The organism is Martinezella sp. CNPSo 3957 (assembly GCF_057784395.1).
In genome coordinates this window covers 1-57,671 of record NZ_JBXSOU010000013.1, presented here as the reverse complement: position 1 = coordinate 57,671, position 57,671 = coordinate 1, and the positions used below count along the sequence as shown (strand labels likewise).

The following is a 57,671-nucleotide window of genomic DNA, read 5'->3' as shown; positions in this document are numbered from 1 at the left end:
GTCAATGCAACGAGAACACTCAACAAAGAACGAGGGAAATATGACGCTTGCAGATACCAAAGGAGCTGGCCTTGCCAAACGAGCAGCAAGCTCGACAAAGACCATCGTCGCCGTCTCGATCGGCAACGCCCTGGAATGGTTCGATATCGTTATCTATGGGTTCATGGCCGTAACAATTTCTCGGCTGTTTTCCCGGATGGCGACAGCACCGTTTCTCTTCTTTTGACGCTCGGCACTTTTGGGGTCTCGTTTTTTATGAGGCCGCTTGGTGCGATCGTCCTCGGTGCATATGCAGATCGCGCCGGACGGAAAAAGGCCCTTACCCTCTCGATCACCCTCATGACCCTCGGAACGCTGATCATCGCGATCAGCCCCTCCTATGGGACGATCGGTCTCGCGGCCCCACTTCCGGTGCTGATCGCGCGGCTGATTCAGGGCTTTTCCGCCGGAGGGGAATTCGGAAGTGCGACGGCGTTGCTGTCCGAGCAGGATCCCGATCGACGCGGTTTCTATGCGAGCTGGCAGTCTGCCAGTCAGGGCATAACGACCGTGCTTGCGTCAAGCTTCGGCGTTGCACTCAACGCACTGCTGACGTCGGACCAGCTTATGAGCTGGGGATGGCGCATCCCGTTTTTCTTCGGGCTTCTGGTCGGTCCGATCGCTCTTTACATCCGACGGGAACTGGAGGAGGGTGAAGAGTTTGATGCTGAAAAGGCGCCTTCCACCCCGCTCCTCGATACCCTCGTTACGCATCGCGGTCGGATCGTCACCGCTGTCGGCCTTATCGTCCTCGGCACGACCATATCCTACGCCAGCCTGTTCACGCCGACATTCGCCATCCGGCAGCTCAATCTGCCTGCAACATCCGGATTCATGGCGTCATTGATCCTGGGCGTGCTGCAGTTCATTCTCTCGCCTTTGTTCGGAATCCTGTCCGATCGCGTGCGCCGAACGCGGATCATGACCATCGCCGCGGCCTGCATCCTTGTCATGGTGTTGCCGCTCTATGCTCTTCTTGCGGCCTATCCGACGACGGCCATGCTCTACCTGGTTCAGATCCTTCTCGCCATCGGGGTATCGGCATATTTCGGACCCATGTGCTCGTTGATGGCGGAGATCTTTCCGGCACGCATTCGCGGTACCGGACTGTCTGTCGGATACTCTTTCGGAGTGGCGATCTTCGGCGGCTTCGCTCCGTTCATTATTGCCTGGCTCTTGAGTGCGACCGGATCCCTGCTCGCTCCGGGCTTCTACGTCGCCGCCGCTGCTCTGCTCAGCCTGATCGCCCTTCGCTATTCCGAACGATACCTGTGAAGACATGAGGCGGAAATCGGGATGGCTAAGCCGTCCCAATAGGCTGACCATTGCAACAAGGCGTTTCTAAGATGACGATGGGTAATTCTGCAGACGCGAACAAGGCGCCGCGGTCCAGACCTCGTGCGCGAGACTTGGGTGTACCGTTCGACGGCATTCCCGGGCCGAACAACGCGATCACCGACGTTCCGGGCGTCGAAGTGGGTATGGCGACGCTCATTCACGGCGACGGAGTCCTTGTTCGTGGGCACGGACCCGTGCGGACCGGCGTTACTGTCATCTTCCCGCTCGGCAAAGGCGGAATGGATGCGGTCGCCGGGGGCCATGCCGTCATCAACGGGACGGGCGAGTTTACCGGCATGCATATGGTCAATGAGGTCGGTTTGATTTTCGGCCCGATTGCGTTGACGGGAACGGGAAACGTCAGTGCCGTCCACCAGGGGCTTATTGATTGGTCATCCCGACCCGGCTATCTGCCCGACGATCAGCTCATTACCCGTCTGCTGCCCGCCGTTGGCGAAACGCTGGATAGCCGGCTGAATGACGTTCACGGGCGGCCCATGACCGTCGGCGATGTGCTGGCTGCGCTGGACGGCGCGACCGCAGGGCCGGTCGCGGAAGGCAATGTCGGTGGCGGAACCGGGATGATGGCCTATCAGTTCAAAGGCGGAACCGGGACAGCCTCGCGTGTCGTTTCGGCAAAGCGTCATCGCCATACGGTGGGCGTGCTCTTGCAGGCAAATCACGGTCGCCGTGTTGAACTTAGGGTCGCCGGTGTTCCGGTCGGGCAGGAAATTACGGACCTCATGCCCGACATGAATCCATTGCTGCGCAAACCGTCGGTCGCTCAGGAAGAGGAGGTCAAGAATTCTCTGCTCATCGTCATCGCGACCAACGCGCCCCTTCAGCCGCATCAATTGCAACGGCTCGCCCGCCGCGCGGCAATGGGCGTTGGCCGCGACGGAAGCACGGCGGCAACAAACTCCGGCGAGTTCAGTCTCGCTTTTTCCACATCCAACACCACCCCGTTCAAGGGCAAGCCGAACAATAAGCCCCTTATCATCGACAACGAGCATCAAATTCTCGATGCCCTTTTCAAGGGAACCGTCGAGGCCATCGAGGAGGCGCTCATCAATCAGCTCGTCGCATCCGAAACGATGACAGGCGCAAACGGCTCCACCGTCTATGGGTTGCCTCATGATCGGCTGATCGAATTGCTCAAGAAATACAACCGGCACACCCCATCTAAGATGAGGGAATAGGCTTCCTCCTGCCGTCAGCAGGGTGCCTTTGAGCTTGCTCGGGAATCTGTGGCCAGGAACGCTCGAAAAGTCGGCGTTGCACTCGCTTCAAGCCCGTGGAAGCAGGCTGAATGGACCGCCGTAGAAGGTCGCCTCTTGCAAACTAAATGGAGTACCTGTACGTTGTTATTGTACGGCGTTATAAAACAAGGGGAACTTCCGTGAAACGCATTCTCATCTGCCTTGCCATGTCCACAGCTCTCACCGTTCCGGCCTTCGCGCAGGACGTCAAGCTAGGCCTCCTTCTCGGCTTCACTGGCCCGCTCGAATCCGTCGCGCCCGATATGGCCGCCGGCGCCGAGCTTGCCATCAAGGAGGTGAGCGACAGCGGCCTCTTCCTCGAAGGGACCAAGATCACGACGGTTCGCGCGGACTCCACCTGTGTCGACGCCGGTGCGGCCACGGCCGCGGCGGAACGTCTCGTCTCGTCTGACAAGGTCAGCGCTATTATCGGTGACACCTGCTCGGGAGCGTCCGCTGCCGTCCTGACGAATGTCGCCATGCCGAAGGGTGTCGTTATGGTTTCGCCCTCGGCAACTTCGCCTGCGCTGTCTACTCTGAAAAGCAATGGCTTTTTCTATCGGACTGCGTCCTCTGACTCTCGTCAAGGCGAAATCCTCGCAGCCATCATGAAGGACCATGGTGTCAAGACGGCCGCAATCACCTACACCAACAACGATTACGGCAAGGGCCTTTCCGACAGCATTAAGACCAATTTCGAAAAGCTCGGCGGAAAGGTCACCATCGTCACCTCTCATGAGGACGGCAAGGCTGACTACAGCGCTGAGGTTGCTTCACTGGCGTCTGCGGGTGGCGATGTTCTCGTTGTCGTAGGCTATCTCGACCAGGGTGGAAAAGGGATCGTTCGCGCTGCGCTCGACACCGGTGCCTTCGAGAAATTCGTTCTTCCGGACGGCATGATTGGCGAAAGCCTCCTCAAGGCTATCGGGCCTGACCTGAATGGCTCGTTTGGCGACATCCCAGGCTCGGACTCCAACGGGGCAGAAATCTTCAAGGGCATGGCAGAGAAGGCTGGCTTCAAGGTCGGGCCCTATGCCCCTGAATCCTACGATGCAGCAGCTATTACCCTGCTCGCCATGCAGGCTGCGAAGACTAGCGAAGGTAGCACCTTCAAGGACAAAATCATGGAAGTCGCCAATGGTCCCGGCGAGCAGATCCTTCCCGGCGAACTGGCGAAGGGTCTGAAGATCCTCTCCGAAGGCCGCAAAATCGACTATGTAGGCGCGACCAACGTCAAGCTCGTATCGCCGGGCGAAAGCGCAGGCAACTTCCGGGAGATTCTCGTCAAGAACGGTGCGCTGACCACGGTCGGCTACCGCTAATCCCCGCGGTCGGACGGTCTGACTTTCCGAAGGCGGACCGTCCCATTCACGAGAGACGACAAGATGATCACAGTTGAGAGATTGTGTAAGCGCTTTGGCGGCCTCGTGGCCGTTAACGACGTGTCGCTTACGATCCGATCTGGCAAAATTACTGGACTCATTGGGCCGAACGGCGCCGGCAAATCGACGTTGTTCAATCTTATTGCCGGCCGTTATCAACCGACGTCAGGCCGAGTGCTGCTCGATGGGGCGGAAATAACGGGAATGCCTCCACATGACCTGTTCGCTCGCGGATTGCTCCGCACCTTTCAGATAGCCCATGAGTTTGCGACATTGACGGTTCGCGAGAACTTGATGGTCGTGGCACCCCATCATCCGGGTGAGCGCCTCCTGAACGTCTGGTTGCGTCCGGAGTTCGTTCGGCAATTCGACAAGGAAGCTCGGCAGAAAGCCGATGACGTTCTGGAATTCCTCAAGCTCGATCATGTTGCCCACCTACCGGCGGGAAACATTTCGGGTGGCCAAAAAAAGCTTCTCGAATTGGGTCGCACGATGATGGCCGATCCCAAGATCGTCTTTCTCGATGAGGTCGGCGCGGGCGTCAACAGAACGCTGCTCTATGAAATCGGCGATGCGATCATCCGGCTCAACAAGGAACGGGGTTACACATTCTGTCTCGTTGAACACGACATGGATTTCATCGCTCAACTCTGCGACCCAGTCATTGTTATGGCCGAAGGAATGGTCATGGCGGAAGGCACTGTCGCAGAAATAAAGGCCAATCAAGACGTGATCGAAGCCTATCTCGGTCACGGCCCGAAACAAAAAAGGCAGGTTAATTGATGGCTTTCCTCACTGGAATGGAGATGACAGGAGGATATGGCGCGGTCGATATCTTGCGATCCTGTTCGATCAAGGCGAAGAAGGGTCAGGTCACTGTAATCGTCGGACCGAACGGCGCAGGCAAATCCACCGCGATGAAAGCGTTGTTCGGAATGCTGCCAATCCGGTCAGGATCGGTGCGCCTCGACGGCGAGGATATCACGGCGTTATCGCCCCAGCGGCGGGTCGAAAAGGGAATGAGCTTCGTTCCCCAGGTGCTGAACGTGTTTCCCTCGATGACGGTGCTCGAAAACCTCGAAATGGGTGGTTATCTGCGGAAAGACGATTTCCGGGAAACCATCGAGGAGGTATTCGACCTATTCCCCGCCCTAAAGCCGAAGCGGCACCAGCTTGCAGGCGAGCTGTCCGGCGGTCAGCGTCAACAGGTCGCTGTTGGCCGCGCGTTGATGACCCGTCCAAAGGTTCTCATGCTCGACGAACCCACCGCAGGCGTCTCGCCCATCGTCATGGACGAGCTTTTCGATCGCATCATCGAGGTTGCCCGTACCGGCATCGCGATCCTTATGGTCGAACAGAATGCGAAACCTGCGCTCGAGATCGCCGACGTTGGCTACGTCCTCGTGCAGGGAGAAAACAAATTCACCGACACCGGCATAGCGCTTCTCGCAAATGATGAAGTGCGCATGACGTTCTTGGGAGGCTGAGCCATGCTGGATTTCGCAAACGCCTTCGTCCTTTTGCTCAACTATGTGGTTGTTCCCGCGACGACATATGGCTGTCAGCTCGCGCTTGGAGCCCTCGGGGTCAGCCTGATCTTCAGTGTGCTGAGGTTCTCTAATTTCGCCCATGGCGAGCTTATGTCATTCGGCACCATGGTCACCCTTTTGGTGACGTGGTGGCTTCAGGCAAACGGATTGACGATACAACCACTGGCGACCGCGCTGCTCGCGCTGCCTGCCGGCATCGCCCTGACAGTATTGCTCTCCTTGGCAACCGACCGGTTCGTCTATCGATACTATCGGACAAAGCGGTCTGACCCCATTGTCCTGTTGATCGTTTCGATCGGCGTCATGCTTGTCATGAGCGGCATAGTCCGTTTTGTCATCGGAACCGACGATCGGACCCTCGATGATGGAGTCCGTTTCGTCGTCTCGGCCAAGGAGTTCCGCGATTTCACAGGATTGCAGGAAGGGCTTGCAATCCGCGCGACGCAGCTCATCACAATAATTCTGGCCGCTGTCAGCGTCGGGCTCCTCTTCTGGTTCCTGCGTCACACGAAAACAGGCAAGTCGATGCGTGCTTTCGCCGACAACGAAGATCTTGCCGGCCTGTCAGGCATCAGCGCGCAGCGTGTCGTGACAATCACCTGGATCGTCGCCGCGACGCTGGCGACCCTTGCGGGCGTACTCTATGGCCTGGACAAGAGCTTTCGGCCGCTCGTTTACCAGCAGCTTGTCCTGCCGATCTTTGCGGCCGCGATCGTCGGTGGTTTCGGCAATCCGGTCGGAGCGATAGTCGGCGGATTTATCGTCGCGTTTTCCGAAGTGGCGTTGACCTATTCGTTCAAGCACTTCTTCGGCTATGTGTTGCCCTCAGACTGGCTGCCGGATGGACTCTATCAGCTGATTTCCACCGACTACAAGTATGCGATCTCGTTCGTCATCCTCGTAGTGGTTCTAATCGTCCGGCCCTCCGGCTTTCTCAACAGGAGGTCAGCATGAGAACCCCCAGCAAGAACGCAATTCTTTTCGCGGCCGTCGCTTTTATTCTGTGCATCATCGCGGCCTACCAAAGTGCCTCCGTTGCGCTTACAATCCTCAATCTTTGCCTCGTTTCCGCCGTGATGTCTCTCGGTCTTAACATCCAGTGGGGCTACGCCGGACTTCCCAATCTCGGCGTGACGGGTTTCGCGGCGCTCGGCGGGTTGGCCGTGGTGCTGGTATCCGCAGCCGGCGTCCCGGCGGCCGTCGTCGCTGGCGGCTCCGGTCTGTTCGCGTCTCTCATCGTCGTCGCGGTCATCGTTGCAGCTGTCGTTTGGATCCGCAGACTGTCCTCCGTTTCCAAAAGCATTAGGGTTGCCGCGGTCATCGCTGTCCTGATCCTCGGCTACGGGCTTCTGGCGCGATTCTTCGGTCCCGCGAGGGAAGCCATCGAAGCGATCGATCCGTCGGCAACAGGCTATCTCGGTGGCCTAGGGCTGCCTGTGCTTTTGTCGTGGCCGGTCGGGGCACTGTTCGCAGCGGCGGCGGCTTGGCTCGTGGGCAAGATCGCACTCGGGCTCCGCGGCGACTATCTGGCAATCGCCAGCCTCGGTATCTCGGAAATCGTCATCGCGGTCCTTAAGAATGAGGATTGGTTGAGCCGCGGCGTCAAGAACGTCGTCGGCTTGCCACGGCCGCTTCCCGACGAACTCGGGCTTGCGGGCGCCCCATGGCTGCAATCGCTCGCCGGCCATCTTGGAATGTCCTCCCCGGATGTTGCTTCGCTGGTCGTCAAATTGGGCTATACCGGCCTTTTCATTCTCGTCCTTGCTCTCCTCCTCTGGCTTTCCGAAAAGGCACTCCATTCTCCGTGGGGTCGCATGATCTATGCCGTGCGCGACAACGAAGTTGCCGCAAGCGCGATGGGCAAAAACGTCAAGAAGCTGCATCTGATCGTCTTCATTCTGGGCGCGGCGGTTATCGGTCTCGCCGGAGCCATGCTGGTCACTCTGGATGGCCAATTTACCCCAGGAACCTATCAGCCGCTGCGTTTCACCTTCGTTATCTGGGTGATGGTGATCGTCGGTGGAGCGGGAACCAATTGGGGCGCGGTCCTCGGAGCGTTGATCATCTGGACGTGCTGGATCGAGGCCGACCCCATCGGCACATGGTTCCTTCAAAACACGATCGGCTGGCTGCCCGAAGGCAATGCGATCCGCGATCAGCTCATCGGCAATGCCTCTCAAATGCGCCTCATCGTTATGGGGGTTATTCTGCTGGTGACGCTACGCTTCAAGCCGGGTGGGCTGATACCGGAACGCCGGTAGGTCTTATCTGTGCCTCGAAACGAGTAAAGGCCTCATCGTTTTCGGTTGCTCTCAGGCGCTGAACCGAACGAGATGCGAGGGCTACTCCCCAAAGAGCTGCGACGGGTCCATTCCATGGGCACGGGCGACCGCAGAGATATTAGCGCCAGGAGCCAGAGCTTGCTCCAAAATCAAAGCCTTGTCCTCATCTGACCACGACTTCGGTTTCCGCCGCGTTCGCACCGGCTTCGCCGTCAGAATTTCGAACGTACGACCATGATTCATATCTTCACTCATAGGGTTCCCAGCATGATGCATGCTGAAAATGAGCGACTTCGCGTCTCGATGCGACGTGGGATGGCCTGTCCGCTTACCCTTCAATGACGAGACATCATACTCAATGTTCTCAGAAGGGCGGGCCATCGCATAACCAACAATTCTGAAGTTCCGTTCGATATCAGCTCCGTCTTTTTTCTCCCGACTCCAATATCCGAACCGGTTTTACGTTCCATCAACGACCTGAACCTGCTGTTATCCAATATCTTTTCGATGTTCGCGCGCACCGACCCAAGCTTGGCAGCGATCTGCGGACCCGGCAATATGGTCTTTCAAGCGTGAGCAAAAGCTGGCTACATCTCATCTGAAGAGATAATTCGCACCGCTAGCGAAGCCACCACTGCGCGCGCCCGCGTGGACAAAACAAGCAATCTCGTCTAATTGCGCTCATAAAGCCTGACGCCATTGCTATCAAACAAGTGGACCTTGTTTGGCTCTGCTGCCAGCCGAACAGTTTGGTTTGGTTTTAAATCAACCCGTCCGCGGACAACCGCGCAAAACTCGCCGTCTCCGTTCTTGGCAAAGATGGTTGTATCGGACCCTGTCGGTTCTACAAGTCTCACAATTGCCTCGATCCCAGAAGCGTCGATCTGAAGATTTTCAGGTCGCACGCCGTAAAAAGCCGCCGTTGCGGTCGATGGACTTTTAAGGATTGCTCCAGACTTTGTAACGAAACCCTGTGCTGTATTCTCGCCCTTAATGAGGTTCATCGAAGGGCTGCCGATGAACTGAGCCACGAATACATTTGCAGGCCGATCAAAAAGTTCGAGGGGAGATCCCACTTGCTCGATACGTCCATCACGCATCACGACGATCTTATCCGCCATAGTCATGGCTTCTACTTGGTCGTGGGTCACGTATATTGTTGTTGTGCGAAATCGCTGATGCAAATCCTTGATGTCAGCGCGCATTTGTACTCGCAGCTTTGCATCAAGGTTCGACAACGGTTCATCGAACAAAAACACTTTAGGGCGACGGACGATAGCTCTGCCCATCGCCACGCGTTGGCGCTGGCCTCCTGACAACTGACCTGGGCGACGATCTAGGACGGCTGTCAGACCCAGCAGTTCGGCAGCATCATTTACTTTCTGATTTACCTCGTCGCGTGGGACACGGCGGAGGTTGAGCGAGAAGCCCATGTTGTTGCGGACCGTCATATGCGGGTAGAGCGCATAGTTCTGGAAAACCATCGCCATATCCCGGTCCTTCGGCTCCACGTCATTGATAACCCGACCGCCGAGGGCGATTTCACCAGAAGTGATTTCTTCCAGACCTGCTATCATCCTTAGAAGCGTCGACTTCCCACAACCTGATGGTCCAACCAGCGTGACAAATGCCCCATTTTCTATTTCGAGGGCAATGTCATGAATCGCCCGGTAGGCTCCATAGTCCTTACGGACCTGTCTCAGCGTTATCTCCGACAAAGTCTTTCTCCCCGAATAATGCAGGTCTGTGTCTTTAGCAGTATTGTTTCAGTGGTTCAGCCTTGGGTCGGCCGCCAGAAACGAATGCCAAGTTCCTCGGCAATGTCTTTGATATATTTTGCCGCAGCCTCGTATTCGGGCAGTTCCTTCAGGTGCTCAATGACCAGCGGCAGATCCGCCCGCATCTTGTTGGCTTCTGTCAACAACGTGCGATAGTCCAGTCGACCGGTGCCTACAGGCACTTCAGCCATGTGGTATGTGAATGTTTCGGCCAGCAGGCCCGTATCCTTCGCATGGATGACCTCTATCGCATCACCGAATGTGCCGAAGCATTGCTTGATAAATTCTCCGGTTCGAAAATGCCGGTCGAGATTCATCATGTTGACCGGGTCAAACAGAATGCCGAGATTTGGATGGTTTACCCTGTCGATCAAGCGCCTTGCCGCCTGCGGACTGTCCAACGGTGTCATCACCCAGGTTTCGACAACTAGCTTTGTGACTTTTGACGTAAAGCCGTCCAGCACTTCGATCACGCTTTCAGCCAGCACGTCGCGGGCAGCATCCGTCCAGTTGTCGGGGTGCGCCGAAAACACGTCTCTTGGCCGCGCAGGATCGCGATGGCCGCCGCCAACGACAACAGCGCCGCAACCTGCGAGGTCTGCCTTGCGAAGCGCTTCGCGAAGCGTTGTGATGTTCTCCTTTCGGATCGCATCGTCGGTGCTCGCCAGGTTGGTATAAGCTCCTGTCTGCACCGGGTTTACGCCATGAGATTCGAACTCTTGGCGAACAGTCGCCAGTTCTGCGTCAGATTTCTCCATGAGTCCGTAAATCGGCGCTGCGGTCAGACCGAGTTTTACAGCGTCGGCCAGCGGCCGTGTGATACCAAGCTGCATGTTTAATTCCTTGCAAATTCGGGACGGGTGGAAAGGGGGAAGTCGTCTTTTTCAAGCGGCAACGTGATGCGGGTCCGCGTGTTGGCTGATTCATACGCAGCCATGATCATCGCGGTGGCGTTGATAGCCAGGCGCGCGGACAATACCGGCTCGCGGTTCGTTTCGGTGCATTGCACGAGGTCGCGCATCGCGGCTTCAAAGCTATCGATGAAATCGTTCGGCTGGCGATCGACCGTGTGTCGTTTCAGGTCGCCGCCTTCGGCAAGCCATCCTGTCAACGTCTGAGCTATTGTAATGAACCCTGCATCGCCAACGATGCGAAGTTCCGGGGAAGCTAAGTCAGCTCCGCCTTCAAGCGAGCATGTGACGCCGTTTCCGAAATCCACCAGAACGATCGCCCTGTCCTCTACGAAATGTCCGTACCGCCGAAGCGCAGATGAGCAGTCGATCTGAGCCAGCACTGATTGAGCTGGAACATCGTCGAGAAAAAATCCGAACATATCGAACCAGTGCGTGCCCCAACTCAGAAGATCGGCGTCCGCACCGGAAATCCGTCCGCGAATGTCCCTGATCTTACCGATCCGCCCGTCCTTCACCCACTCTTTCGCACGGGTATACATAGACTCGAACCTGCGCTGGTGGCTGACAACGAGTTTAACGTTGTTGCGTTCACACGCCGCAATCATCCGTTTCGCCTCACCAAGGCTGGTGCACATCGGCTTTTCGCAATAAATGCCTTTCACGCCAGCCTCTGCCGCGGCGATCACCATATCGCTGTGCAGGATTGGCCATGTGCATATGCTGACGAAATCAATTGCTTCCCTGGCAAGCATGTCGCGAAAATCGGTGTATCGACCACTGATCGCAAAGTCCTCGCAAAACGCATTGAGATTGTCGTTATTGATGTCGCACGCCGCCGACAACGAAACAGACTCCAAGCGCGACCATGCTTCGGCATGAACCCTTCCGATGGCGAAGCCGCCACCGCGCTCGGTCGTTCGTGCCTTCGGACCTGTTCCGATAATTCCAACACAGTATGTCATGCTCTTCTTTCCTGATTTTATAGAAGGTCTCGATCGCAGCGCATTTCGCTGCGATCGATCAGCGCCAATCGTTACTTCGCCAGAGCCTTGTCAATGCAGCTGGACATATCAGCGAGGCTTTCATCAACCTTGGCTACGCCTTGCAGCATGGATTCCAGTTTTGGATCGATACAACGAGAACGTGTTTCCGCCCATTTTGCTGTGTAGGGGACAAATCGCACCGATTTCAGCTCTTCCGCATTGGGTTCGAGAGTGTTCACGAACTCGATTTTTTGCTTTGAGTACCAATCAAAAGAAGGCCGGTGAGCTGGTGGATAGATGGCTCCCAACTTCGCTTCCTTATAAGCGGACTGATACCCCGTTTCGCCGAGAAACTCCGTCATGAACGACCAGGCAAGTTCCTTGTTCTTGGAAGATTTCAAGATCGTATAGGCAGTGCCGCCAGTCGGATATGCGCGTTTCGCTGTATCAAGTACCGGGCCGATCGCGACCTTGACGCCCAGTTCCTTGAACTTTTGCGGATTTTCTACCGCCTTCCACATCCCGCCAATCATCATTGCGGACTTGGAGTTCAGGAAGAAAGACGGGCAGTTTTGCGATGCGCCACCCATTGCCGTCATCGATTTCACGGTAGGCACCGACTTGTCGACGTTCATCAGGTCGACATAGAACTGCGTCGCCTCAGCTGATGCGGGGGTCGCCAGATCCGACTTGGTCGGCGCCTTCGCATCATCAACGAAATTGCCGCCGCCACCGTAAAGGAAATAGCTCCAGTTGGTAAAATCATCGGAACTCAAACACAAACCGAATTGCTGCTTGCTGGCATCCGTTAGCTTTTTTGCAGCATCGCGCAAATCGTTCCACGTCCAGCTATCGGTGGGCTCGGCCACTCCGGCATCGGCGAACATCTTGGGGTTATAAAAAAGCAGCCCGCCTGGCTGGGCATCGTAAGGAATGCCGAATACTTTGCCATCGACGGTGTATCTATCGATAAGATGCGGGAAAAAGTCGGAAATGGCGAAACCCTTGGTCTGGGACAAAAACGGCGTCAGGTCCTCCAAAATCTTGCGACCGGCAAACTGCGGAAACGGTTTGTTTTCAACCGCTGCGATATCAGGGGCGTCGCCGCCAGCGATTTGGCTGAGCAATTTCGGCAGGTATTGATCCGACGGCGTTACCTGCACTTCAATATCGACGTCGCCGTGTTTGGCCTTGAATTCCTTTATAAGTCCATCCCATCCCGATACTTTGTCCACGGGATAAAACGACGCGATCACGAGCTTGTCCGCTGCGTTCGCCGTAACAGCGGATAGTCCGAGGATGCCGATTGAGCATGCCAAGACCGTCGCCGCGGTTTGTCTTGAGCGTTTCATTTTTATTCCTCCCAGGTTAGTCACAAATATGTGGTGATCTCACGCGCCGGGTCACTTCAGCCCGGTGATGGCTATGCCCTTGATGAAGTATTTCTGAGCGACGAGGAACACGACGATCAGCGGTAGAACGGTGAGTGTCGCACCGGCCATCAGGACACCCCAGTCCGTGCCATAGGCGCTCGCCGCCATGCCAGCGATGCCCACGGTCAGCACTTTCATGTTTTCGGAATTGATGACGACCAGTGGCCAGAGGAAGTCGTTCCAGAAGAAGACGAACGAAAACACACCGACAACGGCAAGAGCAGGACGGACGAGCGGTAAGATGATCTTGAAGAAGATGGTCGGATGACCGGCGCCATCCATCTTTGCTGCTTCTTCAAGCTCGACCGGAATCGTCAGCATGAATTGCCGTAAAAGGAAGGTGGCAATGGCACTGCCTAAGCAATGCGGCGCGATCAGGCCCATGTAACTGTTCACCCACCCAAGCTCGCGAACGATTACAAACATCGGAATGAGCGTCACCACATTCGGCACCATCATCGTACCCAGAAAAACGGCGAAGATCACATCCCTGCCGGGGAAACGGATTCGCGAGAAGGCATAGGCACCCATCGAACTGAACAACAGTTGCCCCGCCACAATCGTACTTGTCACGAACAGCGTGTTGAAAAACTGGCGTATAAAAGGGATAGACGTAAAAAGCCTGTCATAATTTTCGAGAGTGAATGGATCGGGGATCCATTGCGGTGGCATGGAAAAAATCGCCGATGGTATTTTAAACGAAGTTACGATCATCCATGCGAGCGGAAGGATAGCTGATGCGGCGCCGAGCAAAAGCAAAGCGTGAATGAAGATAGAGCTGAACTTGAAGTCCTTCGTCATGGTTTTCCCCTATCTCATCTCATTCGTATCACGCCCGAGGAACCGGTTTTGCATGAGCATGACCAGAACCAGGAGGAAGCAAAGCACGTAGGAAATCGCCGATGCGTAGCCCATCTTGAAAAAGGAAAAGGCGTTTTCCCAAATGTAGAACATGATGACTTTCGTGGAATTGTCGGGCCCGCCGCCAGTCAAGACGTAGATGATGTTGAACGACTGTAGAAACGAGTTGATCAAAGACGTCACGACGACGAAGAAAATTGTCGGCTTCAGCAGCGGCAGAGTGATCTTCCAGAACCGTTGCCACGCATTTGCGCCATCCATCTGGGCCGCTTCGTAGTAATGTCCGGGGATCGATTTTAATCCAGCCAGCAAAAGTATTGCGTTGTATCCCGCCGTTTGCCAGATCGTGACGATCGCCACCGAAACAATTGCGATTGATGGATTCGTCAGCCAGTCGGGCCCAGAGAGACCAACCGCTCGCAGCAATGAATTCAGCATCCCGTAATCCGGATTGAAGAGCCATTTCCACACAAGCGCGACTGCGACTGTTGACGACACATAAGGCAGAAAGAACACCGCTTGATAAAAACGGATGGCCCGTATCCTCGTGTTCAGTGAGAGAGCGATCGCCATAGAGATCGCAAGCCCGCCAGGTATCACTATGATTGAATACAAGAACGTGACCCATATGCTTTGCCACAAGACTGGATCATCGGCCATCTCATGGTAATTCTGAAGGCCGATCCATTCTGCATCGCTGAGCAGATCCCAGTTGGTCAAGCTGATCAGAAGCCCGGCGATCAACGGAAGGACTGTGAAAACACCGACCGCAATCAGATTTGGTGTCAAGAATAGATACCCGGCGATCCAATCCCGGTGCCTGCGCTTCAAAAATGTCGGCGCGTTGTTCTTTTCTACCTGCTCTGCCGGATAGCTTAGGGTCATATCGTTCCCAAACACCTTTGTTTCAGCTGTATCGAGCGAAGAGGGCGACAACCGCCCTCACACCAAAACGCCCAATTACTGCACAAGACGGTTACCGATTACTTCTCGAAGGAATGGTAGGCTCCGTCTGGCTTCATCGACGGTTCCGCACTCCACCGAAAGCGTAATTTCTCTGTCCAGCGGATCAAGGATTTTCAAGACGCGTTCCCAGTCGACAACACCGTCGCCGCAAGCGCAGCCCACGGGGGTTCCCGTAACGGTTCCGCGTTCTCGCTCGGCGTGCTCAAAACTTATGTCCTTGGCGTGAACGTGATGAACCTTGTCGCGAACACGTTCAAGGCCCTCATAAGGGTCTTCAATACCCGCAAGATAGGAGTTGCCGGTGTCCCAGTTGACGCCGATCCAGGGCGATTCAACCAAGTTTACTATCCGCAGAAGCCCTTCGCTCGTCTTGGTGTAGATACCATGGGGTTCAATGCAAATATGGACCTTGTGACGCGCAGCAACGTGGCTTACCCGCTTGAGGGTGTAGTGCATCGCTTCATGGGCCTCGTCATCGGACATCCAATCCGGCTTCAGCATTTCATCGGTGTTTACGAACCGCGCATCCAGTGCATCGGCAAGCACGATTGCACGCGTCAGCCGGCTGACCGCTGCTTCCGGCTTCATTAGCGGGCTATGACCGCTCAGGCTCGAAACCTTGATACCATTACGATCGCAAATTTCCTTCATGAGAAGCGGGTCTTCTTCCATAGAGAACGAGTGGAAGTAACCAACTTCGCTGAGCAGTTCCCAGCCGGTATGAACCATCGGTTCAACGTATTGGTAACCGAGCTTTGCCGCTTCGGCGACGCCCGCCTTGAACGACATGTCGGCGCTGCGGACGAATTCCATGTTCGCTGCGATTTTGTACTTGGCCATTTCTGATCTCATCCCGTTGTCTACATCTGTGGTGACTTTAGGGGCTGGACTTCTGACCGTCTTGCACATTATCGTGCCGGTAAATTTTACACAGGGAGGATGTGTAAACTATGGCTTTGACCTATGTCGAACAGGGAAATCTGTACGTCGCGGACGATTGCGAACCGCTGAGATCGTCGGCCCAAAAAGGTGAATTGACCTTCAAGGCCTTGGCAAGGGATCATTATCCTGGAGATGCCTTGCCGACCGCTAGTCTTCCCGGGCTATGTACGATCGGGTTCTGGGATGCTCCCAGAAAGCTTGATTGGGGTTTGGTCTGGCATCGGAACGAAGGGATTGAAATCACCTGTCTTGCCAGAGGCACCACCGGTTTTGCCGTCCGGGGCGACAAAGAGTACGATCTTAGACAAGGTGCAATAACCGTCACCCGTCCCTGGCAGGAACACCGCGTAGGACTACCTGAAATCGGCGCGTGTCGCCTGCTATGGATCATTCTGGATGTCTCAGTGCGCCGCCCTGACCAGAAATGGCAGTGGCCAGACTGGATACTGCTGTCCAAGGAAGAACTCGGTCGGCTGACCAAGCTGCTGCAATACAACGAGCACCCAGTCTGGAATGGTGACGAAAGGATACTGCAAACATTCGAAAATATTGCAGACGTTCTGGAGGATACAGGTGTTCGGAACAAGCTGTCGAGAATAGCTGTTCTCGTCAACCAGCTCCTGCTCAATCTACTCGACATATTGGATAACAACTGGGTGCCGCTCGATCAGCATCTCACGTCGACCAGACGCAGCGTATCGCTATTTCTGGACCAGCTACGTGAACGGGTGGATGAACCATGGACATTGGGAAAGATGGCTGATGCTTGCGGAATGGGGCGAACGCAATTCGCTCGATACTGCAAGGACATCAGCAATATGTCCCCGATCGAATATCTGAATGCGTGCAGGATTGAAGCGGCAAAAAATTTGCTACGATCAAACAATCGCGGAACCATCACCGAAGTTGCTGGCGCCTGCGGTTTTGACTCCAGTCAGTATTTCTCAAATATATTTCGTCGCGCCACCGGAATGACGCCGGCATCTTTTTCCCGTTTATCGACTGCAAGTCCGTCAGAAACGATCTTGCATCATCACCGTTGAACCCGAAGTCTGACAGTGGCCGTCATTGGATGCTCCCAGCGGCCTCTGAATAAACGCCGCTCGTCAACCGCTTCATGCCCTCGTTAGCCAGTATCAGACTGCAGGCGTGGAGTTGGATGTTGGTGCGGTTGTTGATGATTGCCGCACTGACAGCGATACCAACGGCGCCGTCGAGTTTGCAAATCATGTTGGACCGGTCGCTCCCAGATTTCAGCCGATCCGGTGGCAGGCTGCCTAGGCCGAGCCTCACGTTCGGCGCAACGGCGAAGACTTGCGGAAAGCCGCGGAATACTTGCGGCCAAAACCGCTCGTCGCCGCCCCGGTCATGGGTGATGTAGCTGAAGCCCCACATGGAAATGCCGAAGGAGCCTAGGGCGAACGTCATCAGCCGTCGGTTGTCCTGGCACTTGGGAAGCATGCACCCCGAAAATCGACGTTGTACCCGTGGAGGATACGCCAAGTTTCGTTTCCCACGCAGTCAAGTCATGCAAAAACCTCCATCCCTCGGGCGAAGCGCCCACTTGACAGAAACGCAATTTCGTAATTGGACACAATCATGACTTCGGATACAGAGAAAACTCAGTCGGAAACGGTGACCGACAAGATCAGGACGCTTATCTTGAATGGCACTTACCGACCGGGTCAGCCTTTGCGGCAAGACGCCTTGTCAGCTCACCTAAGAGTCAGCCGCACGCCCCTTCGGCACGCCCTTCAATCCCTTGCAGAGGAAGGCTTGGTAGAGGCTGTTGGTTTTAAGGGAGCACGTGTCGCGGAGCCTGATCCGGGAATTGTGCGCGATTTGTTCGAAATGCGGCTTCTGCTGGAACCACTCGCCCTGAAATCGGCACTCTCACACCCGACAAAGCTTGATTTCGCCAAGGCGGAGATCGCGCTCGATGTAGCTGTCTCAGAAACCGACCCGTCCAAGCTTTCCGAGTTGAATTGGGACTTTCATCAAGCGCTCTATTACCCATCAGGCCGGCAAACGCTCATGCAGACTGTCGAGCAGCTCAACAGAGCGTCTGCTTTCGCGGAGACCATTGCGAGGTCCATCGTTGTGCGGTCGGATAAATCGGCTGCCTAACATTGTGAACTACTGCAGGCCTGCCGCAACGCAGATCACGATGGCGCGATAGCTTGTCTGACGAGGCATCTCCAGCTGGCTTATCATATTCAGAACAAGGAGCACTGACTGTGCCGGTCATAAGCAGGATCGCTGACTTCCACGACGAAATGAGTGTGTGGCGGCGTCATCCTTCACGCCAATCCAGAACTTTCCTACCAAGAGCATCAAACATGCATTTCTCCGAATGTGAGGCCCTCCCAGCCATTGGCCTCGTCTCCCCCGAAAAGATCGCGAAAGCCTTGCCGACGCTCGAGGATATCAAGCCGCCCACTCATGCTGGCAAGCGCCATACGCGCTGCATCCACCGCGTTGCGCGCGGTGAGGCTAGCGTGCAGCGGCTTGGCGGTCGTGCCGAATTGTCCTTTTCCGAAGTTGGTGAAGAATTTTCTCGAAGAGAATGGACCAATGCGTGGTCGCTTCCGGCAGCTATCTGGCGATAGAGCGCATGGTCGCCGACGGCGAAGCCGATCTCGGTTTCTCGCGCTTGCCGCTATCGAGCCCAGGGTTGAGGCAGGAGAAGGTCTTGCCGTCGAGGATCGTCTGTGCCCTGCATCGCGATCATCCCAAGGCTCAGAGCGTCCTTTTGTCGGTTGGCGATTTGAAGGGGCAGGATCTGATCATGCTGAACAGGGAGCGGCCGGTACGGCATGAATTGGAGGCTCTGTTCTACAAGGCCGGCATCCGGCAGCGACCCTTGCTGGAGGCGCATTCGGTAGCGAGCGCCTGTGCGCTTGCGGCCGAGGGTCTGGGGATTGCCCTGGTCGGAGAGATCATCGCCCGGGAATATGCGACCTTGCCATTGCGCTTCATCCCGTTCGAACCGGAACTGCCCGTTGTCTATACAGTAATCAGCGGGGAAAAGTCCCCCTTGTCCAAGGTCGCCAGTCTTTTTCTTCAAAGCATTTCGCGCTGGTCATGATGCCGCAGCTTGGATCGTTCGGGGAGATCGCAAACATATGAACATCAGGCAACTGGAAGTCCTGCGCACGCTTCTGGCGACAGGTTCGACAATCGCGGCGGCAAAGACGATGGGTCTAAGCCAATCAGGCGTCAGCCGCCTCCTTCAACAACTCGAGGAGGACCTTTCGATGTCGCTTTTCGTGCGTGACAGGGGTCGCCTCCTTCCCACTCCGGAAGCTCAGATTCTTGCCCTCGACGCGGAAAACATACTATTGGCGGTCGATCGCATGTCGAGCCGCGCGGAGGATCTGAGAAGCGGCGCGGCCGGACCGGAGATCGTTCGTATCGGCCTGCCGAGCAGCATGTGGGAACATTTCGCGCCGGCAATGCTTGCCGATTACATTCGTGATTTTCCGGGCGTGCGCATCGAAACCTTCTTCGAGACGACGACGTCGATCAACAAGCTCGTCGAGCAACGGGTAATCGATTTCGGCTTCCTGCGCATGGAGGGCGAAAGCGGGCCTGGCGTCGAGATCGAGCGCGTCGCGACGGGGGAAAGCGTGTGTGTCGTGCCGAAAGATCACCCTCTTGCGGAGCTGGAGGAGATCACGGTCAAGAATCTGCGCGATGTCCCTCTCATTCTGATCGGGCGGCAAAGGCCGAACCGCATCGCGCTCGACCAGAGCTTCCGACGCGCCGGCGTCAAACAACTCGTGAAGATAGAAACGCATACCAACAGTTCGGCTTGCTCTTATGTCGCCCACGGTCTCGGCGTGACGATCATCAGCAGCTTCTATGCCAATCTCTATCGTCACCTGCCGGTGGTCTATCGTCCCTTCGCGCCACGCACGACCCAGGAGTTCGGGTTGGCAAGGGCAGTCGGCATGCCGCTTTCGATCGCTGCCCATGCTTTGAGCGACGCCTTCAAGCGGCAGGTGGAGATCTCTCAGAAAGATCAATGAGATCATTATGTTAGCATAGCTTTCCTCTGGAAAGCAGACGTGCCGGCTGCCCCATGGTTCTGCATAGCGTTATGACGAAATCGCATAATATTGCGGATTTTTTCTCAATCAATCATAGTCTGCGCAACGAAACCGATGGCGGCCATTCGTCGCCAATCGCGGGGAACATATGCTTAAATTCATTCTGAACCGCCTGCTCATGGCATTGCCGACGATTGTCCTTGTCGCGGTGACGGTTTTTATCTTGATCCGTTTCATTCCGGGTGATCCCGCCGCGCTGATGCTCGGCGATATGGCGCAACCCGATCAGATCGCAGCGATGCGCACCGAGCTCGGGCTCGACAAGTCGATGCCGCAGCAATTCATAATCTGGGCCGGCAATGTGCTGCAGGGTGATTTCGGCAGATCGATTGTCAACGGCGAGGCCGTGCTGCCGCTTGTCGCATCGCGTTTTCTTGTCAGCGCCGAGATCGTGGTCGTTGCCGTTTTCCTGGCGAGCCTGATCGCCGTGCCGGCAGGCCTTATCGCGGCATGGCGTCAGAACAGCCTGACCGATCTGGCTTTGGTGGGTACGGCCACCATCCTGCTATCGGTTCCGACATTCTGGCTCGGGCTGCTTTTGTTGCTTTTCTTCGGCCTCAAGCTCGGCTGGCTCCCGGTCCTTGGCTATGTCTCGATCGGTAGCAACATCATCGCTGGCTTGCTCTATCTCGTATTGCCGATCATGACGTTGGTCATTCACGAGATGGGCGTTTTGATCCGCATGGCGCGCGCTTCGACGCTGGAAGTGCTGCGTCTCGACTATATAACACACGCTCGCGCCAAGGGTCTGTCTGAAGGCGCTGTCCTTTGGCGGCACGCTTTCAAGAATGCCTTTGGCCCGACCTGGACGATGATCGGTCTCATCCTGGGCAATCTGCTGGGAGGGATCGCCGTCATCGAGACGGTCTTTACCATCCCCGGCCTGGGGCGGTTGATGGTCGATAGCATTTTCGCACGTGACTATCCCGTCATTCAGGGTTGCCTGCTGTTCGTGTCGCTCTCCTACGTCCTGGTCAACCTCGTCGTCGACCTTCTCTATCCTCTCTTTGATCCGCGTGTGGTTGCCGAATGAAGAAGCTTTCTCTCAACGGGCTGGTCGGCGGCCTTCTCGTCGCCATCCTGCTTACCGCCGCCGCCGTCGGACTGTTCTGGACGCCATTCGATCCGACAAAGCTCTCATTTACCGCGCGGCTTGTCGCACCAAACGCTGTCCATCCGCTCGGAACAGACGAGTTCGGCCGCGATGTGCTCAGCCGCCTGATGGTCGGCGCACGCGCAAGCGTCTGGATCGGTGCGCTGACCGTCGTCCTGGCAACGGTCTTTGGTACCCTGATCGGGCTTGTCAGTGGCTACGCCCGCGGCTGGGCGGATGGCGCGATCATGGCGGTCAACAACGCGCTGCTCGCCTTCCCAGGCATTCTGCTGGCACTCGGCCTGCTCGCGGTCTTCGGTGCCAACCAATATGGCATCATCTTTGCGCTCGGCATCGCCTATACGCCGTCCATGGCGCGTGTCGTCCGCGGTGCTGTTCTTTCGCTGCGTGAGCGCGAATTCATCGAAGCATCCCGAGTGATGGGCAATGGTGAGCTTTATACGATGTTTCGCCACGTTCTGCCCAACTGCCTCGCGCCGATAACCGTGCTGGCGACCTCGATGTTCGGTTGGGCCATTCTGTCTGAAAGTGCGCTGTCCTTCCTTGGTCTCGGCGTGCCGCCGCCGGCTCCGACCTGGGGCAACATGCTGGCCGCCGGCCGGCCGCTCATCCAGCAGGCCGTATGGCTTGGCCTTTTCCCCGGCCTCTGCATCGCATTGACGCTGCTCGGCATCAATCTTCTGGGCGATGCCCTTCGTGACAGGCTCGATCCGCGCATGAGAGGTCTGAAATGACATCCGAAACAGCAGGGAACATTCTTCTCAGCGTCCGCGATCTTGCGCTTGAGGTCGCAAGATCCGGCCATAGGGTGGTCAAGGACGTCAGTTTCGATATCGCGGCCGGCGAGATCTTCGGCATCGTCGGCGAGAGCGGCTCCGGCAAGACGCTGGCGACCCGTGCACTGATATCGCTGTTGCCGCAGGCGATCGGCGTTGTCGGCGGAGCCGTCACTTACAAGGGACGCGACGTCCTGGCGATGAAGGGTCGGGAGCTTCGCGAGTTGCGGGGTGGCGAGATCGGCGTCGTCTTCCAGGAACCGATGACCTCGCTCAATCCGTCGATGACAATCGGCCGGCAGCTGGAGGAGGGGCTTGTTCTCCACACCAGGCTCTCGCCCGATGAGCGCCGCCTGCGCATTCTCGACATGTTGAAGCGTGTCGGGATTCGCGAACCGGAAGGGGCGCTCATCTCGTACCCGCACGAGTTTTCGGGCGGCATGCGCCAGCGCATCATGCTTGCCTCCGTCATGCTCTTGAAGCCGGCGCTCCTCATCGCCGACGAGCCGACCACCGCACTGGATGCCGTCATCCAGCGCGATGTGATGGAGCTTATGGTCGACCTCACGCGGGCGGAGGGAACGGCCGTTCTCCTCATCAGTCACGATTTGCCGATGGTGGCGCGATATACGAACCATATCGTTGTCATGGAAAAGGGCGCAGTCGTCGAGCAGGGGCGTACCGAGGATCTGCTTGAGGCACCGAAGCACCCATATACGAAGAAGCTCCTGTCTTCTTTGCCGTTCCGCAGCGAAACCCACCGCGTCGATACCTCGCGGGCGCCGATGGTTTCTGCCCGTAACATCGTGGTCGATTATGCCGGTCGCAAGTCACTGCTCAAAAGGGGGAACCCCAAGCGTGCGTTGCACGGTGTCAGCGTCGATATCCATGAAGGCGAAGTTGTCGCCCTGGTCGGTGGATCGGGTTCAGGAAAGACGACGCTCGGCCGGACCATTGCCGGTCTTGTCAAGCAGAGCGGAGGCGACATTCGCTTTCAGGGCCGGTCACGCGATGAAGACTGGCGCGACTACCGCCTGAACTGCCAGATGGTCTTCCAGGACCCCTATTCTTCGCTCGATCCGCGCATGACGATCCAGGCGCTGGTCGAAGAGGCGCTCAGGCTTGTGCCGGATCTCGAAGGCGACGCCAAGCGCAAGCGGGCCTTGGAAACGCTTGAGGAGGTTGGTCTTAGCAGTGACTACGCCAACCGCTACCCACATGAACTGTCGGGCGGTCAGCGGCAGCGCGTGGCGATCGCCCGGGCCATCGCGCGACGCCCTCGCTTTCTCATTGCCGACGAGCCGGTTTCAGCGCTCGACGTCACGGTCAGAGCCCAGGTGCTGGAGCTCTTCTCCAATCTGCAGAAGCGCTACGGCTTCTCCTGCCTCTTCATCAGCCACGATCTCGGTGTCGTCGAACAGGTCGCCGACCGCGTCGTCGTCATGCAGGACGGGCGCATCATCGAGGAAGGCGACCGCGACATGATTTTCGATCACCCGAAGGAGGCCTATACGCGCCGGCTCCTCTCGGCCATTCCCGCCCTCGACCAGAATGAAAAGGGTGGTGTGATACTCAAATGGCGCCTGGAGAATTGATGTGGTCAGTCTTTCCAATTCCGCTTCGGTTGCCGAGCGGCTCGCAGAGATCTGCGACGCGCAACCCTTCGTAACCCGCTTCCTGATGCGCAACCTTTTGACCGGCGAGACGATCGAACGATGTGCTGACGAAGAAACGCCTTCGGCGAGCACCCGCAAGACCTCGATCATGATGGCTGCGCTGAAGGCGGCACAGGAGGGGCGGCTCGATCTCGACGAGCCTGTTACTTATGAAGCGCGCTTTGCCGAAGAAGTGGCAAGCGGCATGTTCCGCTATATGACCCCCGGCATCGTCATTTCGCTGCGTGACGCCATCACCGGCATGATGGTGCTCAGCGACAATGTCTGCACCAAGATGGTGTTCGAACGCCTGACGCTGGAGGAGGTCGACATTTATTGCAAGTCGATCGGGCTTGCCGGCACGCACCACCGCTTTCTGATCCCGCCGCTCGCTTTGTCGCCGGATCACGCGCTGAAGTCGGTGACGACTACCACGGCGCGCGACCAGGCCGTACTTCTTCAGATGATCCTCGATGCGCAGACTTCGACGGCGGTTCAGGAAAAGCTCGGCGTCTCGGCCGCACTCTGTGCCTATGCGCTGCAGACACTGAAGAACCAGATCCTGCGTTATGCGATCCCGTCCCGGCTGCCTTTCGGCACCGTCGTCGCCCACAAGGGCGGCACCGGCAAGCGCGGCCGCATGAATGCCGGCATCGTCTATCGCGACGATGCGCCGTTTTACATCATCTCCGCCTACACCGATGAGGTGCCGCTTGCCATGCCGGACGGCACGCCGGGATATACGATGGCGCTCGAGACGATCGGCAGGCTGTCGCGTGCCTGTTGGGATGGATTTGCGTCATAACAATCAACGACAGATAAGAGGGTAGAACAGTGAAAAAGCTTCTTCTTGCGGGCGCGGCCCTGCTCGCATTGGCAAATGTCGCGGCAGCGCGTGATATCACCGTTGCGCAGAGTTCGGACCTGCGCAGCAGCAATCCGGGCGTAAACCGCGACGGCAATACCGATGGCGTCATTCTGCATATCGTCGAGGGGCTCGTCGGCTACAACAATAGTGGCGAAGTCAAGCCGCTGCTCGCCAAGAGCTTCGAGACCTCGGCCGATGGTCTTACCTATACGTTCAAGCTCAGGACCGATGTCAAATTCCACAATGGCAAGCTGCTGACGGCGGACGATGTGGTGTGGAACTGGACGCGCTATCTGAAGCCCGAGACGAAATGGACCTGCCTCGCCGATTTTGCCGCCGGCGGTGCAGCGCATGTGACCGGCGTCAAGGCAGTCGATGCGTCGACGGTCGAAATCAAGCTCGAGAAGCCCTCCGCCGTTTTCCTCGGTCTGATGTCGCGTCCGGAGTGTGGTTATACCGGGATGGTCTCGCCCGATTCCGTCGGCGCAGACGGCAGTTTCATCAAGTCGATCGGCACCGGTCCCTTCATGTGGGACGAATGGAAGAAGGGCGAATATATTCACCTGAAGAAATTCGCCGACTACGTCTCGCCGGCAAATGATGGCAAGCCCGACGGCATGGTCGGCTCCAAGCGACCGCTTGCCGACGGCATCAAGTTTATGGTCATTCCCGATCCTTCGACCGTGAAGGCCGGCCTGGAATCGGGTGTGCTCGACACGGCCGAACTTTCGCCGGATCTGATCCCTGAAATCAAGTCGAACCCGAAGATGCAGCTCATCGTGGCGCGCAACAACGGCAAGAACCTGTTCTACATCCAGACGCGCGACAAGGTGCTGGGTAAGCCCGGGGTGCGCCGCGCCATGGCGATGGCGCTCGATCTCGATGAACTCGTTGCCGCCGCATCCAACGGAACGGGTGAGGCCAATGGATCGATGGTGTCGCAGGATTCCGTCTATTTCGACGCGACCCAGAAGAAGCGTCTGCCGTATGACCTGGAGGCGGCGAAAAAGGAGCTCGAGGCGTCCGGCTACAGGGGCGAACCGATCTCGATCATCGCCAACAAGCGCGGCAACGTGCCGAGCTTCCCGGTCGCAGTGATGGCGCAGGCCATGCTGCAGCAGATCGGCCTCAACGTGCAGATCGAGGTGCTCGACTACGCGACCCAGGTCGATCGCCGCCGCTCCGGCAACTATCAGATCATTTCGCAGTCTGTGGCGCCACGTCTCGATCCAGCGTTGATGTATTCCTTCTATGTCGGCGACAAGGACAAGAACGCCTCGTTGATGTGGGACGACCCGAAGGCGATCGAACTGATGAAGGCTGCCTATGTCGAGGCGGACCAGACCAAGCGGCAGAAGATCTTCGATGAATTCCACGAGCTCATGCTGAAGGACATGCCGGGCATCTTCCTCTACGACATGGTCGATGTCTGGGGCGCCAGCAAGACGCTGAAAGGCCAGCCGGTCTGGCAGTCGAACGCCCGGCTCTGGGAAGTGTCGGTCGACTGAATTGCTTGCCCGCGCCGATGCGGATGACGGCGCGGGCAGCTCATCTTTTTAAGAGGAAGCCAGCGCCCTCGCGGCGAGCGGCTTCGTGCGCCCCTTCGCAGGCGCCAGCACGATACGAGGACGCGCGATGAATCAAGAGACCGTGCAATCGATTGCCGCAGCGATCGAAGGAATGAAGCCGGATTTTACCAAGCTCAGCGACAGCATCTGGGATTTTGCCGAACTGAAATTCGAGGAGACGCGTTCGTCCGAACTCCTTGCAAAAGCGCTCGAAGATAATGGCTTTTCGCTCCGGCGCGGCGTGGCCGGCATGGAGACGGCCTTTGTCGGCGATTTCGGTGCCGGCAAGCCGGTGATTGCTTTTCTGGGCGAGTTCGATGCGCTGGCCGGCATGAGCCAGGTTGCCGGGGTGGCTGAGCACCAAGCCCTGGTCGATGGCGCGACCGGGCATGGCTGCGGCCATAACCTGCTCGGCGTCGGTTCGCTGATCGCGGCAGTTGCGCTTTCCCGGCATATGAAGGCAAATAATCTCCCCGGCACCGTCCGCTATTACGGGTGCCCGGGTGAAGAGGGCGGCTCAGGCAAGACCTTCATGGTGCGGGCGGGTCTGTTCGATGATGTCGATACCGCTCTGACCTGGCATCCGGCGCCGTTCAACGGAGTGCGCTCGACCAACAATCTCGCGGTCATCGAATATTATTATCGTTTCAAGGGTGTCGCTGCGCATGCGTCGAACGCGGCCCATCTCGGCCGGTCGGCGCTCGATGCGGTGGAGCTGATGAATGTCGGTGTCAATTTCCTGCGCGAGCACATACCGCAGGATTGCCGCGTGCATTATGCGATCACCGATACGGGTGGCAGGGCGGCGAATGTCGTTCAGGCAAAGGCTGAGGTGCTCTATCTGATCCGCGCTCCGGAAATGCCGCAGGCTCTGGATCTTGCCAAACGCGTCGAGAAAGTGGCGCGCGGCGCCGCCATGATGACGGAAACGGAGGTGGAGATCGTGTTCGACACGGCTTCGACCAATCTCTTGCCGAACATCACGCTCGAAACCGCCATGCACGAGAATATGATGGCGCTCGGCCCGATCGCCTTCGACGAGGCGGATCTCGCTTTTGCCAAATCCATTCAGCAAACCTTTACCGACGAGGCGATCAGGAGCAGCATCCGGCTCTATCAGATCAGGGGAGATGTCTTTTCCGATGCGAAGATCGACGGATCGACGCCGCTGCATCTTGGCTTGCGTGAGTTCGAAGGCCAGTCGCATTTCCGCGCCGGGTCGACCGATGTCGGTGATGTCAGCTGGGTGACGCCGACGGCGCAATGCTGGACGCCGGCCTGGGCGATCGGCACCAATCCTCATACCTGGCAGGTCGTCGCCCAGGGAAAGAGCGTAGTCGCCCACAAGGCCATGGTGCATGCTGCAAAAACGCTTGCGACAACTGGGCTATCGCTGATGACAACGCCAGAACTCTTGGCCGCGGCCAGGGCCGAATGGGCGGACAAGACCGATGGGCAGGCGTATGTCTGCCCGATACCCGGCAATGTGATGCCCGGATCGGTTCATGACGGCAAACCACTTCCTTCCGTTGGCGATGGCTAACCTAATGACGTGCATCCAACCCGCTTGCAGCATCCTATGGAAACGCACTAAGGGTAGGGAAGTCGAACGCGCGGGATTACAGAATTCCCAGCTATCGAATCTCCAGCGACGTCGGAAGAGGCGAAGATGACAAGCTCCGAATGGCGGGTGGGAGTGCTTTTTTCCAGAAGCGGAATCAGCGAAATCACGGAAACCGAGCACTTTCTTGGCACCGCGCTTGCGATCGAAGAGGTCAATGCGGCCGGAGGCGTGCTTGGCAAGCCTATCGTTCCGATCGCCTACGATCCAGGCGGCGATCAAACCGCCTATCGCAATCTCGCGCGGCGCCTCCTGGCTGACGACGACGTCAATATCATCTTCGGCGCGTCGATGTCGGCCAGCCGCAAGGCCGTGCTGCCGATTGTCGAGCGGCACAACGGGTTGTTGTTTTATCCCTCAATGTACGAAGGCTTTGAATATTCCGAGAATGTCGTCTACACCGGCGCCACCCTCAATCAGAACACCTTCGCGCTCGCCGAATACCTTCTGCGCAACCATGGACGCCGGATTTTCTTCGTCGGCGCGGATTATATCTACCCACGCGAATCCAATCGGGTCATGCGGGACGTGGTGGAGGCAAAGGGCGGCGAGGTCGTCAGCGAGCGATATCTTCCTCTTCATGCCGACGAGCAAACGCTGCGGTCGGTCATTTCCGACATCGTTCGCCTCCAGCCGGACGCCATCTTCTCAACGATTATAGGACGGCCGGCACAGCGCTTCTATCGCATGTATGCCGAGGCCGGCATCGATCGCAAGCGGGCTCCGATCGCCAGTCTGACCATGGCCGAGACCGAGATACGCGAGATAGGAGCCGATGCCTGCACCGGCCACATTCTCTCGGCGACTTATTTCCAGACGGTCGAGAACGAGGCGAATGACCGTTTCGTCAGCGCCTTCAAGAGCCGCTTCGGCGAAGAGGTGACGACGAGCGTCTGGTCGCAGCCGGCCTATGCACAGGTTCATCCTTTTTGCCCGGGCGCGCTCGCTTGAGACCCATCGCATTTCCGAAGAAATTCTCATGGAAGATTTTCTTGCGCCGGAAGGCCGTATCAACTTCGACGCCGATAGCGTCAGCAGCATCGAGCGCCGTCTTGCGTTTCTAATCTTCCAAACGGATTTAAGCACTTTTTTATCCATTCTTCTTAGCATTCGATGAGTGCTTGGGCGGAGTTACGCTGCGGGAGAAAGGTTAGAGCATGAAATTGTCCCAAAAAGTGAAATCCATTGGTTTCAGAACATCGAGTGGGATGGCTTTATTGCTGATATCGGTTGTCCTAGTCGCGTTTGTCGGAATTCGCGGTATCGGAAGCCTGACAGGTGCCGTGTCTCAGACGGTCGATACTTCAAAGGTACTTATCGGAGCCAATCGGGCTGAAGGTGCCATTATCCAGTATCTTGTCGGCAAAGAACCCAAACGAATCGATGAAGCAGCCAGTGCCCTCGAGACGGCGCAAGCAACACTCAATTCTCTGGCGCTGTCAAAAGAAGAAGGCTCGCATCTCTCGGATGGCATCTCGCTGATGTCGAATGCGGTCAAAGCTCTCGCGGTCTCTGAGGACGCGGTTCAGAAAGCAGGCGTCGCTCTGCGCGATGCGACCGGAAGCTTGGTTTCCCTGGCTGAGCAGGCTGAAAAGAATGCGCAAGATATCGCCAACCAGGCCGAGACCAATTCGAACAACGCATTGATAAGCCTAAACACCATCCGTATCCTTGCCCAAAACGCCGGCAATTTCAGCGACGGGATGAATGCTGTCGAATTGGCACTGGTAAAAGACTCGGCATTAGGTGGCCAGATATCGCCTGATCAGATCGCAGAACCGATGGCTCGTGCGCAGGCCAGCCTGGCTGAAGTTGTCAAGCTTGGAGGAACACCCGACATCCAGCCGATCGTCAGCAGCCTGGCAAGCGCCTTTGCGGAGATCCAGACTACCCTGTCGAAAGACAACGGTGCAGCTTTGTCCGCCACACAAGACTTTGCGCTTTTCGCTAAAATTTCCGCTGCTTCTCAGAAGCTCAACGAGGCGCTACGCAAATCGGCAGAAGCGGAACTGGCCTCCAAAAGCGAGAAGGACAACGCGCGATCCAAAGCACGTATCGTATCTGGAACTGCACGCAACTTCGCCAATGTGTTGAAGGATACACTGGTTCAAGTCGAGCGATATCGCCTCCAAGCCTCCGATGACGCCGCCGCGACCGTCACTGCAGGCCTGAAAAAGGCACAAGCTTTGGGCGGCATGCTGGCCAAGACTTCCGGCAATGACATGACCGTCAACCTTGCCCAACTGGACGAGACGTTCAACGCCTTGAAGACGAATTTGGCATCGTTCGATCAGCAGGCCTCGCTGGTCGTGTCGACATCGCAGAGCGTCACCGACGGCATTGTCGAGATCGCGGGCGAAATTGCGTCGAAATCCGAGCTCCAGGGCAATCAGGGTACGTCCTGGATGTGGGGTGCCGGTTTGTTCAGCCTCGTGCTGGCTATGGCCATTGCGTTCTTCATGGTCCGCTCCGTTGCGCAGCCGATGATGCAAGTTGCGCAGGCAATGGCTCGGCTGGCCAGGGGAGAATCCGACACGCATCTGAAGCTCACCAAAACCGATAACGAGATCGGGGAGATGATCGTCGCGCTGCAAGTGTTCCGGGAAAATGACCGCGCCCGGATCAATGCCGAAGCCGAGGCTGACCGCGAAAGGCAGCAGGCGGACAATATGCGGCTTGAACGTGAAGCTGAACGTATGACGGAAGCGCAAGCGATGGAACATGCCTTCTGCCAGATTTCCGGCGGTCTGGATGCGCTTTCTAAGGGAGATCTGACAGCACGCATCGGAGCGGTCGATTCCAGATATCAAGGGATCAGAGACCACTTCAACAGTGCGGTGTCCACTTTGGAGGATGCGATCGACGCTGTCATCCTGAGCGTCGGGACCATCCAGTCAGGATTGTTTGAAATATCAAGCGCATCCAACGATCTTGCACGCCGGACGGAGCAGCAGGCCGCCTCTCTAGAAGAGACAGTTGCCGCTCTTGGCGAGGTGGCCAGCGGCATCAACGCCACTGCCGATGGTACAGACCACGCCCAGAAGACCGTCGCGCTCGCCAAGACAAATGCGGAAAGCGGCGGAGCGGTGGTGGAGCGCGCAATCAGTGCGATGAGCGAAATCCAGGACTCGTCTGCAAAGATCGGCAACATCATCGGTGTGATCGACGAAATCGCGTTCCAGACGAACCTGCTGGCACTCAATGCGGGGGTCGAAGCTGCTCGTGCTGGGGAGGCGGGCAAAGGCTTCGCTGTGGTCGCGCAAGAAGTTCGGGAACTTGCCCAAAGATCTGCGCGAGCCGCTCGCGAGATCAAGGGATTGATTTCAACCTCGACAGCTCAGGTCACAACAGGCGTAAAGCTTGTTGACGAGACGGGTACGTCGCTTAGGGAAATCTGTGAACAGGTGGGCGGCATTAGCGCCATCATAGACAAGATTGCGATGGCGGCCAGGGAACAGGCCGTGAGCCTCCATGAAGTTTCCACGGCTGGGGACGAGATGGACAAGGTCACGCAACAGAACGCTGCCATGGTCGAGGAGACAACCGCCGCATCGCAAACTCTCGTGCATGAGACCGAAAAGTTGACTCAGATGGTAGGGCGGTTCGCAACCCGCCGCTCAACGAATATCGGACTGCGGGCCGCGGCAGCGTAACGCCAGGGTTTGGCGATCGTCTTTCGATCCAGGCTGACTGGACGACTGTCCGAAGAAACACGGAGGGGATCGTCAATTTAACGGAAGTTGGAAGTTGATGTGCGATTACTGGCCATGACCGACCTTCCGTCTGGGCATCAGGTCCTCGCTTAAAACACGAGGACAAATTGCCAGATCGGCGCTCACGAAAATCGATCTAAATCCGCCGCATATTTTGTCCGCGACTTACTGAAATCCTTGTCCCGTATTTTGTGAAACCCGCACACAGCGACATCTACAACGATTTGTCTCTATCCATGACCCGATCGCCAACCTATTCTACATCCCGCGCCACGACATTACTTCGAGCCATCACCGCGAACTACGCACCACAGCCATGGACCTATGGCGAACCATCGCTCGCCTGTGAGCAAATCCGACTCCCAAAATCCTCCCGCATGCCCGCTCACCGTTAACCTTAACATGCCCATCAACAAGATCATCGAGCTTGCAGGAGGCCGGCGTGCCCATCCATTGCGGTCAGTCTTGCGAACCGCTTGGGCGAGGTAGCAGTGTGCATTACACCGGATAAGCTTGCGGTTGCGCATTTACACATTCTTAATACTTCACCCCCAGAACCTGATGTCTGAACATGGTTGGAGATTTGAAGATTGCCGTTCTCCCGCGCCCTCGCTCTCAGCGACCCTCTTAATGATGTCCCCGATCTGAGGTCGCTGCCCACCCGCAGGCAGGTGGTGTTGCATCCGTTTATTGAAAAGCTGCGTGGAGCCGTGCCGTTTGATTTCTTTGCGGTATCGGGACTTGACCTCGATGGCTACCGGTTCGGCAGCGGGCATTCGATCGACACCGATGTGCCGCCAGCCTTTCTCGACGCCTATTATGGCGATGACCTCCTGAACTCCGATCCTTTCGTGGCGGCATCAATGTCGTCCGCGGACGTGGTCATTGAGGAGGAAGTCTATGCTGAAACACCTCCTCCCCAAAGGCTGCAATATCTTGCCAGAACCTTCGGGGTGCTCAATCGTACACTTTTTCCTATCCGACGCGGTAACGTGGTGTTCGGTGCGGTCACCTTCTCTCGTTCGACACCTTTCTTAGAGGAAGAAATCGAATTCCTGGGCGAGATCGCCGAGACCACCCACCGCGTTCTGACGCGGCCAATCATGGATAGGTTCTCGGCGCAGACGCTTAAGTTGATCGAGGGTGAGATCACCTGCTTAAAATTTGCAAGTCTCGGCAAGACAACGGACGAGATTGCCATATTGAGCGGTTACACGCCGGACACCGTGAATAGTTACATGAAGGCTGCAATCCGCAAGCTCGGTGCGGACAATCGCGTTCACGCGATCGCTGAGGCGATCCGACGCGGACTTATTTCCTAGCTGAAGATCGAACGGAAATTGGTGTGATCGCGTTGGCTGCCTCAGCGGGGGCCTTCGAACGCGTTTTACAACCCTGGGGGTTGGAGGAATGAGCAGAATGTGCAGCTGTTGAGCGAATGCTCACCTGCGCCTGACGAAATTAAGATTTTGTTTGGTGTTCGACCCTAGAAATAGGGGCGCCGGGAGGAGGGATTGTCCCAATGTCAATCAGCCGGCTGACCTGTAACCGAAAGCCACGGCCTCCAAGTCCAACAGAGCCTAATCGGCGGACACGAGCCCTCGGCGGACATGGAGTACATCATGGGTATTATGTCTTTTGGTTTCTCGTCTGACGCAAGCGCCGTCCTTGCAGCGATGAGCAAATCGCAGGCGATCATCGAATTCGACCTCACAGGAAGAATTCTATCCGCTAATCCGAACTTTTGTGCCGCGCTTGGCTACGAGCTGAACGAAATTGTCGGGCAGCATCATCGGATATTTGTCGATCCAGCAGAGGCCTCCAGCGCCGAATACCGGCAGTTCTGGAGCGATCTGGCTGCTGGGAAATTTGATCAGCGCCAATATAAGCGGATTGGTAAAGGCGGAAGGGAAATCTGGATCGAGGGTTCCTACAACCCGGTGTTCAGGGGCGGCAAACCCTATAAGGTTGTCAAGTTCGCAACCGATATAACAGCGCAAAAGCTGAAGAGCGCCGAGGATGCCGGGAAGCTTGACGCGCTGTCGCGCGCTCAGGCCATTATTGAGTTTACGCCAGCGGGCGAGATTCTGACGGCCAACGACAACTTTCTCAACACGCTTGGATACCATCTGTCGGAGATCAAGGGAAAGCATCACTCGATGTTCTGTGAGCCCGCCTACACCCAAAGTGACGACTATAGGCGCTTCTGGACCCGATTGGCGGGAGGCGAGTTTGTCGCCGATGAGTTCATGCGCCTTGGGAAGGGCGGAAAGAAGGTCTATATCCAGGCGTCGTACAACCCGATCTTTGATATGAACGGCAAGGTCTTCAAGGTCGTCAAGTTCGCAACCGACGTCACGAAGCGCGTCGAAAACGTGGACAATCTCGCTTCCGCGCTACAAGGCCTTGCCGACGGCGACCTGACCCAGGAGCTCGGCATGCCCTTCTTGCCGACGCTGGAGAAGCTCCGGTTGGATTTCAACAGCGCTGCCTCCAAACTCCGCTCGGCCATGGAAACGGTATCGAAGAATGCCGGCGCCATCGCCGCCGCATCGCAGGAAATCCGGACCGCTTCCGATGATCTCTCCCGCCGCACCGAGCAGCAGGCCGCTTCCGTGGAGGAAACCGCGGCAGCCCTGGAAGAGATCACCACGACCGTCTCTGATTCCAGTCATCGGGCTCAGGAGGCAGGCCAGCTGGTCCGCAGGACCAAGGAGAGTGCAGAACGCTCGGGCCTGGTCGTGCGACAGGCGGTTGAGGCGATGGGAAAGATCGAGACTTCCGCATCGGAGATCGCCAATATCATTGGTGTGATCGACGAGATCGCTTTCCAGACAAATCTCCTTGCTTTGAATGCGGGCGTTGAAGCCGCCCGCGCAGGCGACGCTGGCAAAGGCTTTGCGGTCGTAGCGCAAGAGGTTCGTGAGCTTGCCCAGCGCTCGGCCAAGGCGGCGAAGGAGATCAAGGATCTGATCGGTACGTCAAACGGACATGTTAAGAGTGGAGTCGCCCTTGTCGGCGAAACCGGCAAGGCCCTGGAGGAGATAGCCGGACAGGTCGTGCATGTCGACAGCAATGTCGGCGCAATCGTCGAGGCGTCCCGAGAACAGGCTACAGGCCTGAAGGAAATCAATACCGCGGTCAACATGATGGACCAAGGCACACAAAAGAACGCTGCCATGGTCGAGGAGACGTCTGCAGCTGCACACGGGCTGGCGAGAGAAGCTGACGCTCTGTTCCAACTTCTTTCTCAGTTCAATATCGGCGGGGTGCAATCCCAGCGTTCGGCGGCGAGTGCCACCTCTGCCACGCCGCGATCGGCTGCCAATGCGGTGCGGCAGATGACAGCGAAGGTTGCACATGCGTTCCAGGGGAATGCCGCAGTCAAGGGCGGTGACAGTTGGGAGGAATTCTGATGTCCGGCCTTAGCACCAACGTGAACGGCCAGACCACGCTCGACATCATCGCATTCCAGCTCGGCGAGCAAACATTCTGCATTGAAACGACGTCCGTTCGCGAAATTCGCGGATGGGCAGCCTCGACGCCACTGCCACATACGTCCGCTGAAGTTCTCGGTGTGATCAATTTACGCGGAACAATCATCCCGACGATCGATCTCGCCCGCAAACTTGGGATGCGCTCAGGCGAAACGACCGAGCGCAGTGCAATCGTGGTGGTGGAGGTTCACGGAAAGCCGATGGGACTTGTCGTAGACCGGGTGACCGACATGATCTCCGTCACCGCGGATCAACTTCAGCCGCCCCCCGACATCATCGGGTCCATCGATCGATCATGCTGCGAGGGGATCATCACACACCCATCGGGAATGATTTGCTTCCTTCATTTGACGAACATGTTCGCAACGGGGGATGAGACTATAGCAGCATAGATCGTTCGCAGCGGCGTCATTCGCGCCTGCCTCTTGGTCCCTCAGCACTGCAATCATCTGTCCGTCCTTTAAGGACGAACCTTAGCGTATCACTGGATGAAGGAAGTACATTGAGCCATGTCTAGCTCCGATGGGGAATCGATGAATGAACGCCGAAAATCTGCCAGAACGCGTGCTCTCAAAGGAGCGCGGATTATCTACGCCAACGGTTCTTTGACGCGAGATTGCGCCGTGAGGAACCTTTCCACGAACGGGGCAAAATTGGTTATGCCGAGCACCGCAGGTATCCCGGAAAGTTTCGAGCTTGCGTTCGAAGATGGCGCCCGGAAAAGCTGCGTCGTTCGCTGGCGAAAGTTGACGGATATCGGCATCGAATTTGTCGGAGAGGCCTGATCGGCAGTATTTCGTTGATGGATTTGACCACATTAGCGTCGAAGACGGATATTTCCTCCCCAAACGAACGCGGTGACGGCACACAGCTTCTACAAGCTCCGATTCTAACGTGGCTGTTGCTCGGCACTTCTGTGGTTGCCGCGAGTCTGGCAAGAAGTTTCTGACCTTCTTTGACGTGTGATCGAGTGCGGTCTTCTGTCAGGCCTTTCGTTGCGGCGCTCGCAAAGGCCACCGGCCGGTATGGTGATCTGCTGAGCGGGTCCAAATCTTAATCCCGAGCTTGCGGGCCCAAAGTGCCAAACTGTTTTCCCGTTCCCGATCGGTTCGATCATGCGCCCATTCAGGTCGTCGACTTCTCACGCCTCTTTGCCAGTCCTGGTTATCCGCGGTAGTTTCCTTTCACGCCGCCATTGCCAGAGCTGGGTCTCGATAATCTTCCTGCTTCGTCAGCATGGCCCATATTGTCCGAGCCATCTTGTTCGCCAGTGCGATCGCCACCAGCATGCGCGGCTTCTTCGCGGGCATCCGCGAAAGCCACGATCCTTGTACTCGCGTTTTGCGACCCGCCCAACTCAGGCGCGCCATTGCCCCGAGGATCAGGAGCCTGCGGATGTCGGCCTGACCAGCCTTCGACACCCGGCCAAGTCTTTCTTTCCCACCAGAAGAGAACTGTCGTGGAACGAGGCCGAGCCAAGCGGCAAATTCACGACCGCATCGGAAGCTCTGCATCGCCGGCGCGAAAGCTTTGACGGCCAACGCAGTCAACGGCCCCGCACCCGGCATGGTCTGAAGCCGGCGCGCAGCTCCGCTTCGCCGAGACAGCTCCGCGAGCTTCCTGGCCTTCTCTTCGATCCGGGCCGTCTTCTGGCCAATCTGAGCCAGAAGGTCGCGGCATTCCTCCTGTACAATCTCGGGCAGGTCGATCTCAGTATTGTTGAGGATCACCTAAATACGCTTGATGTGGCCAATTCCGTGCGGAATCACCTGTCCATATTCGTAGAGAACGGCGTGCATTGCGTTCACCAATTCCGTTTGCTGATGAAAAATACGCTCACGCGCCCGGAACAGAACCGCCCGAGCTTGCTGATCAGCGGTCTTTGGCTCGACAAAGCGCATTTCAGGTTGACGAGCTGCAATGACGATTGCCTCAGCATCGACTGCGTCGTTGTTCTGCTGTTTCACGAACGCGCGCACGTACTGCGGCGCGATCAGCTTGACTGCATGGTCCAGCTTCACCAACTCACGCACCCAGTAATGGGCGCTCCCCAGGCCTCCATCACGACAAGTGCTGGTTACTGCTCTGACATGAACCGGAAGAACTGCCCGCGAGACAGTGTGATACTTCACATCGCCTGTCATCGACGCCCCGTGTACCTGGTCGGGTAGCAGCGGCGCATTGCTGCGCCATCGCCCCCTAAGAACCGGACATGCGGATCACCCCGCATCCGGCTCAAGCCATTCTTCAGCACCATGGTGTGGCACCGAACAACTCGATGGAATGTTTCGCGATCTGACGGCGGAAGAAGTAGGCGGACCATGCCGGATCACATGGATTAGCCAGTCCCCGGATTTTGACGTGTCTCGCAATTAGGATTGTCATTGGGCGGAAGAGCCGGCGCCCACTGGTACTGGCATCCGTCGGAGCCTTCGTAGCAAAATCCCAGGACCGGTGTCCATTGACCCGGAAGTACCTGTTCCTCACCCACCGCGCTCCTTTCGTGGGATGACGTCGACTTGCCCATTTCCAGAGCATTTTCCAGATGTACGAGTCTATCGATGAGAAGCTCGCTTTCGCGCCGATCGCCGTCATCTGCTTTCCCTCGTATAACGATTGGTCAACGTTCTCTCGCCATGAATGACCGCACGGAAGTCAGCCCGCTTTCGCGTCAGGCAATGTCTCAGCCCGTATCCCGTCCATTACAGCCGGGCATTCGCTTTTTCCGCATTCCTTTACCCCCAGCGCCAACAGCATTCCTTATGGTCCGCCTGCCGTTGCAGGCAGCAACTAGGGGCTTACCCTGTTCCGCATGTGTCTCCGAGCGGGGCGGACCCTTCCTCTTCGCCGGCGGCTGATCGTCCATGGTGGCCCAGTATTCAAAGACCACCTCACCGCGTACCGTTTTGGTTCAAGCCTGTCAGCACGTTTGGCTTGTCAAAGATCACGGCGTTTATCGGAAGTTCACATATGTTGGTCGTACCCACTCATCCCTTGCTCCTCTCCGCCTTCGTGCTGGCAGATTCCGCCTTGCCTTGCGGTTCGGCATACCGGATATCCGGCGGCTACGTTGTCCCTGGAGCTTCACACCGAGCTGTTGCCGGCTCCGCATGTCCAGGTAGGGAACGGCTGATGGAACAGCCGGTTTCTTCAGGACATTTCTCCTCCTGTGAAACAGAAACTCACGCGACTTGCAAATCGCACAAACACATTCTTCGCCAGATCCACTCCGATCATCGTATCGTTTATCCGCCGACCTCTCTATTCTCTGGCTTATGGAAGCCGATAGGGGGCCCGTTACGACGCCGATTGACATGCAGGACGCAAGAAAACTTGATGTCTAAATGCCAGGGTCTTCCCACGTCTCATCCCAAGGCGCTGGATCAGGATGCTCATGTACTTTCACAGTTTGAGATGTAGCCCCAAGTTTCAGCTTAGAAGCATCCGCACGCTTGTCCGATTCGTGCTGATCCAGATCGAAGATGGTATATCCGGCAGCAAGCGTTGCGAGAGCCTCCCGCACGGACGGGCCAATGCGCTTCAACAATTTCCACATTCGAACATCCATCAAAATGCTCTTTGTCGTGTCTATTCCAGAGGCGTCCCATCGCTCTAGCCCATTTGCGTACGCCGCATGTCGCCAGCGGTCAGAGTAGCAACATTCTCGGATCGGCAAGAAGCTCGGCATATTTGGCAAGCATACGGGCGGCTTCCGCGCCGTTGACTGCGCGATGATCGTAGGAGAGGTCCAGGGGTGCCATTAACCTCGGAATGAATTCCACGCCATTCCAGACTGGGACCGTCTCGGCGCGCGAGATCCCGAGGATCGCGACTTCGGGGGGATTGACGATCGGCGTAAATGCTGTCCCGCCGATGCCGCCGAGATTGGTGATCGACATCGAGGCTCCGCCCATTTCGTCGGGCTTCAGCTTTCTCGCCTGTGCTCTGGCTGCAAGATCGGTGATATCGCGCGCTATCCGGAAAAGGCCCTTCTTATCCGCGTCGCGGATGACGGGCACCAGCAGGCCATGCGGTGTATCGACGGCAATGCCGATGTGGACATAGCTTTTGAGGACAAGCGCATCGCCTTCTGGCGTCAAGGAAGCATTGAAGCGCGGATGAGTAGCAAGGCATCGCGCCAGTGCCACGACGTGGAATGCAAGCGCGGTCAGCTTCACCCCCCGCGCATTTGCTTCGTCTCGAAGCCGGGTACGAAAGTCTTCAACCGCGTCCATGCAGGCGCGGTCGTGTTGGGTTACGGCGGGGATGTTCTGTTGTGCGATTGACAGGTTTTTTGCAGCGAGCTGCATCAATTTTGAAAGCGGCTCTTTGTGAACCGGCCCCCACGCAGCATAGTCGACACTCCAAAGCGACGAGGTAGTGCTTGGCGGCGGGGGTGGCGTAACCCCGGCAAGCTTGCGCGTCACATCCTCCCGCGCAATGCTCTCGCGTCCAATTTCCGCTGCAAGCGCATCAATGTCGATCCCATTCCGACGTGCTAAAGCGCGCGTTGAAGGACTAGCCATCGGGGCATTCATTATACCACCTACCAACTTGTTGATATATATTGAGTTTCCATGAATTCCAGCATGCCTTCATGGCCGCCCTCGCGCCCCAAGCCGGATTGCTTGACGCCGCCGAAAGGCGCCGCGGGGTCGGACACAAGCCCCCTGTTCAGACCCACCATGCCATATTCCAGCTGCTCCGATACCCTGAGCCCGCGCTTCATGTCCTCCGTGAAGACATAGGCGGCCAGCCCGTATTCCGTGTCGTTCGCCCGGCGGATAGCCTCGCCTTCGTCGGAAAATGTCTGTATCGCGGCGACTGGGCCGAATATCTCGTCGTGAACGCAGGCGGCGGTTTCCGGTACGCGAAACAGCACCGTCGGTGGATAAAAGAAACCTGGACCATTGGGACGGGTGCCACCAAGCCGAACTTCGGCCCCTTTTGCAACGGCATCATCAACGAAACCTGCGACCTTGTCTCGCGTCGCGGCATTGACGAGGGGTCCGACATCGACGTCCCGCTCCAAGCCGTTGCCCATCTTCAAAGCGGCCATGCGGTCCGTGAAGCGCCGCGTGAATTCCTCGGCAAGCGCCTCGTGCACATAGAAGCGGTTGGCAGCCGTGCAGGCTTCTCCGAGATTGCGCATCTTCGCCAGCATGGCGCCCTCGACCGCGGCGTTCAGGTCCGCGTCCTCGAAAACGATGACCGGAGCGTTGCCTCCAAGTTCCATCGCAGGCTTGATGATATGATCGGCAGCCGAGTGAAGAAGCTTACGGCCGACATTGGTCGAGCCTGTGAACGAGACGACCCTGACGCGCGAGTCCCTCAACATGGCATCGACGACGGCGCCGGCCGCATTGGAGGGAAGGACGTTTACGACACCCGGAGGAACGCCGGCCTCTTCCAGGAGCGGCATCAGCTCCAGCATGGTGAGCGGTGTCTCGGAGGCTGGCTTGATGACGACGGTGCAACCGGCGGCCAGCGCCGGCGCAATTTTCCGCGTCCCCATGGCTGCCGGATAATTCCAGGGGGTGACCAGCACCGCAACGCCGGCGGGCTTGTGATGAACCAAAATACGGGCTCCCGACGCAGGCGCATGTTTCATCAGACCATCGGCCCTGACGGCTTCCTCCGAAAACCAGCGAAAGAACTCGGCAGCATAGGCCACTTCTCCCATCGCGTCGGCGCGGCCCTTTCCGTTTTCCCGAGTGATCAGATCGGCGAAATAATCGAGACGCGCCGTCATCAGCTCGAAGCATTTCCGCAGTATTTCTGCGCGCGCCCTTGGTGTTTTTGCCGCCCAGGCTTTCATGGCGGCGTGCGCGGCATCGACGGCCGCAAGTGCATCTGCAGGCGCCGCTGAGGCAACCGAGGCGATCACCGTTTCGTCCGCCGGGTTTATAACGTCGAAGCGCTCGCCGTCCGAGGTAGCACGCCATTCACCATTTATATAGAGTTCAGTCTTGTACATCGGCATAGCCCAATTATAGAAGGTGATTGAGCGGATTTTCCATCCGCACTAGGTAGGCCTCCAGGAAGTGCAACGCGTCTGGCCGCGACAAGCCCGGTTCGTGGAAGCGCATGGTCAGCGCCAGCGTGCCTGGCTCCCTGCCACGCGCAATGGAAAGAAGCGGTATCCCGCCATTGCCGCCGCGGAGCGCGGAAATGCGGGTTTCCGACAGGTCATAGATGACGATGTCGGCGCTCCCATCCGTCGTCTCGGGCGCAATCTGCGAAAGGCGTGTCCGCGGCTCGATCCTGAAATTCTGCGTCACGCCTCCGCTTTCGACGCGAATGAGCGCCGTGTCGCCCGGCAGTGAGCCGGCAGCGAAGGCGGCCCACAGCATGGCGCGATCAAAGGGGCGCCCGAGCTTCCCAGAGGCCCAGGCCAGAAATTCGGCTGAAGGACCGGCATCGACCACCGCTTCGTATTCGTACAATTCGGCCATATCAGCCGTGGCAAAGCTGACAGTCTTCTCCGATTGCCCGGAGCGAGCGGGCGGGATCAGGGCGAAGGCCTCGGTGACATCCACGACACGATAGGGCTGGGGTCGGCCGGTGGCCGCCAGAGCCCCGAGATCAACCCCGCGCTCGGCGGCGAGGCGCCTGGCTTTCGGCGAGGCAAGGATCCGGCCCTTGCCTGCATCGTCGCCGGCGGCGCGGTTGTCCGAAGGATTGTTTGCCGGTGGTCCCTGAACAGGCGAGGGTGCGGCGACGATGGCCGGCGTCTTCGTCGTGATAAAGACTTCACCATCCGGCTTCTCTGCGGAAATGACCGCAATCATCCGGCCTACCGGTACTTCCGTTCCCGCTTCCTCCAGAATTGCTGCAACAAAACCGGATATGCCCGCGGGCACCTCGACATTCGCCTTGTCGGTCTCTACCTCGAAAAGGACGTCATCGTCCCCGACCGCGTCCCCGACCTTCTTGTGCCAAGCGACGATCAGGCCCTTATCCTGCGCCATTCCGAGAACGGGCATGATGATTTCGCCCGCCATCTCAAAGCTCTCCCTTGACCGCAGCGCGCGCCCTTGCGGCAACTTTCTCCGGCGTCGGAACGGTCAGGTCCTCAAGTACCGGCGAAAATGGCACCGGCACATCCATCGCACCCATCCGCAAGACCGGTGCATCGAGATGGTAGAACGCCTTTTCGCTGATGCGACTGGCGATCTCGGCGGTTATGCCGAAGCTCTGATGTCCCTCGTCAATGACGACGGCACGACCTGTCTTCCTGACGGATGACAGTATCGTTTCCTCATCAAGCGGCACGATCGTGCGCGGGTCGATCACCTCGGCACTGATGCCTTCCAGGGCGAGCATGTCGGCTGCCTTCTGCGCGACCTGGACCATGGAGGAGGTGGAGACAAGGGTGATATCATTACCTTCTCGCACTATATTTGCCACACCGAAGGGGATGAGATATTCCTCCTCCGGAACGCTGGCCTTCTCCTGATACATCAGCTTGTCTTCAAAGATGACAACAGGATTATCGTCGCGTATCGCGGTTTTCAGCAGCCCCTTGGCCTCATAGGCCGATGAAGGCATAGCGACCTTTACGCCGGGGATATGAGCAACCAGAGCATGAAGCGATTGCGAATGCTGGGCAGCCGAGCGGCGCGTGGCGCCCATGTTCGTGCGAAGGACCAGCGGCACCTTGAGCTTGCCGCCCGACATGTAGTGCGCCTTGGCAGCCTGATTGCAAAGCTGATCCATGACGAGGAAGATGAAGTCGCCGAACATGAGATCCACGATGGGACGGGAGCCCGTCATCGCCGCTCCGACAGCCATCCCCATGAAGCCCGGCTCGGAGATTGGAGTGTCGATTATCCTTTCGGTACCGAATTCGTCGACAAGCCCAGAGAGGACCTTGAACGGCGTGCCCGCCTCTGCCACGTCCTCGCCCATTAGGAAGATGGTCGGATCGCGACGCATCTCTTCGGCAATGGCCTCGTTGACTGCTTTGGAAAGAGTGATCTCGCGCATGGGCAACCTCACGAGGCCACGAGCATGTCGGTGAAAACATGTCGGCCGACATCAGCGGCATTGGGATAGGGGGCAGCAATGGCGTAGGAGACAGCGGTTTCGGCTGTAGCGCGCACCGAGGCGTCGATTTTCGACAGCTCGTCAGCCCCTGTTATGCCCTGATCGACAAGCCACTTTCCGAAATTGGCTATCGGGTCCCGCTCGGTCTTCCAAAGCTGCTCCTCTTCCTTCGACCTGTAGTATTCACGACTGATATCGCCGACATGGTGGCCATGATACCGATAGGTGTTGAGAACGATGAAGAATGGTCCTTGCCCCTCGCGCGCCCGGGCGACGAGGCGCTGGGCCAGCTCGTTGACCGCCAGAACGTCCTGGCCATCGACCTCGAAGGTGTCGATCCCGAAAGCGGCTGCGCGCGCCGACAATGCGCCTGCGGCCATCTCGCTCGTCTTCGTGTATTCACCGTACAGATTGTTCTCGCAGGCGTAGATGACTGGAAGACTCCAGAGCGCTGCCATGTTCATCACCTCGTAGAGCAGCCCCTGGCCAAGCGCACCGTCGCCGAAGAAGCAGACAGTGACATCCTTCTTCCCCAAGCGCTTTGCCGAAAGTGCGGCACCCGTCGCAATCCCCGCGGATCCACCCACGATAGCGTTCGCGCCGAGATTGCCGTTCGCCTGGTCGGCAATGTGCATCGAGCCGCCCTTGCCGCCGCAATAGCCTTCAGCCTTGCCTAGCAATTCGCAGAACATCTCCTTGAACTCCGCGCCCTTGGCGACGCAATGGCCGTGGCCGCGGTGGGTCGAGGTAATCTTGTCTTCTCGTCCAAGCGCTTCGCAGATCCCGACTGCGACCGCCTCCTGACCGGAATACATATGGGTCAGTCCCGGCATCTTCGCCGACAGGTAAAGCTGGTTCGCGTTGTCTTCGAAAACGCGAATTCGAACCATCTGCTGATACATGCGCAGATAGGCTTCCGCGTTGTTTTCGGCTTCCTTTGCCATGAAAATTTCCTCCCTCAGTGCCGGCTGTTAGTATCGATCCTTCTATGGGGTATCAGCGTCAGTAGCGGTTGGCGATGGGTAGCTCTTCGGCAGGGAAGAGACTGATGACCTCACAACCCTTGTCGGTCACGACAACTTCCTCCTCGATGCGGGCGGCGGAGTATGCGTCTGTGGCCGGGCAATAGGTTTCGAGCGCGAAGACCATGCCCGTCTCGATCACCATCGGATGTTCCAGGCTGATCGCACGGCTGATGATCGGTCGTTCATGCAAGGCAAGGCCCAATCCGTGTCCGAATTGCAAGCCGAATGCGGCAAGTTCGTTCGGGAAGCCGAGGCTTTCGGCCGTCGGCCATACTTTTGCAACGACATCGGTGGTCACGCCGGGCTTGATCAACGCGATCGCCGCATCCAGCCATTCGCGCGCCCTGACGTAGGCGTCGTTCTGCGCACTTGTCGCGCGACCGATATTGAAGGTGCGATAGTAGCAGGTGCGATAACCTTGGTAACTCTGCAGAATGTCGAAGAAGGCCTGGTCGCCGGGTCGGAAAAGACGATCGGTGAAGTTATGCGGATGCGGATTGCAGCGCTCGCCGGCGATGGCGTTGATGGCTTCCACATCGTCGGAGCCCATTTCGTAGAGCATCTTGTTGGCCATCGCGACGATGTCATTTTCCCGGACGCCGGGCTTCAGCTCCTCCCAGATCATGTGGTAGACCCCGTCCACCATGCTCGCCGCCTGGTTCAACAGATGGATTTCATCGACGTTCTTGATCTCGCGGGCGCCAAGCATGATCTGCTGGCCATCCACGACATTGACGCCCGCTTCCTTGAGCGCGAAGAACATCGCCGTTTCGGCATAATCGACGCCGACGGGCATATCCGCCACGCCCGCTGTTTTCAGCAGGCTGTAAATCTCTTCGGCGTAATATTTCATCAGCCCGAAAGATGGTGGGATTGTACCGCGCATTCCGACGACGCCGGCGCGACAGTGATCGGGGTTGAGCCAATCGCAATATTGCTTGTGATGCACGGCGGCGGAACCGAAATCCCAGACGAAAGGCTCCTCGTCACCGGCCAGGAGAGCAAAGCGACACATCTTGTCGCGCTCCCATTCGCCGATTTTTGTACCTGTGACGTAGCGGATGTTGTTTACATCGAAGAGAAGCAGAGCGCCGCAGCTGGATTTCCGCAGTGCCTCTTTCGAACGGCTAAGCCGGTATTTCCGAAGGCGATCATGATCGACGCGGCGCTCGAAATCTACGGCCGTATGGCCCAGAGCCGGCAGGTGCCGATCCCATCTCCAGTTTGGATCGATATCGCCTGGTTGCAGTATTCTCGGATTCAATGCGGTCGTGTTCATAGGTTTTCTCCTTGCAACAGCCTAGAGCCGCGGCGCTATTCAGACTTGATCGTTGCGGAAAGCGTTGTGATGCTTATTGCATCACCATCCCGCCATCGATCATGAGCAACTGACCGGTCATGTAGTCAGACTCGGCACTAGCGAGGAACGCGGCTGTTCCAACGACATCCTCAGGATAGGAATAGCGTTTCATGAGGATCATCGTTCTTGCGAGATGATCCATCGACTGGCCTTCCTTCTCAAACATGCCAATCTTGACAAGATCCTTGTCGAGCTGCTCCCACAGCTCGGTCCGGACCACCCCAGGCCCGTAGCCGTTCACGGTAATGTTGTATTGAATGAGCGCCTTTGCCCCGCCGTTGATCAAAGCTAAGGTTGCGTGCTTCGAAGCAGAGTAAGGAACGACATCGAGGAAAGCCTGGCGAGAAACGATCGAGCCGACATTGATGATCTTGTACGGGCCGTTTTCTTTACCCTGCTTGATGAACTGTTTTGCGGCTTCCTGCATCCCAAAAAGCTGCCCCTTGGCATTCACGTTCATGATCATATCCCAGTTTTCCTCGGTGATATCGAGGAACATCAATGGCTTGTTGATTCCCGCATTCAGCAGAGCTACGTTAAGAGAGCCGAATGCCTGTACTGCGGCAGCAACCGCCTTCGCATTATCGGCACGCCTCGTGACATCGAGTTTGACAGCGATCGCTCGACCATTTCCGGCTGCATTGATCCGGCTGGCGACTTCCTCCGCACCGGCGAAATTGATGTCCCCCAGGCAAATGTTTGCGCCCTGCGCCGCGTAATATTCTCCGATTGCGGCGCCCATCCCCTGTGCGCCGCCGGTGATCAAAACGTTCTTGCCCTTTAGACGATCGCGGTCCATTCAAAATCCTCCTGACCCGTTTTCCTTCCCGTCACAGGCCCAGCTGCGGGCGTCCGAACGCACCGTGCCGCGACCCCTATCAATGCGGGTAGCAGATGTTGTATCGAGCAAAAATTGAGCACGCGCAGCCAGCGAAGATGTCCGAAATGGATGCTTAAATATCCATTATGGATCTGCTATTTGCGACGTGCTGAAATCGAAAACCCGGCCATGGGGCCGGGTCTTGATGCGTCAATTGCCGCGAGAATCAGACGTGACTGCCGACTTTCTCATCGGAAGCGGGGCTCCCGGGCTCACTTGCTTCGATGCCGGACACGGCTTGAATGAGGCTATCCTCGGTCACTTCCTGCGCGGAAAATTCACGAAATATCCTGCCGTGATACATGGCGATGATCCGGTCGGAGAGAGCGAGGATCTCTGGCATTTCCGATGAAATCACCATGACTGCGTGGCCGGACTTGGCCAGATCTCGAATGAGCGCATGTATTTCCGCTTTTGAACCAACGTCGATCCCGCGCGTCGGTTCATCCAGGATAAGCAATTTTGGTTCCATCGCGAGCCATTTGCCTATAACGATTTTCTGTTGATTGCCTCCCGACAGGTTCCCGACCGGCTGCCGCCAGGAAGACGTCTTTATCTTCAGACGCTTCCGATAGCTCTCGAAAAGCTCGATTTCACGCCTTACAGAGATAAAGGGCCCCTTGGCTAGCCTGTCGATCCGCGCAAGGCTAATGTTGTCCTTGCAGCTTAAACCAAGGACAAGCCCTTGCTCCTTCCTGTCCTCCGGGACGAGAGAGATGCCATGGGAAATTGCCTCGGCTGAAGAGGCTATGGAAACTTCCTTTCCGTTGACCAGAATTCGACCTGACGTCGGAGTGCGCAGACCGAACAATGTCTCTGCGATTTCGCTGCGACCCGCGCCAATCAAACCATAGAAGCCCACGACTTCGCCGGCACCAATCTTGAATGACACATCGCTGAAAAGGCGGCCGCAGGAAAGATCCTCGATCCTTATAAGATCGGCTCCCGGTGTTTCTGCCTGGAAAGTTCGCGAAAGATCAAGGCTACGTCCGATCATACGCTGTGTCACTTCATCTTCGTTGGTCTGCGACGTCACGAACGTTCCACTGTGCTTTCCATCACGCAACACCGTAATGCGGTTGGATAGCCTAAAAATCTCGTCCATTCTATGTGAGATGTAGACAATGCCGACACCTTGAGCGGCCAGATCCCTTATGATATCGAAGAGAACTACCTTTTCCGCGTCGGTCAAAGACGCGGTCGGTTCGTCGAAAATGACGACCCTTGGCTCGGTCGTCAGGACGCGACCAATCTCTACCATCTGCTGGTTGCCGATGGACAGATCGCCAGTCCGTGTCCGGGCTGAAAATTTGCAATTCAGCCGCTTGATTATGCTTTCCGCGTTGCCGCGCAACGTTTTCCAATCAACGCGGCCAAAGGACTTGCTGGGTAATTCGCCGAGATAGATGTTCTCGGCGACGCTGAGTTCCTTGACAAGGCTCAGTTCCTGATGGACGAGAACAATACCCAAAGCTTTGGCTTCCAAGGGCGTTCTCATGGACACGCGCTGGCCATCAATTTCGACATGACCTTCGTCCGGATGGTACATTCCAGCCAGGATTTTCATGAGCGTCGATTTGCCGGCGCCATTTTCGCCCAGCAATGCATGAATCTCGCCCGGTAAGACCTCGAAGGAGACGTCATCTATCGCTTTGACGCCGGGAAAAGATTTGCCAATCCTGTCGAGGCGAAGAACAGGGCTGCCGTTCGTCAAAGTCGCAACTCCTCTTTTCCTCTTCTGTTCAATTGTTTGTCTAGCATCAGAACTGCGATCAAAATGACGCCAAGGATGACCAGCACGTAAAAGGCGGGCACCTGCATGAGGTTCATCCCGTTGCGAAGTATGCCAATGGCTAGAACGCCACCAACTGTGCCTGGAACGCTGCCGGCACCGCCAGTGAGCTTCGTGCCACCAAGTACGACTGCGGTGATCACCCACAGCTCATAATCCTGTCCCAGTGTCGGTGTCGATGCGCCCATCTGACTTGAGAGCGTTATGCCAGCCAACGCCGCGTATACACCAACGATGATGAAGTTGATCATCATGTGCGGGCCGGTGCGGATACCGGCATTGACTGCCGCCCAGCGGTTGCCGCCGACCGCGTAGGTATTTCGGCCGTGGACGGTCTGGGAGAGAAGCCAATGCGTGGCAACGGCGCAAATGAGAAAGATAATCGCAAGCGTCGGCACAGAGCCAATCGTGCTCGATCCAATATCGGAGAAAGTGAAGTTGGACGCATAAAAAGATTGCTCGCGGGTATAGACGAAGACTAGACCTCGCACGCCCAGCATCGCGCCTAGCGTGACAATGAAGGCGTCTACGCCGGTCCACCAAACGATGCAGCCATTTAGCGCGCCCAGAGTCGCACCGGCGAGAAGGGCCGCAAGCGCCGCAGGCAGCAGTTGCCAGTCCCCCCAGGAAGAGAAGACCTCCCAACCCTGAATGTCGACCATGAGGCTTGCCGACAGGGCAAGGACGCCGCCCACGCTGAGGTCGATATTGCCGTTGATCATGACAAGTGTCATGCCAAGCGCGATCAGGCCGACCGTTGACGTCTGTATCAGGATATTTGCGAAATTCTGAAGGTCGAAAAAGAACGGATTGGCAACGCTGAACACGCCGAAGATCAGTATGACGAAGCCCCATATAGGGTTCTTCGAAAACCAACGCAGGTATTTAGCCAAAGTAGACTTTTGCATGATCTGTCCTCAAGCAATCGGAGAAAACACGCGGCCTCGTTTGGTCGCAATGTCGAGCCAGACAGCCATGATGATAACCAGCCAGGTTACAAGCCACTGCACATAATAAGCAAAACCCAGCAGCAATAGTCCATTTTGGATAAAGCCGAGTATCAGCACTCCGATCATCGTCTTGACGATGCTTCCAAAGCCACCGAGTAGCGACGTACCGCCTAGAATAATTGCCGATAGCACCAAAAGTTCGTAACCTTGGCCTACGTTGTTTTGCGAACCCATGACACGACTACCGAGTATGACGGCGGCAATGCCCGTGCCAAAAGCGGAGATGAGGTATGAAAGGAAAACGATCTTGCCTCTTCGGATACCTGAATACGCCGCTGCAGTAGGGTTGCCGCCACATGCGTAAACCTTGCGGCCGAAGGGTGTATAAGCCAGCAGAACGTGGACTAACGCAGCGAATAACGTTAGGATGATGATGGCAGTCGGCATTCCAAGAACCGAGCCTCTGCCAAATACAGTGAACCAGGTCGCATCCTGGTCCTTGATATCGACATTCTGACCCCCAGTGTAGATCAGCGTCAGCCCCTGGATGGCGGAAAGCATTCCCAGCGTCACAATCAAAGAGTTCAATTTGAACATGCCGACCAACAAACCGTTCACCGCACCCAATATAAGTGCAACGAGCAACGTGACAACGATCGCTCCGGCGGGACCGATCCTGTCGTGCAGATCGACAACGAGTACGGTGGCAAGCGAGAGGATGGATCCAACGGAGAGATCCAGATTGCCGCCAATGACGACGACTGTAACGCCAACCGCCGTAACACCGATGATCGCAGCCTGGCGGAAAACAGACATCAGGTTTTCGGGATCAAGGAAGCGATCGGAAAAGATGGCGAATCCGACCATAAAGCAAGCGAAAGCTAGCACTATGCCTTGCTGGGCCAACATACGTTTTAACGGTTCCAGGGTCTCCTCCTTCATCGCTAGTTCCTCCATTTGTATTTGCCTCGGCTCTAAGTCGTACGCATCACTCTAAATGAGCGTCATCCCGCCATCGATCATGATGATTTGACCGGTCATGTAGTCACTTTCGCATGATGCAAGGAATGTCGTCGTACCAGTTATGTCCGATGTCCTCGCAACCCGTCCGCGCAAAATGTCTGACGAGAATTCGGCCATAGCCTGGCCCGGCTGTTGGGCCGCTCCGATGTTCATCAGGTCCCGGTCGACTTCGTCCCACATCTCTGTTGCAACCACGCCGGGAGCGAAACCCGTGACAGTAATGTTGTGGGGAGCCAGCGCGCGGGCGGCGGATTGCGTCAGCGATACAACGGCCCATTTGGACGCGCAATAGGGTGCGACATTGTCGAAGCCTTGGCGGCTGGCGACAGAAGCGGTATTGATGATCTTGCCGCCGCCCTGAGCGATCATCTGACGGGCAGCTTCCTGAGTGCCGATGAGAACGCCCATCGCGTTGACGGACATGATGAAATTCCAGTTCTCGTCGGTGACGTCGAGAAAATTCATCGGCTTGTTTACGCCGACGTTGTTGAAGTTCACATCAAGTCGGCCGAAGTTGTCGGCGACCGTCGCAACCATCGCGCGCACCTGATCTCTGCGCGTTACATCGACAACATAGGACATGACACGCCCGCCTGCCTTGGCAGCACGATCGCGATTCTCTTCTTCGACTTTTGCAAGAAGGTCGCCGTTGATGTCCGCGAAACAGACATTGGCACCCTCATCCAAAAGGGCTTGGCCGATAGCGCGTCCAATTCCGCGCCCAGCACCCGAGACGAGGCATGAAAGCCCGGAAACACGTCCCATAACAAAAACTCCGGTTTTCTATTCAGGCAATAGCGCGGGCACCAGACGTAGGCAGAGCCCGCGCCGTTCGGCTAGGACGATCAGAAGACCGGCTTGGCGAACTGGGCCATGTTACTTTTGGTGATCTTTGGCGTGTCGAAGTAATTTAGCGCAGATACATTCTCGCCCTTGACGACAGCGATCGCCGTCTTCAGAGCATTCTTAGCGTCATCGACGGGCGACTGATAGATCGAACCGTAGTACTCGCCTCTTTCCATGGCATCATAGCCAACGGCAAAATTGGTGGCGCCAACGAACGCGATTTGACCAGCCCGACCGGCAGCCTTGGCGGCGTTAAGAGCGCCAATGCCCATATTATCGTCGCCAGCGTAGACGCCGTCGATCTTGTCATACTTTACAAGGAACGCTTCCATGACACGCTGCGATTTCTCACGATTCCAGTCTCCAGGCTGCGTTTCGAGGATTTTCACGTTTGGGCAGGCTTGAGCGAGCCGGTCTTCGAAGCCCTTTTCGCGCTCGATCGCCGTTGTATAGCCGGGTTGGCCGGAAATCTGGACGATCTGTCCTTTGTTGTGCAAAGCTTCGCACATTAATTCCGCAGCGGAAGCGCCCTGCTGGATATTGTTCGGTCCGGAAAAGGAGGCAATATACTTGGTGCCTTCGGGTGCAATATTGGAGTTGGTCACAATAACCGGAATGCCCGCTTCCTTAGCCTTTCGGACTGCTGGCACGACCGCTTTCCCGTTCGTTGGCCATATGATGATTGCATCGACTTTCTGCTGAATCAGGTCCTGCACCTGCCCGATCTGCCGTGCAACGTCGCCGCCCGCGTCAAGCACTACCGTCTTTACGTTTGGATCTGCGGCAGCCGCTTCCTTGAAAGCCTTCTCATAGGTCGTCTGATAGCTATCGACGCCGACATTGTTCTGCGTGATACCGATCTTTATCTGATCGGCCGCGGCTGCTAGACCGCCGAAAGCGGTTACTGCCACAAGTGCCGTTCCACAGAACAGCGAAGCGATCTTCTGCTTTGTCATAACTGGCTCCTCCCAGTGTTTTCATGATTATCCGTGACTTCTCCATCCCAAACAAGTCACAGATTGCGCGTCTGCACGGCTTTGGAAGCTCATGCAAATGCGCGACCAGAACCACGGCATATTTGTCCGAAGTCGATAAAAGAATATCCATTGTGGATATTTCTGTTAGTGTTCGCCATGGATGATCGGTCGAAAAGGGAGGGGCCGCCATGGTCGGGGGTGGCAAGACGGCGAGCGGTTCTAACTCTACATTGCAACTCAGTGGGCATACAAGTTCAAAGATGGGTGAGACTGGACTTGCAGCAGCGATGTCGAAGCACAAACGTGCCGCGTTGGCCGAGTCCTTGGATTTTCTGGAAACTCTGATGTCAGAGGTAGCTTCGGTTCTCGACCTGACGACGCAGGATCCTTATCTTTCGATGACGCTCCATCTTATGCGCGCACATATCGAGGCCAAAACTGTGACTGCCACCTCGCTGGTTTCAGAATCGGGAGTGCCTTATGCGACTGCCATGAGAAAACTCGAAGACATGCAGGCAGCAGGGCTAGTCGAGCAGCGGACACGGTCTCGCACCGGCAAGAGCTTTTCACTGCATCCGAGTGCCCGGCTTATCTCAAGCTTTGAGCAGCTAAGCGAACGACTGCAGCGCATTGCGACCAAGCGCTACGCCACTCCCACTGACAAATCTGAATATTATTTCGGGGAGACCTATCTCCAGAGCAGAGCAATCGGTACGCCGCAAGTATTGTCCGAACCCTTGGCCATCCCGGGTGGTATACGCGTTCTTGTGCATGGTGATCCGACTTTCATGGTCATGGAAAACCTCAAGCGACAGTTTGAACAGATCATCGGTACGAAGATACATCAGCGTGCCTTTTCTATTGACCGGCTGCATGAGGAGATTTTGAAAAATGCCGAGCGCAAGCTCAGCAGATATGACATCATCGCTGTAGATCTTCCGTGGATTGGCGAATTGGTCGATAAAGGCGTCCTGCTGCCGATCGAAGAGATAATGGATGTCGAACGGCTTGACCCCAGTGACTTTCATACTGCAGGCTGGCAAGCCGCGCATTGGCATGGCCGGCCCTACGGCGTGCCAAGCCAGACAACACCTGAGCTTCTGTTCTACAGGCGCGATCTGTTTGCGCAGGCCGGTCTCGCGCCCCCGTCGACAACGGAAAGCTTGTTGAACGCGGCGAAGGCTCTTCACGCTCCTTCGCACGGTCGGTATGGAATTGCCTGGAATGCGGCGCGCGGAACCGCTTTGGGGCACACCTTTATGATGACCTGCGCAGATTTTGGGCAGCCCATTCTAAACCTTCGGGAAATTTATGGTGGATTCGATTTGAACAGCCTTGCGACAGACGATCTCCACGCCACAATAGACACCTCGCGCGGACTGGAGGCTGCCGAATATCTTTTGGCGTTGCTTCAGTATTCACCTCCTTACATTCTGTCGATGTCATGGTACGAACGTGTTCGGCCATATGCTGCAGGGGAAGTTGCGATGGCTTATGGTTACACGCTCCTCGCTCCCTACTTTGAACTTAATTCCAACTCTCCGGCTTTCGGGAACACGGCATATCTTCCCCATCCTGCCGGGCCGGGCGCAACGGCGATTGCGCCTATCGGTGGATATGCCTTGTGTGTGCCGAGCAATCTTCCGCATGACCGAAGGGCGGCAGCGGCTGAAGCTTTGCTTGCATTTACGTCCCCTGAAGCTCAAAAGCTGTATATAACCAACGGTAGTAGAACAGCCCCGAGATATTCGGTGGGAGCAGATCCAGAGGTTCGCCGACTTTCACCAATCTTCGAAGCTGTCGAGGCCATGTCCTGGCGAGACGAGCTGCAGTTTTGGCCCCGGCCACCCATCCCTGAAATTTCCAGGATAATCTCCATATGCGGTGAGGAGATTCACGATATGCTCCGCGGCGCGCTATCGCCGAGACAAGCGTTGCGAAATGCCCAATCGCGAGCCGACACTTTGATGCAAGATAGGCGAAAACAATAGTCGCTGACTTTGTTCCATCTAGAAGTGATGCTTCGCTGAAGATGCTTGGCGACGCGCCACTTGCGTCGAAGCGACCTCACTGCGAAGGGCAGGGCGGACTATCATTCCGGGTGATCAAGTTGTGCTAAAGACCACGATCGGGGACATCAGAATGCGGAAGCGTGCTCACAGCTGGCTCCGTATATGGAAGGTGTTAATCTCCGCTGAGAAGTGGCTGTGACGCATATTTGCTGACGTGCGGTTCCTATGTGCCGATCAATCGCGCCTGCAACAGATCGCCTTCACAAGAGGATATCAACAGGCACAATCATTGGTAGACATGATGAGACCGCGCCCGAGAAGGATCCCCCGGATCTGTTGGATCAACGTTGTTCTTTATACGTAAGCCTACGGTAAGGACCGCAGATCATGCCGCTTGAGCGTTGACGGTCGGCGGTGTCCAATTCCACGGAAGTAGTTGCTCCAGCCTGGTAATCGGCGTGTCCGCGATGCGGGCAAGAACGTCGGCAAGCCACGCCTGCGGATCGATGTCGTTGAGCTTTGCCGTCATGATCAGCGTGGCCATGAAAGCGGCACGATCAGCGCCACGATCCGATCCCGCGAAGAGCCAGGACTTCCTGCCGAGTGCGAAGCCTCGCAGGGCTCGCTCTGCCGCATTGTTCGTCAGGCAAATCCGGCCGTCGTCTACGAATGACGTGAAGCCGTCCCATCGCTTGAGCATGTAGTCGATCGCCTCGGCGACCGGGGAACTGCGTGACAGCTTTAACCGCTCGGTTTGAAGCCAAGCCTGCAGATCATTGACGAGCGGCAGGCTTTCCTTGCGGCGACGATCCAGCCGTTGATGGGCGTCAAGCCCGTTGATCTCCCGCTCGATATCAAACAGGCCGTCGATCCGTTTAACGGCTTCGAGCGCCATAGGCGAGATCGGAGCGGCGTTCTTTCCACGCTTGGCGTTTGCGGCAATGTCGGCGAGCACGAAGAACTTGCGCCGCGAGTGTGCCCAACAAAACGCCTGCCTTAGCGGATTTGGATCGCGATCAGCCTTGAACAGCGGATTATAGCCGCCATAGGCGTCCGCCTGCAGAATGCCGTTGAAGGTCTTCAGGGTGCCGCTCCGGATGCTCCTGCCTCCGATCGCGCGAGGCATAATAAAGGGCCGCCGGCGGTGAGAGCCCTCCGAACGGCCGATCGTCCCGAACATAGGTCCAGATGCGACCTGTATCGGTCTTTCCCTTGGCCAGGATCGGCACGGTCGGGCGAGTAGGCCGGAGGAATCTCACCTCCAGCCTCTCTCAGAACCGGGCGTGAGGCTCTCACCTCACCCGGCTCCCATCAAGCGAGCTCCGTGCCATTACCAAGTTGCCAGTGTACGAACAGCTTTCGGTTTTCACGCGCAATCTTTGCAACAAAGAGACGCGCTTGCCCCAGGCGTTTGCGAAAGCGCTTATATTTCCGCTTAAACCAAACATAGAGGGTTTCATTGATGTATCGCGCCATCGGATAGAGCGCCGAGCGCGAGTATTGCCCATAGTATGCGATCCATCCCCGAACGATCGGGTTTATCTCGCGGGCAATGTCATCCAACGTCACCTCCGTTCGTTTACGGAGTTTCAGGCTTCGAATCCCCTCCCGCATCGAGTTCAGCGCCGATGTGCTGACGGCCGGGGTAAATCCGCAAAACGTTTTCTGCGTAACTGGACCCTGGACGGATCGCGGACGAAAGCAATACCCGAGAAAGTCAAACTTGACAGTCTCGTGCCTACCCCTCCGTCGATCATCTTTGCAGTAGACGATTTTCGTTTTCGCGGGATGCATTTCCACTCGGCATTCCAGAAGACGAGCTGCGAGGGCTTCTCTGACGATCCGCGCTTCACTCTCGCTCCGGCAATGCACCAGTCCATCATCCGCGTAACGACACCATGGCAGGTCAGGGAACTGTCTGCCCATCCACACGTCGAATGCATAATGCAGGAAGAGGTTGGCAAGTATCGGGCTAACGACACCGCCTTGTGGCGTGCCGCGGTTTCGCTCGACGTTTGTCCCATCCTCCTTCCGCATTGGTGCTGTCAGCCATCTTTCGATGTAGAGCAGCGCCCAGGCACACGTTATGTGTTTACGAACAGCCCGCAGCAGCAGGTCATGGTCAATATTATCAAACAGCCCTTTGATGTCGAATTCCAGGACCCAATCATATTTCCAGCACCGCTTGCGCGTAACGCCGATGGCATCCAACGCCGACTTTTCGGGCCGATAGCCATAAGAATCTGCCAGAAAGACTGTGTCCAGATCCGGCTCAATCATCTGTTTGACAACACTTTGGGCCACGCGATCTGCCACTGTTGGCACCCCGAGGATCCGCTGGCCTCCGCTCTTCTTAGGAATGGAGACGGCGCGGACTGGCGGAGGGAAGTAAGTGCCTGAGCTCATCCTGTTCCAGATCTTGTAGAGATTCCTCTTCAGATCGGCCTCGAACTGCTCAATCGTTACTCCATCCACACCAGCTGCGCCTCCGTTGGATCGCACCTGCAGATAAGCTTCGTACACCTTCTGCTTGCTGATATTGAACGGCTTGCCTTGCGTATCCATCAACGTCCTCCTGTTGCCAGTTGCGTTGATAATACGCCCACCTGATCCGACCTCTTCGCTCCAGCTCCATTACGAGCCTTCATCGCTACTACAGATCGGTCCGTCCCAGTGCCCCGCATCGGTACTCTCGCCTTACGGTCTTCTCCGCTTGTGCTTCTCCCTTTGCATCGGAGCGACTGGTTCCTGCAGTTCCGCGACAACGCCTGCATCCGCTTCACGCCTCCTCAACGCCGGTCGCCGCTTGCCCGGTCACCAGGCATCTGACAAGCTCATCCCAGAGAGACGACACACCTCTGGTTTTGACGACAGGTTGCACGTTACGACGCTTCATCGGAAGGTTCATTTTCATTCGTCTCTCGGATGCGTACCGCCCAAGGTATGCCCTGGACTTACCTCCAACGCTCACGACCACGTCTCTTAAACGCAGCCGCTTGGAGTGGTTTGAGCCCAGCTCCTGAAAGCCGAGCCCGAGGGGCCAACCCTCATCATTATCGCAGCTTCAAGCACACAGTTTGTCAGGCCATATAGACCATCCTTTCCACGTGCTCTGCAGCACACTATCGTCGTCATGAAGGCGCTCGGCGGCAAGGACATGCGCTTCGATCAGAGAATGAAGCGGCTTCAATACCGCGGCACATGCTCCGACCTGGTCGGCCAGCGTCGACAAGCTGAGATCGATGCCCTCGCGGGCATAGCGTTCGCTCTGACGATTGAGCGGCTGGTGCTGGGCGAACTTCTCGAACAGGATCATTGCCAGCAGGTTCGGCCCGGCAAAACCGCGGGGCGTCACATGGAAGGGTGCTGGTGGCTGCGTGATCTTCTCACACTCGCGACAGGTGAACTTCTCCCGCACCGTCTGGATGACCTTCCACTGACGCGGGACGACCTCCAGGGTCTCGGTGATATCCTCGCCGAGCTTCGACAGCTTGGCCGAGCCGCAGCAGGCGCAATTGGCGGGAGCGGCGATGACGACGCGTTCGCGTGGCAGGTGTTCGGGAAAGGGCTTACGTGCCGGACGCCTGCGCTCGAAGGCTTTGACGGTTGAAGCTTTGGCTGCGATCTCCGCCGCCAGTTCATCTTCACCGGCGTCCGCTTCCAACTCCTCGAGCTGCAGTTCCATTTGCTCCAGGAGCCGCGCCTTGCGCTCGGACCGGCTGCCGTAGAGTTCACGGCGAACCTTCTCGATCTCCAGCTTCAGCCGTGCGATCAGCGCCTCGGAATGCGATACGAGCGCGTTTGCACTGGCGGCTTCCGCCTTTGCGGTCGCTGCTTCTGCTTCGGCTGCGACCCTTCGAGCGCGTTCCTGGGCCAGCAGTGCAAGCGCACTGGCAAGGTCGTCCGGAAGCTCTTCGGTCGCATTGCTCATGACAGGATGGAATCATATTCGACCCCGTCATTCCAGTGTTTTTGCTCATCCGGCCGACGTCGGCCGCCAGGTCTTTTGCGGCATCCGCCAGTCGATACCTTCCAGCAGATAACCGAGCTGCGCGGGCGTGATCACCACCGTGCCATCGGCCGCTGATGGCCAGATGAAGCGGCCA

Annotated in this window: 48 protein-coding genes and 7 pseudogenes; 26 read left to right on the top strand and 29 right to left on the bottom strand. The window is 57.0% G+C overall.

All coding sequences use genetic code 11. The annotated features are described in order from the left end of the window. Positions 1 to 40: 40 nt before the first annotated feature. The 9 genes and pseudogenes from AC13QE_RS24925 (at position 41) to AC13QE_RS24885 (ending at position 7,829) form a co-directional block, all read left to right on the top strand. Complete coding sequence (locus AC13QE_RS24925) at positions 41 to 226, top strand: hypothetical protein (RefSeq protein WP_488485685.1); 186 nt, start codon at positions 41 to 43, stop codon at positions 224 to 226. A gap of 29 nt (positions 227 to 255) precedes the next feature. Continuing rightward, entirely contained in the window at positions 256 to 1,314 is a 1,059-nt protein-coding gene (locus AC13QE_RS24920) for an MFS transporter (RefSeq protein WP_488485684.1), read from the top strand. A gap of 134 nt (positions 1,315 to 1,448) precedes the next feature. After that, positions 1,449 to 2,576, top strand: coding sequence for a DmpA family aminopeptidase (locus AC13QE_RS24915; protein WP_488485683.1), 1,128 nt, complete (start codon positions 1,449 to 1,451; stop codon positions 2,574 to 2,576). A gap of 200 nt (positions 2,577 to 2,776) precedes the next feature. Continuing rightward, entirely contained in the window at positions 2,777 to 3,958 is a 1,182-nt protein-coding gene (locus AC13QE_RS24910) for an ABC transporter substrate-binding protein (RefSeq protein WP_488485682.1), read from the top strand. Positions 3,959 to 4,021: 63 nt separating this feature from the next. Further along, positions 4,022 to 4,486: pseudogene (locus tag AC13QE_RS24905) on the top strand (ABC transporter ATP-binding protein); the annotation flags it as partial. A 27-nt stretch (positions 4,487 to 4,513) separates the two neighbouring features. After that, the gene (locus AC13QE_RS24900) at positions 4,514 to 4,801 is read left to right on the top strand and encodes an ABC transporter ATP-binding protein C-terminal domain-containing protein (RefSeq protein WP_488485785.1); all 288 of its coding nucleotides are present in this window, start codon (positions 4,514 to 4,516) and stop codon (positions 4,799 to 4,801) included. Then, positions 4,801 to 5,505: an ABC transporter ATP-binding protein gene (locus tag AC13QE_RS24895; RefSeq protein WP_488485681.1), complete on the top strand. Its 705-nt coding sequence runs from the start codon at positions 4,801 to 4,803 to the stop codon at positions 5,503 to 5,505. The genes AC13QE_RS24900 and AC13QE_RS24895 overlap by 1 nt, the downstream gene beginning before the upstream one ends. Positions 5,506 to 5,508: 3 nt before the next feature. Next, positions 5,509 to 6,522: a branched-chain amino acid ABC transporter permease gene (locus AC13QE_RS24890; RefSeq protein WP_488485680.1), complete on the top strand. Its 1,014-nt coding sequence runs from the start codon at positions 5,509 to 5,511 to the stop codon at positions 6,520 to 6,522. Further along, positions 6,519 to 7,829: a branched-chain amino acid ABC transporter permease gene (locus AC13QE_RS24885; RefSeq protein ID WP_488485679.1), complete on the top strand. Its 1,311-nt coding sequence runs from the start codon at positions 6,519 to 6,521 to the stop codon at positions 7,827 to 7,829. Before AC13QE_RS24890 ends, AC13QE_RS24885 begins: the two co-directional genes overlap by 4 nt. 81 nt (positions 7,830 to 7,910) lie before the next feature. On the opposite strand, the gene AC13QE_RS24880 is transcribed toward AC13QE_RS24885, so the two are convergent. From AC13QE_RS24880 to AC13QE_RS24845, 8 genes are all read right to left on the bottom strand, one after another. Continuing rightward, on the bottom strand, positions 7,911 to 8,093 hold the full coding sequence (locus tag AC13QE_RS24880) for a transposase (RefSeq protein WP_488485784.1): 183 nt from the start codon (positions 8,091 to 8,093) through the stop codon (positions 7,911 to 7,913). Between the two features lie 428 nt (positions 8,094 to 8,521). Next, positions 8,522 to 9,568, bottom strand: coding sequence for an ABC transporter ATP-binding protein (locus tag AC13QE_RS24875; protein ID WP_488485678.1), 1,047 nt, complete (start codon positions 9,566 to 9,568; stop codon positions 8,522 to 8,524). Positions 9,569 to 9,624: 56 nt separating this feature from the next. Further along, entirely contained in the window at positions 9,625 to 10,461 is an 837-nt protein-coding gene (locus AC13QE_RS24870) for a sugar phosphate isomerase/epimerase family protein (RefSeq protein WP_488485677.1), read from the bottom strand. Between the two features lie 2 nt (positions 10,462 to 10,463). After that, complete coding sequence (locus AC13QE_RS24865; RefSeq protein ID WP_488485676.1) at positions 10,464 to 11,504, bottom strand: Gfo/Idh/MocA family protein; 1,041 nt, start codon at positions 11,502 to 11,504, stop codon at positions 10,464 to 10,466. Between the two features lie 71 nt (positions 11,505 to 11,575). Beyond that, on the bottom strand, positions 11,576 to 12,877 hold the full coding sequence (locus AC13QE_RS24860) for an ABC transporter substrate-binding protein (RefSeq protein ID WP_488485675.1): 1,302 nt from the start codon (positions 12,875 to 12,877) through the stop codon (positions 11,576 to 11,578). A gap of 51 nt (positions 12,878 to 12,928) precedes the next feature. Next, positions 12,929 to 13,759, bottom strand: a complete 831-nt coding sequence (locus tag AC13QE_RS24855; RefSeq protein ID WP_488485674.1) for a carbohydrate ABC transporter permease — start codon at positions 13,757 to 13,759, stop codon at positions 12,929 to 12,931. Positions 13,760 to 13,768: 9 nt separating this feature from the next. Next, complete coding sequence (locus AC13QE_RS24850) at positions 13,769 to 14,704, bottom strand: carbohydrate ABC transporter permease (protein WP_488485673.1); 936 nt, start codon at positions 14,702 to 14,704, stop codon at positions 13,769 to 13,771. Positions 14,705 to 14,779: 75 nt separating this feature from the next. Then, the gene (locus AC13QE_RS24845; protein ID WP_488485672.1) at positions 14,780 to 15,625 is read right to left on the bottom strand and encodes a sugar phosphate isomerase/epimerase family protein; all 846 of its coding nucleotides are present in this window, start codon (positions 15,623 to 15,625) and stop codon (positions 14,780 to 14,782) included. A gap of 110 nt (positions 15,626 to 15,735) precedes the next feature. Between AC13QE_RS24845 and AC13QE_RS24840 the strand changes: the two genes are divergently transcribed. After that, on the top strand, positions 15,736 to 16,770 hold the full coding sequence (locus AC13QE_RS24840; RefSeq protein ID WP_488485671.1) for a helix-turn-helix transcriptional regulator: 1,035 nt from the start codon (positions 15,736 to 15,738) through the stop codon (positions 16,768 to 16,770). A 22-nt stretch (positions 16,771 to 16,792) separates the two neighbouring features. Here the strand turns inward: AC13QE_RS24840 and AC13QE_RS24835 are convergent, their stop codons facing one another. Beyond that, the gene (locus tag AC13QE_RS24835) at positions 16,793 to 17,155 is read right to left on the bottom strand and encodes a hypothetical protein (protein ID WP_488485670.1); all 363 of its coding nucleotides are present in this window, start codon (positions 17,153 to 17,155) and stop codon (positions 16,793 to 16,795) included. A 171-nt stretch (positions 17,156 to 17,326) separates the two neighbouring features. On the opposite strand from AC13QE_RS24835, the gene AC13QE_RS24830 reads away from it, so the two are divergent. Then, entirely contained in the window at positions 17,327 to 17,854 is a 528-nt protein-coding gene (locus AC13QE_RS24830) for a GntR family transcriptional regulator (RefSeq protein ID WP_488485669.1), read from the top strand. Between the two features lie 209 nt (positions 17,855 to 18,063). Here AC13QE_RS24830 and AC13QE_RS24825 read toward each other — a convergent pair. Continuing rightward, positions 18,064 to 18,261, bottom strand: a pseudogene (locus AC13QE_RS24825) (MmgE/PrpD family protein); the annotation flags it as partial. Here AC13QE_RS24825 and AC13QE_RS24820 point away from each other — a divergent pair. From AC13QE_RS24820 to AC13QE_RS24755, 14 genes and pseudogenes are all read left to right on the top strand, one after another. Next, positions 18,167 to 18,815, top strand: a pseudogene (locus tag AC13QE_RS24820) (LysR substrate-binding domain-containing protein); the annotation flags it as partial. The pseudogenes AC13QE_RS24825 and AC13QE_RS24820 overlap by 95 nt on opposite strands. A 37-nt stretch (positions 18,816 to 18,852) precedes the next feature. After that, the gene (locus AC13QE_RS24815; protein ID WP_488485668.1) at positions 18,853 to 19,758 is read left to right on the top strand and encodes a LysR family transcriptional regulator; all 906 of its coding nucleotides are present in this window, start codon (positions 18,853 to 18,855) and stop codon (positions 19,756 to 19,758) included. Positions 19,759 to 19,927: 169 nt separating this feature from the next. Next, a complete protein-coding gene (locus AC13QE_RS24810; protein WP_075854533.1) occupies positions 19,928 to 20,872 on the top strand; it encodes an ABC transporter permease in 945 nt (314 codons plus the stop codon). Then, positions 20,869 to 21,687 carry an ABC transporter permease gene (locus AC13QE_RS24805; RefSeq protein ID WP_488485667.1) on the top strand — a complete coding sequence of 273 codons (819 nt, stop codon included), beginning with the start codon at positions 20,869 to 20,871 and terminating at the stop codon, positions 21,685 to 21,687. Before AC13QE_RS24810 ends, AC13QE_RS24805 begins: the two co-directional genes overlap by 4 nt. After that, positions 21,684 to 23,324: a dipeptide ABC transporter ATP-binding protein gene (locus AC13QE_RS24800; protein ID WP_488485666.1), complete on the top strand. Its 1,641-nt coding sequence runs from the start codon at positions 21,684 to 21,686 to the stop codon at positions 23,322 to 23,324. The genes AC13QE_RS24805 and AC13QE_RS24800 overlap by 4 nt, the downstream gene beginning before the upstream one ends. An 85-nt stretch (positions 23,325 to 23,409) precedes the next feature. Then, entirely contained in the window at positions 23,410 to 24,189 is a 780-nt protein-coding gene (locus tag AC13QE_RS24795) for a serine hydrolase (RefSeq protein ID WP_425298690.1), read from the top strand. A gap of 29 nt (positions 24,190 to 24,218) precedes the next feature. Next, positions 24,219 to 25,760 carry an ABC transporter substrate-binding protein gene (locus tag AC13QE_RS24790; RefSeq protein ID WP_488485665.1) on the top strand — a complete coding sequence of 514 codons (1,542 nt, stop codon included), beginning with the start codon at positions 24,219 to 24,221 and terminating at the stop codon, positions 25,758 to 25,760. A gap of 127 nt (positions 25,761 to 25,887) precedes the next feature. Then, positions 25,888 to 27,363, top strand: a complete 1,476-nt coding sequence (locus tag AC13QE_RS24785) for a M20 family metallopeptidase (RefSeq protein WP_488485664.1) — start codon at positions 25,888 to 25,890, stop codon at positions 27,361 to 27,363. A 126-nt stretch (positions 27,364 to 27,489) separates the two neighbouring features. Then, a pseudogene (locus AC13QE_RS24780) lies at positions 27,490 to 28,471 on the top strand (transporter substrate-binding domain-containing protein); the annotation flags it as partial. Between the two features lie 127 nt (positions 28,472 to 28,598). Next, entirely contained in the window at positions 28,599 to 31,094 is a 2,496-nt protein-coding gene (locus AC13QE_RS24775) for a methyl-accepting chemotaxis protein (RefSeq protein WP_488485663.1), read from the top strand. 259 nt (positions 31,095 to 31,353) lie between these two features. Next, positions 31,354 to 31,503: pseudogene (locus AC13QE_RS24770) on the top strand (IS6 family transposase); the annotation flags it as partial. Positions 31,504 to 31,744: 241 nt separating this feature from the next. Then, on the top strand, positions 31,745 to 32,476 hold the full coding sequence (locus AC13QE_RS24765) for a helix-turn-helix transcriptional regulator (RefSeq protein WP_488485662.1): 732 nt from the start codon (positions 31,745 to 31,747) through the stop codon (positions 32,474 to 32,476). Positions 32,477 to 32,776: 300 nt separating this feature from the next. Next, positions 32,777 to 34,570 carry a methyl-accepting chemotaxis protein gene (locus AC13QE_RS24760; RefSeq protein ID WP_488485661.1) on the top strand — a complete coding sequence of 598 codons (1,794 nt, stop codon included), beginning with the start codon at positions 32,777 to 32,779 and terminating at the stop codon, positions 34,568 to 34,570. Then, positions 34,570 to 35,043 (top strand): chemotaxis protein CheW, encoded by a 474-nt coding sequence (locus AC13QE_RS24755; protein WP_488485660.1) that lies wholly within the window; start codon positions 34,570 to 34,572, stop codon positions 35,041 to 35,043. Before AC13QE_RS24760 ends, AC13QE_RS24755 begins: the two co-directional genes overlap by 1 nt. Positions 35,044 to 35,835: 792 nt before the next feature. Here the strand turns inward: AC13QE_RS24755 and AC13QE_RS24750 are convergent. From AC13QE_RS24750 to AC13QE_RS24680, 15 genes are all read right to left on the bottom strand, one after another. After that, positions 35,836 to 36,381, bottom strand: a complete 546-nt coding sequence (locus tag AC13QE_RS24750) for a transposase (RefSeq protein WP_488485659.1) — start codon at positions 36,379 to 36,381, stop codon at positions 35,836 to 35,838. After that, a complete protein-coding gene (locus AC13QE_RS24745; RefSeq protein ID WP_488485658.1) occupies positions 36,382 to 36,795 on the bottom strand; it encodes a hypothetical protein in 414 nt (137 codons plus the stop codon). Positions 36,796 to 36,898: 103 nt separating this feature from the next. Continuing rightward, positions 36,899 to 37,246 (bottom strand): group II intron maturase-specific domain-containing protein, encoded by a 348-nt coding sequence (locus tag AC13QE_RS24740; RefSeq protein WP_488485657.1) that lies wholly within the window; start codon positions 37,244 to 37,246, stop codon positions 36,899 to 36,901. 1,052 nt (positions 37,247 to 38,298) lie between these two features. Further along, complete coding sequence (locus AC13QE_RS24735; RefSeq protein ID WP_488485656.1) at positions 38,299 to 39,177, bottom strand: 2-oxo acid dehydrogenase subunit E2; 879 nt, start codon at positions 39,175 to 39,177, stop codon at positions 38,299 to 38,301. A gap of 20 nt (positions 39,178 to 39,197) precedes the next feature. Next, positions 39,198 to 40,628: an NAD-dependent succinate-semialdehyde dehydrogenase gene (locus AC13QE_RS24730; RefSeq protein WP_488485655.1), complete on the bottom strand. Its 1,431-nt coding sequence runs from the start codon at positions 40,626 to 40,628 to the stop codon at positions 39,198 to 39,200. A 13-nt stretch (positions 40,629 to 40,641) separates the two neighbouring features. Continuing rightward, on the bottom strand, positions 40,642 to 41,655 hold the full coding sequence (locus AC13QE_RS24725; RefSeq protein WP_488485654.1) for a biotin/lipoyl-containing protein: 1,014 nt from the start codon (positions 41,653 to 41,655) through the stop codon (positions 40,642 to 40,644). Position 41,656: 1 nt separating this feature from the next. Continuing rightward, positions 41,657 to 42,640 carry an alpha-ketoacid dehydrogenase subunit beta gene (locus AC13QE_RS24720; RefSeq protein ID WP_488485653.1) on the bottom strand — a complete coding sequence of 328 codons (984 nt, stop codon included), beginning with the start codon at positions 42,638 to 42,640 and terminating at the stop codon, positions 41,657 to 41,659. An 8-nt stretch (positions 42,641 to 42,648) separates the two neighbouring features. Beyond that, positions 42,649 to 43,644 (bottom strand): thiamine pyrophosphate-dependent dehydrogenase E1 component subunit alpha, encoded by a 996-nt coding sequence (locus AC13QE_RS24715; protein ID WP_488485652.1) that lies wholly within the window; start codon positions 43,642 to 43,644, stop codon positions 42,649 to 42,651. A gap of 58 nt (positions 43,645 to 43,702) precedes the next feature. Then, positions 43,703 to 45,004 carry a M24 family metallopeptidase gene (locus AC13QE_RS24710; protein WP_488485651.1) on the bottom strand — a complete coding sequence of 434 codons (1,302 nt, stop codon included), beginning with the start codon at positions 45,002 to 45,004 and terminating at the stop codon, positions 43,703 to 43,705. A gap of 73 nt (positions 45,005 to 45,077) precedes the next feature. Next, complete coding sequence (locus AC13QE_RS24705; RefSeq protein ID WP_488485650.1) at positions 45,078 to 45,884, bottom strand: SDR family NAD(P)-dependent oxidoreductase; 807 nt, start codon at positions 45,882 to 45,884, stop codon at positions 45,078 to 45,080. Positions 45,885 to 46,131: 247 nt separating this feature from the next. Beyond that, positions 46,132 to 47,679, bottom strand: a complete 1,548-nt coding sequence (locus AC13QE_RS24700) for a sugar ABC transporter ATP-binding protein (RefSeq protein WP_488485649.1) — start codon at positions 47,677 to 47,679, stop codon at positions 46,132 to 46,134. Next, positions 47,676 to 48,665: an ABC transporter permease gene (locus AC13QE_RS24695; RefSeq protein WP_488485648.1), complete on the bottom strand. Its 990-nt coding sequence runs from the start codon at positions 48,663 to 48,665 to the stop codon at positions 47,676 to 47,678. The genes AC13QE_RS24700 and AC13QE_RS24695 overlap by 4 nt, the downstream gene beginning before the upstream one ends. A 9-nt stretch (positions 48,666 to 48,674) precedes the next feature. Continuing rightward, entirely contained in the window at positions 48,675 to 49,649 is a 975-nt protein-coding gene (locus AC13QE_RS24690) for an ABC transporter permease (RefSeq protein ID WP_488485647.1), read from the bottom strand. A 51-nt stretch (positions 49,650 to 49,700) separates the two neighbouring features. Further along, complete coding sequence (locus AC13QE_RS24685; protein ID WP_488485646.1) at positions 49,701 to 50,495, bottom strand: SDR family NAD(P)-dependent oxidoreductase; 795 nt, start codon at positions 50,493 to 50,495, stop codon at positions 49,701 to 49,703. Positions 50,496 to 50,575: 80 nt separating this feature from the next. Continuing rightward, positions 50,576 to 51,532, bottom strand: a complete 957-nt coding sequence (locus AC13QE_RS24680; protein WP_488485645.1) for a sugar ABC transporter substrate-binding protein — start codon at positions 51,530 to 51,532, stop codon at positions 50,576 to 50,578. Between the two features lie 209 nt (positions 51,533 to 51,741). Between AC13QE_RS24680 and AC13QE_RS24675 the strand changes: the two genes are divergently transcribed. Next, positions 51,742 to 53,544, top strand: a complete 1,803-nt coding sequence (locus tag AC13QE_RS24675) for an ABC transporter substrate-binding protein (RefSeq protein WP_488485644.1) — start codon at positions 51,742 to 51,744, stop codon at positions 53,542 to 53,544. 406 nt (positions 53,545 to 53,950) lie between these two features. On the opposite strand, the pseudogene tnpC (AC13QE_RS24670) reads toward AC13QE_RS24675, so the two are convergent. The 4 genes and pseudogenes from tnpC (AC13QE_RS24670) to AC13QE_RS24655 all read right to left on the bottom strand — a co-directional run. Continuing rightward, positions 53,951 to 54,797: pseudogene (gene tnpC, locus AC13QE_RS24670) on the bottom strand (IS66 family transposase); the annotation flags it as partial. A 79-nt stretch (positions 54,798 to 54,876) separates the two neighbouring features. Further along, positions 54,877 to 56,130 (bottom strand): group II intron reverse transcriptase/maturase, encoded by a 1,254-nt coding sequence (ltrA, locus tag AC13QE_RS24665; protein ID WP_488485643.1) that lies wholly within the window; start codon positions 56,128 to 56,130, stop codon positions 54,877 to 54,879. A 532-nt stretch (positions 56,131 to 56,662) separates the two neighbouring features. Continuing rightward, positions 56,663 to 57,496 (bottom strand): annotated as a pseudogene (gene tnpC / locus AC13QE_RS24660) (IS66 family transposase); the annotation flags it as partial. 45 nt (positions 57,497 to 57,541) lie between these two features. Then, on the bottom strand, positions 57,542 to 57,661 hold the full coding sequence (locus AC13QE_RS24655; protein ID WP_488485783.1) for a hypothetical protein: 120 nt from the start codon (positions 57,659 to 57,661) through the stop codon (positions 57,542 to 57,544). Between the last annotated feature and the right edge of the window lie 10 nt (positions 57,662 to 57,671).

Excerpts from the sequence above, each read along its gene's own strand:
- AC13QE_RS24925 (WP_488485685.1), top strand. The coding sequence starts at position 41 with ATGACGCTTGCAGATACCAAAGGAGCTGGCCTTGCCAAACGAGCAGCA.
- AC13QE_RS24920 (WP_488485684.1), top strand. The coding sequence starts at position 256 with ATGAGGCCGCTTGGTGCGATCGTCCTCGGTGCATATGCAGATCGCGCC.
- AC13QE_RS24900 (WP_488485785.1), top strand. The coding sequence starts at position 4,514 with ATGGCCGATCCCAAGATCGTCTTTCTCGATGAGGTCGGCGCGGGCGTC.
- AC13QE_RS24895 (WP_488485681.1), top strand. The coding sequence starts at position 4,801 with ATGGCTTTCCTCACTGGAATGGAGATGACAGGAGGATATGGCGCGGTC.
- AC13QE_RS24890 (WP_488485680.1), top strand. The coding sequence starts at position 5,509 with ATGCTGGATTTCGCAAACGCCTTCGTCCTTTTGCTCAACTATGTGGTT.
- AC13QE_RS24885 (WP_488485679.1), top strand. The coding sequence starts at position 6,519 with ATGAGAACCCCCAGCAAGAACGCAATTCTTTTCGCGGCCGTCGCTTTT.
- AC13QE_RS24880 (WP_488485784.1), bottom strand. The coding sequence starts at position 8,093 with ATGAATCATGGTCGTACGTTCGAAATTCTGACGGCGAAGCCGGTGCGA.
- AC13QE_RS24870 (WP_488485677.1), bottom strand. The coding sequence starts at position 10,461 with ATGCAGCTTGGTATCACACGGCCGCTGGCCGACGCTGTAAAACTCGGT.
- AC13QE_RS24865 (WP_488485676.1), bottom strand. The coding sequence starts at position 11,504 with ATGACATACTGTGTTGGAATTATCGGAACAGGTCCGAAGGCACGAACG.
- AC13QE_RS24860 (WP_488485675.1), bottom strand. The coding sequence starts at position 12,877 with ATGAAACGCTCAAGACAAACCGCGGCGACGGTCTTGGCATGCTCAATC.
- AC13QE_RS24855 (WP_488485674.1), bottom strand. The coding sequence starts at position 13,759 with ATGACGAAGGACTTCAAGTTCAGCTCTATCTTCATTCACGCTTTGCTT.
- AC13QE_RS24850 (WP_488485673.1), bottom strand. The coding sequence starts at position 14,704 with ATGACCCTAAGCTATCCGGCAGAGCAGGTAGAAAAGAACAACGCGCCG.
- AC13QE_RS24845 (WP_488485672.1), bottom strand. The coding sequence starts at position 15,625 with ATGGCCAAGTACAAAATCGCAGCGAACATGGAATTCGTCCGCAGCGCC.
- AC13QE_RS24840 (WP_488485671.1), top strand. The coding sequence starts at position 15,736 with ATGGCTTTGACCTATGTCGAACAGGGAAATCTGTACGTCGCGGACGAT.
- AC13QE_RS24835 (WP_488485670.1), bottom strand. The coding sequence starts at position 17,155 with ATGACGTTCGCCCTAGGCTCCTTCGGCATTTCCATGTGGGGCTTCAGC.
- AC13QE_RS24830 (WP_488485669.1), top strand. The coding sequence starts at position 17,327 with ATGACTTCGGATACAGAGAAAACTCAGTCGGAAACGGTGACCGACAAG.
- AC13QE_RS24815 (WP_488485668.1), top strand. The coding sequence starts at position 18,853 with ATGAACATCAGGCAACTGGAAGTCCTGCGCACGCTTCTGGCGACAGGT.
- AC13QE_RS24810 (WP_075854533.1), top strand. The coding sequence starts at position 19,928 with ATGCTTAAATTCATTCTGAACCGCCTGCTCATGGCATTGCCGACGATT.
- AC13QE_RS24805 (WP_488485667.1), top strand. The coding sequence starts at position 20,869 with ATGAAGAAGCTTTCTCTCAACGGGCTGGTCGGCGGCCTTCTCGTCGCC.
- AC13QE_RS24800 (WP_488485666.1), top strand. The coding sequence starts at position 21,684 with ATGACATCCGAAACAGCAGGGAACATTCTTCTCAGCGTCCGCGATCTT.
- AC13QE_RS24795 (WP_425298690.1), top strand. The coding sequence starts at position 23,410 with ATGCGCAACCTTTTGACCGGCGAGACGATCGAACGATGTGCTGACGAA.
- AC13QE_RS24785 (WP_488485664.1), top strand. The coding sequence starts at position 25,888 with ATGAATCAAGAGACCGTGCAATCGATTGCCGCAGCGATCGAAGGAATG.
- AC13QE_RS24775 (WP_488485663.1), top strand. The coding sequence starts at position 28,599 with ATGAAATTGTCCCAAAAAGTGAAATCCATTGGTTTCAGAACATCGAGT.
- AC13QE_RS24760 (WP_488485661.1), top strand. The coding sequence starts at position 32,777 with ATGGGTATTATGTCTTTTGGTTTCTCGTCTGACGCAAGCGCCGTCCTT.
- AC13QE_RS24755 (WP_488485660.1), top strand. The coding sequence starts at position 34,570 with ATGTCCGGCCTTAGCACCAACGTGAACGGCCAGACCACGCTCGACATC.
- AC13QE_RS24745 (WP_488485658.1), bottom strand. The coding sequence starts at position 36,795 with ATGACAGGCGATGTGAAGTATCACACTGTCTCGCGGGCAGTTCTTCCG.
- AC13QE_RS24740 (WP_488485657.1), bottom strand. The coding sequence starts at position 37,246 with ATGACGGCGATCGGCGCGAAAGCGAGCTTCTCATCGATAGACTCGTAC.
- AC13QE_RS24735 (WP_488485656.1), bottom strand. The coding sequence starts at position 39,177 with ATGGCTAGTCCTTCAACGCGCGCTTTAGCACGTCGGAATGGGATCGAC.
- AC13QE_RS24730 (WP_488485655.1), bottom strand. The coding sequence starts at position 40,628 with ATGTACAAGACTGAACTCTATATAAATGGTGAATGGCGTGCTACCTCG.
- AC13QE_RS24725 (WP_488485654.1), bottom strand. The coding sequence starts at position 41,655 with ATGGCGGGCGAAATCATCATGCCCGTTCTCGGAATGGCGCAGGATAAG.
- AC13QE_RS24720 (WP_488485653.1), bottom strand. The coding sequence starts at position 42,640 with ATGCGCGAGATCACTCTTTCCAAAGCAGTCAACGAGGCCATTGCCGAA.
- AC13QE_RS24715 (WP_488485652.1), bottom strand. The coding sequence starts at position 43,644 with ATGGCAAAGGAAGCCGAAAACAACGCGGAAGCCTATCTGCGCATGTAT.
- AC13QE_RS24710 (WP_488485651.1), bottom strand. The coding sequence starts at position 45,004 with ATGAACACGACCGCATTGAATCCGAGAATACTGCAACCAGGCGATATC.
- AC13QE_RS24705 (WP_488485650.1), bottom strand. The coding sequence starts at position 45,884 with ATGGACCGCGATCGTCTAAAGGGCAAGAACGTTTTGATCACCGGCGGC.
- AC13QE_RS24695 (WP_488485648.1), bottom strand. The coding sequence starts at position 48,665 with ATGCAAAAGTCTACTTTGGCTAAATACCTGCGTTGGTTTTCGAAGAAC.
- AC13QE_RS24690 (WP_488485647.1), bottom strand. The coding sequence starts at position 49,649 with ATGAAGGAGGAGACCCTGGAACCGTTAAAACGTATGTTGGCCCAGCAA.
- AC13QE_RS24685 (WP_488485646.1), bottom strand. The coding sequence starts at position 50,495 with ATGGGACGTGTTTCCGGGCTTTCATGCCTCGTCTCGGGTGCTGGGCGC.
- AC13QE_RS24680 (WP_488485645.1), bottom strand. The coding sequence starts at position 51,532 with ATGACAAAGCAGAAGATCGCTTCGCTGTTCTGTGGAACGGCACTTGTG.
- AC13QE_RS24675 (WP_488485644.1), top strand. The coding sequence starts at position 51,742 with ATGGTCGGGGGTGGCAAGACGGCGAGCGGTTCTAACTCTACATTGCAA.
- ltrA (WP_488485643.1), bottom strand. The coding sequence starts at position 56,130 with ATGGATACGCAAGGCAAGCCGTTCAATATCAGCAAGCAGAAGGTGTAC.